This is a genomic window from Nocardia sp. NPDC051750 (assembly GCF_044453135.1).
Classification (GTDB): Bacteria; Actinomycetota; Actinomycetes; order Mycobacteriales; family Mycobacteriaceae; genus Nocardia.
On the sequence record NZ_JBITCK010000005.1, the window covers coordinates 23,079 to 79,880 of the forward strand.

Annotated in this window: 52 protein-coding genes and 1 pseudogene (1 of these 53 cut by a window edge); 30 read left to right on the forward strand and 23 right to left on the reverse strand. The window is 69.1% G+C overall.

The genetic code is table 11. The features are described 5' to 3' along the window. Nucleotides 1–248: 248 nt before the first annotated feature. Nucleotides 249–1,376: an NDMA-dependent alcohol dehydrogenase gene (locus ACIA75_RS21885; RefSeq protein ID WP_397106801.1), complete on the forward strand. Its 1,128-nt coding sequence runs from the start codon at nt 249–251 to the stop codon at nt 1,374–1,376. A gap of 17 nt (nt 1,377–1,393) precedes the next feature. Here ACIA75_RS21885 and ACIA75_RS21890 read toward each other — a convergent pair whose 3' ends face one another. Then, nucleotides 1,394–1,852 carry a MaoC family dehydratase gene (locus tag ACIA75_RS21890; protein WP_397106804.1) on the reverse strand — a complete coding sequence of 153 codons (459 nt, stop codon included), beginning with the start codon at nt 1,850–1,852 and terminating at the stop codon, nt 1,394–1,396. A gap of 457 nt (nt 1,853–2,309) precedes the next feature. Here ACIA75_RS21890 and ACIA75_RS21895 point away from each other — a divergent pair, with 457 nt between their 5' ends. Continuing rightward, nucleotides 2,310–3,047: a TSUP family transporter gene (locus ACIA75_RS21895; RefSeq protein WP_397107968.1), complete on the forward strand. Its 738-nt coding sequence runs from the start codon at nt 2,310–2,312 to the stop codon at nt 3,045–3,047. A 191-nt stretch (nt 3,048–3,238) separates the two neighbouring features. On the opposite strand, the gene ACIA75_RS21900 is transcribed toward ACIA75_RS21895, so the two are convergent. Continuing rightward, entirely contained in the window at nt 3,239–4,312 is a 1,074-nt protein-coding gene (locus ACIA75_RS21900; RefSeq protein ID WP_397106806.1) for a DNA glycosylase AlkZ-like family protein, read from the reverse strand. A 20-nt stretch (nt 4,313–4,332) separates the two neighbouring features. After that, entirely contained in the window at nt 4,333–5,814 is a 1,482-nt protein-coding gene (locus ACIA75_RS21905) for an SDR family oxidoreductase (protein ID WP_397106808.1), read from the reverse strand. A gap of 201 nt (nt 5,815–6,015) precedes the next feature. On the opposite strand from ACIA75_RS21905, the gene ACIA75_RS21910 reads away from it, so the two are divergent. Then, nucleotides 6,016–10,671 carry a cation-translocating P-type ATPase gene (locus ACIA75_RS21910; protein ID WP_397106810.1) on the forward strand — a complete coding sequence of 1,552 codons (4,656 nt, stop codon included), beginning with the start codon at nt 6,016–6,018 and terminating at the stop codon, nt 10,669–10,671. Between the two features lie 66 nt (nt 10,672–10,737). Here the strand turns inward: ACIA75_RS21910 and ACIA75_RS21915 are convergent, their stop codons facing one another. Then, the gene (locus tag ACIA75_RS21915; protein ID WP_397106813.1) at nt 10,738–11,358 is read right to left on the reverse strand and encodes a PRC-barrel domain-containing protein; all 621 of its coding nucleotides are present in this window, start codon (nt 11,356–11,358) and stop codon (nt 10,738–10,740) included. Nucleotides 11,359–11,876: 518 nt separating this feature from the next. Between ACIA75_RS21915 and ACIA75_RS21920 the strand changes: the two genes are divergently transcribed. Both ACIA75_RS21920 and ACIA75_RS21925 read left to right on the forward strand, forming a co-directional pair. Then, entirely contained in the window at nt 11,877–13,544 is a 1,668-nt protein-coding gene (locus ACIA75_RS21920; RefSeq protein WP_397106815.1) for an FAD-dependent oxidoreductase, read from the forward strand. A gap of 11 nt (nt 13,545–13,555) precedes the next feature. Continuing rightward, the gene (locus ACIA75_RS21925; RefSeq protein WP_397106817.1) at nt 13,556–15,013 is read left to right on the forward strand and encodes an ATP-binding protein; all 1,458 of its coding nucleotides are present in this window, start codon (nt 13,556–13,558) and stop codon (nt 15,011–15,013) included. Nucleotides 15,014–15,029: 16 nt separating this feature from the next. On the opposite strand, the gene ACIA75_RS21930 is transcribed toward ACIA75_RS21925, so the two are convergent. Beyond that, the gene (locus ACIA75_RS21930) at nt 15,030–16,175 is read right to left on the reverse strand and encodes an FAD-dependent oxidoreductase (protein ID WP_397106819.1); all 1,146 of its coding nucleotides are present in this window, start codon (nt 16,173–16,175) and stop codon (nt 15,030–15,032) included. A gap of 99 nt (nt 16,176–16,274) precedes the next feature. On the opposite strand from ACIA75_RS21930, the gene ACIA75_RS21935 reads away from it, so the two are divergent. Continuing rightward, nucleotides 16,275–16,877 (forward strand): TetR family transcriptional regulator, encoded by a 603-nt coding sequence (locus ACIA75_RS21935; protein ID WP_397106821.1) that lies wholly within the window; start codon nt 16,275–16,277, stop codon nt 16,875–16,877. Here the strand turns inward: ACIA75_RS21935 and ACIA75_RS21940 are convergent. Both ACIA75_RS21940 and ACIA75_RS21945 read right to left on the reverse strand, forming a co-directional pair. After that, nucleotides 16,834–18,003 carry an alpha/beta fold hydrolase gene (locus tag ACIA75_RS21940; RefSeq protein WP_397106823.1) on the reverse strand — a complete coding sequence of 390 codons (1,170 nt, stop codon included), beginning with the start codon at nt 18,001–18,003 and terminating at the stop codon, nt 16,834–16,836. The genes ACIA75_RS21935 and ACIA75_RS21940 overlap by 44 nt on opposite strands. Before the next feature lie 63 nt (nt 18,004–18,066). Beyond that, nucleotides 18,067–18,732: a TetR/AcrR family transcriptional regulator gene (locus tag ACIA75_RS21945; RefSeq protein ID WP_397106826.1), complete on the reverse strand. Its 666-nt coding sequence runs from the start codon at nt 18,730–18,732 to the stop codon at nt 18,067–18,069. 37 nt (nt 18,733–18,769) lie between these two features. Here ACIA75_RS21945 and ACIA75_RS21950 point away from each other — a divergent pair, with 37 nt between their 5' ends. From ACIA75_RS21950 to ACIA75_RS21960, 3 genes are all read left to right on the forward strand, one after another. Continuing rightward, nucleotides 18,770–20,260 carry a flavin-containing monooxygenase gene (locus ACIA75_RS21950; protein WP_397106828.1) on the forward strand — a complete coding sequence of 497 codons (1,491 nt, stop codon included), beginning with the start codon at nt 18,770–18,772 and terminating at the stop codon, nt 20,258–20,260. Nucleotides 20,261–20,713: 453 nt separating this feature from the next. Next, nucleotides 20,714–21,868: a lipase family protein gene (locus ACIA75_RS21955; RefSeq protein ID WP_397107970.1), complete on the forward strand. Its 1,155-nt coding sequence runs from the start codon at nt 20,714–20,716 to the stop codon at nt 21,866–21,868. Nucleotides 21,869–22,195: 327 nt separating this feature from the next. Beyond that, nucleotides 22,196–22,765 (forward strand): hypothetical protein, encoded by a 570-nt coding sequence (locus ACIA75_RS21960; RefSeq protein WP_397106830.1) that lies wholly within the window; start codon nt 22,196–22,198, stop codon nt 22,763–22,765. A 308-nt stretch (nt 22,766–23,073) separates the two neighbouring features. On the opposite strand, the gene ACIA75_RS21965 is transcribed toward ACIA75_RS21960, so the two are convergent. After that, on the reverse strand, nt 23,074–23,694 hold the full coding sequence (locus tag ACIA75_RS21965) for a TetR/AcrR family transcriptional regulator (RefSeq protein ID WP_397106832.1): 621 nt from the start codon (nt 23,692–23,694) through the stop codon (nt 23,074–23,076). Nucleotides 23,695–23,792: 98 nt separating this feature from the next. Between ACIA75_RS21965 and ACIA75_RS21970 the strand changes: the two genes are divergently transcribed. From ACIA75_RS21970 to fadD11, 7 genes are read left to right on the forward strand one after another with little or no spacing between them, the layout of a single operon-like run. Next, on the forward strand, nt 23,793–24,674 hold the full coding sequence (locus tag ACIA75_RS21970) for a metal-dependent hydrolase (RefSeq protein ID WP_397106834.1): 882 nt from the start codon (nt 23,793–23,795) through the stop codon (nt 24,672–24,674). After that, nucleotides 24,671–25,702: a PDR/VanB family oxidoreductase gene (locus tag ACIA75_RS21975; protein WP_397106836.1), complete on the forward strand. Its 1,032-nt coding sequence runs from the start codon at nt 24,671–24,673 to the stop codon at nt 25,700–25,702. Before ACIA75_RS21970 ends, ACIA75_RS21975 begins: the two co-directional genes overlap by 4 nt. After that, nucleotides 25,703–26,233, forward strand: coding sequence for an SRPBCC family protein (locus ACIA75_RS21980; RefSeq protein ID WP_397106838.1), 531 nt, complete (start codon nt 25,703–25,705; stop codon nt 26,231–26,233). Between the two features lie 46 nt (nt 26,234–26,279). Then, the gene (locus tag ACIA75_RS21985; RefSeq protein WP_397106840.1) at nt 26,280–27,734 is read left to right on the forward strand and encodes a flavin-containing monooxygenase; all 1,455 of its coding nucleotides are present in this window, start codon (nt 26,280–26,282) and stop codon (nt 27,732–27,734) included. Beyond that, nucleotides 27,731–28,606, forward strand: a complete 876-nt coding sequence (locus ACIA75_RS21990) for a short-chain dehydrogenase/reductase (RefSeq protein ID WP_397106842.1) — start codon at nt 27,731–27,733, stop codon at nt 28,604–28,606. Before ACIA75_RS21985 ends, ACIA75_RS21990 begins: the two co-directional genes overlap by 4 nt. Then, a complete protein-coding gene (locus ACIA75_RS21995; RefSeq protein WP_397106844.1) occupies nt 28,603–29,538 on the forward strand; it encodes an alpha/beta hydrolase in 936 nt (311 codons plus the stop codon). Before ACIA75_RS21990 ends, ACIA75_RS21995 begins: the two co-directional genes overlap by 4 nt. Nucleotides 29,539–29,578: 40 nt before the next feature. Further along, nucleotides 29,579–31,405: a fatty acid--CoA ligase FadD11 gene (fadD11, locus tag ACIA75_RS22000; RefSeq protein ID WP_397107972.1), complete on the forward strand. Its 1,827-nt coding sequence runs from the start codon at nt 29,579–29,581 to the stop codon at nt 31,403–31,405. Between the two features lie 15 nt (nt 31,406–31,420). Here the strand turns inward: fadD11 and ACIA75_RS22005 are convergent, their stop codons facing one another. From ACIA75_RS22005 to ACIA75_RS22020, 4 genes are all read right to left on the reverse strand, one after another. Continuing rightward, on the reverse strand, nt 31,421–32,638 hold the full coding sequence (locus ACIA75_RS22005) for an RNA polymerase sigma factor (protein WP_397106846.1): 1,218 nt from the start codon (nt 32,636–32,638) through the stop codon (nt 31,421–31,423). Beyond that, nucleotides 32,635–32,979 (reverse strand): YciI family protein, encoded by a 345-nt coding sequence (locus tag ACIA75_RS22010; protein ID WP_397106848.1) that lies wholly within the window; start codon nt 32,977–32,979, stop codon nt 32,635–32,637. The genes ACIA75_RS22005 and ACIA75_RS22010 overlap by 4 nt, the downstream gene beginning before the upstream one ends. Before the next feature lie 165 nt (nt 32,980–33,144). Next, nucleotides 33,145–33,813: a YdcF family protein gene (locus ACIA75_RS22015; protein ID WP_397106850.1), complete on the reverse strand. Its 669-nt coding sequence runs from the start codon at nt 33,811–33,813 to the stop codon at nt 33,145–33,147. A gap of 61 nt (nt 33,814–33,874) precedes the next feature. Then, nucleotides 33,875–35,017: an NAD(P)-binding domain-containing protein gene (locus tag ACIA75_RS22020; protein ID WP_397106852.1), complete on the reverse strand. Its 1,143-nt coding sequence runs from the start codon at nt 35,015–35,017 to the stop codon at nt 33,875–33,877. A gap of 600 nt (nt 35,018–35,617) precedes the next feature. Between ACIA75_RS22020 and ACIA75_RS22025 the strand changes: the two genes are divergently transcribed. The 4 genes and pseudogenes from ACIA75_RS22025 to ACIA75_RS22040 all read left to right on the forward strand — a co-directional run bounded on the left by ACIA75_RS22025 (nt 35,618) and on the right by ACIA75_RS22040 (nt 39,579). Then, the gene (locus tag ACIA75_RS22025; protein ID WP_397106854.1) at nt 35,618–36,109 is read left to right on the forward strand and encodes a MarR family winged helix-turn-helix transcriptional regulator; all 492 of its coding nucleotides are present in this window, start codon (nt 35,618–35,620) and stop codon (nt 36,107–36,109) included. 34 nt (nt 36,110–36,143) lie between these two features. Further along, a pseudogene (locus ACIA75_RS22030) lies at nt 36,144–37,638 on the forward strand (MDR family MFS transporter); the annotation flags it as partial. Nucleotides 37,639–37,922: 284 nt separating this feature from the next. Continuing rightward, nucleotides 37,923–38,693, forward strand: coding sequence for a collagen binding domain-containing protein (locus tag ACIA75_RS22035; protein ID WP_397107974.1), 771 nt, complete (start codon nt 37,923–37,925; stop codon nt 38,691–38,693). A gap of 64 nt (nt 38,694–38,757) precedes the next feature. Beyond that, on the forward strand, nt 38,758–39,579 hold the full coding sequence (locus tag ACIA75_RS22040; RefSeq protein ID WP_397106856.1) for a YceI family protein: 822 nt from the start codon (nt 38,758–38,760) through the stop codon (nt 39,577–39,579). A gap of 49 nt (nt 39,580–39,628) precedes the next feature. On the opposite strand, the gene ACIA75_RS22045 is transcribed toward ACIA75_RS22040, so the two are convergent. Beyond that, on the reverse strand, nt 39,629–40,207 hold the full coding sequence (locus ACIA75_RS22045) for a sugar O-acetyltransferase (protein WP_397106858.1): 579 nt from the start codon (nt 40,205–40,207) through the stop codon (nt 39,629–39,631). A gap of 240 nt (nt 40,208–40,447) precedes the next feature. Here ACIA75_RS22045 and ACIA75_RS22050 point away from each other — a divergent pair, with 240 nt between their 5' ends. Next, nucleotides 40,448–41,161: a dienelactone hydrolase family protein gene (locus tag ACIA75_RS22050; RefSeq protein WP_397107976.1), complete on the forward strand. Its 714-nt coding sequence runs from the start codon at nt 40,448–40,450 to the stop codon at nt 41,159–41,161. Nucleotides 41,162–41,454: 293 nt separating this feature from the next. Here ACIA75_RS22050 and ACIA75_RS22055 read toward each other — a convergent pair whose 3' ends face one another. Both ACIA75_RS22055 and ACIA75_RS22060 read right to left on the reverse strand, forming a co-directional pair. Then, complete coding sequence (locus tag ACIA75_RS22055; RefSeq protein WP_397106860.1) at nt 41,455–42,321, reverse strand: RNA polymerase sigma factor SigF; 867 nt, start codon at nt 42,319–42,321, stop codon at nt 41,455–41,457. A 198-nt stretch (nt 42,322–42,519) separates the two neighbouring features. Beyond that, nucleotides 42,520–43,176, reverse strand: coding sequence for a nitroreductase family protein (locus ACIA75_RS22060; RefSeq protein WP_397106862.1), 657 nt, complete (start codon nt 43,174–43,176; stop codon nt 42,520–42,522). Between ACIA75_RS22060 and ACIA75_RS22065 the strand changes: the two genes are divergently transcribed. Genes ACIA75_RS22065 through ACIA75_RS22075 form a run of 3 tightly spaced genes read left to right on the forward strand, consistent with a single transcriptional unit; the run spans nt 43,076 to nt 44,728 of the window. Then, nucleotides 43,076–44,011 (forward strand): SDR family oxidoreductase, encoded by a 936-nt coding sequence (locus ACIA75_RS22065; protein ID WP_397107978.1) that lies wholly within the window; start codon nt 43,076–43,078, stop codon nt 44,009–44,011. The genes ACIA75_RS22060 and ACIA75_RS22065 overlap by 101 nt on opposite strands. After that, on the forward strand, nt 43,893–44,231 hold the full coding sequence (locus tag ACIA75_RS22070; protein WP_397107980.1) for a histidine kinase: 339 nt from the start codon (nt 43,893–43,895) through the stop codon (nt 44,229–44,231). The genes ACIA75_RS22065 and ACIA75_RS22070 overlap by 119 nt, the downstream gene beginning before the upstream one ends. Continuing rightward, on the forward strand, nt 44,228–44,728 hold the full coding sequence (locus tag ACIA75_RS22075) for a response regulator transcription factor (RefSeq protein ID WP_397106864.1): 501 nt from the start codon (nt 44,228–44,230) through the stop codon (nt 44,726–44,728). Before ACIA75_RS22070 ends, ACIA75_RS22075 begins: the two co-directional genes overlap by 4 nt. Here the strand turns inward: ACIA75_RS22075 and ACIA75_RS22080 are convergent. Continuing rightward, nucleotides 44,703–45,917: a low temperature requirement protein A gene (locus ACIA75_RS22080; RefSeq protein ID WP_397106866.1), complete on the reverse strand. Its 1,215-nt coding sequence runs from the start codon at nt 45,915–45,917 to the stop codon at nt 44,703–44,705. The two genes, ACIA75_RS22075 and ACIA75_RS22080, sit on opposite strands and share 26 nt — an antisense overlap. Nucleotides 45,918–46,091: 174 nt before the next feature. Between ACIA75_RS22080 and ACIA75_RS22085 the strand changes: the two genes are divergently transcribed. The 4 genes from ACIA75_RS22085 (at nt 46,092) to ACIA75_RS22100 (ending at nt 48,568) form a co-directional block, all read left to right on the forward strand. After that, nucleotides 46,092–46,244 (forward strand): hypothetical protein, encoded by a 153-nt coding sequence (locus ACIA75_RS22085; protein ID WP_397106868.1) that lies wholly within the window; start codon nt 46,092–46,094, stop codon nt 46,242–46,244. Between the two features lie 384 nt (nt 46,245–46,628). Then, entirely contained in the window at nt 46,629–47,219 is a 591-nt protein-coding gene (locus tag ACIA75_RS22090; RefSeq protein ID WP_397106870.1) for a hypothetical protein, read from the forward strand. 270 nt (nt 47,220–47,489) lie between these two features. Next, on the forward strand, nt 47,490–47,651 hold the full coding sequence (locus ACIA75_RS22095; RefSeq protein ID WP_397106872.1) for a hypothetical protein: 162 nt from the start codon (nt 47,490–47,492) through the stop codon (nt 47,649–47,651). Further along, entirely contained in the window at nt 47,648–48,568 is a 921-nt protein-coding gene (locus ACIA75_RS22100) for a hypothetical protein (RefSeq protein WP_397106874.1), read from the forward strand. The genes ACIA75_RS22095 and ACIA75_RS22100 overlap by 4 nt, the downstream gene beginning before the upstream one ends. Before the next feature lie 113 nt (nt 48,569–48,681). Here the strand turns inward: ACIA75_RS22100 and ACIA75_RS22105 are convergent, their stop codons facing one another. From ACIA75_RS22105 to ACIA75_RS22130, 6 genes are all read right to left on the reverse strand, one after another. Beyond that, nucleotides 48,682–50,010, reverse strand: coding sequence for a hypothetical protein (locus ACIA75_RS22105; RefSeq protein ID WP_397106876.1), 1,329 nt, complete (start codon nt 50,008–50,010; stop codon nt 48,682–48,684). Further along, complete coding sequence (locus ACIA75_RS22110) at nt 50,007–50,396, reverse strand: hypothetical protein (protein ID WP_397106878.1); 390 nt, start codon at nt 50,394–50,396, stop codon at nt 50,007–50,009. The genes ACIA75_RS22105 and ACIA75_RS22110 overlap by 4 nt, the downstream gene beginning before the upstream one ends. Then, nucleotides 50,396–50,590, reverse strand: a complete 195-nt coding sequence (locus ACIA75_RS22115; protein WP_397106880.1) for a hypothetical protein — start codon at nt 50,588–50,590, stop codon at nt 50,396–50,398. The genes ACIA75_RS22110 and ACIA75_RS22115 overlap by 1 nt, the downstream gene beginning before the upstream one ends. Continuing rightward, the gene (locus ACIA75_RS22120; protein ID WP_397106882.1) at nt 50,587–52,425 is read right to left on the reverse strand and encodes a hypothetical protein; all 1,839 of its coding nucleotides are present in this window, start codon (nt 52,423–52,425) and stop codon (nt 50,587–50,589) included. The genes ACIA75_RS22115 and ACIA75_RS22120 overlap by 4 nt, the downstream gene beginning before the upstream one ends. Before the next feature lie 320 nt (nt 52,426–52,745). Beyond that, nucleotides 52,746–52,919, reverse strand: coding sequence for a CsbD family protein (locus ACIA75_RS22125; protein ID WP_397106884.1), 174 nt, complete (start codon nt 52,917–52,919; stop codon nt 52,746–52,748). Nucleotides 52,920–53,024: 105 nt separating this feature from the next. Beyond that, nucleotides 53,025–53,531: a flavin reductase family protein gene (locus ACIA75_RS22130; protein ID WP_397106886.1), complete on the reverse strand. Its 507-nt coding sequence runs from the start codon at nt 53,529–53,531 to the stop codon at nt 53,025–53,027. 323 nt (nt 53,532–53,854) lie between these two features. On the opposite strand from ACIA75_RS22130, the gene ACIA75_RS22135 reads away from it, so the two are divergent. Beyond that, nucleotides 53,855–54,373: a CinA family protein gene (locus ACIA75_RS22135; RefSeq protein WP_397106888.1), complete on the forward strand. Its 519-nt coding sequence runs from the start codon at nt 53,855–53,857 to the stop codon at nt 54,371–54,373. 17 nt (nt 54,374–54,390) lie between these two features. On the opposite strand, the gene ACIA75_RS22140 is transcribed toward ACIA75_RS22135, so the two are convergent. Beyond that, complete coding sequence (locus ACIA75_RS22140) at nt 54,391–56,139, reverse strand: penicillin-binding transpeptidase domain-containing protein (RefSeq protein ID WP_397106890.1); 1,749 nt, start codon at nt 56,137–56,139, stop codon at nt 54,391–54,393. A gap of 128 nt (nt 56,140–56,267) precedes the next feature. On the opposite strand from ACIA75_RS22140, the gene ACIA75_RS22145 reads away from it, so the two are divergent. Next, nucleotides 56,268–56,802, forward strand: partial view of a pyridoxal phosphate-dependent aminotransferase gene (locus tag ACIA75_RS22145; protein ID WP_397106892.1) — the beginning only. Its footprint extends 641 nt past the window's final position; 535 of the gene's 1,176 nt are visible here — the first part of the coding sequence; its start codon is at nt 56,268–56,270; the stop codon falls past the right edge of the window.

The window sequence follows — 56,802 nt, forward strand, 5'->3', positions numbered from 1 at the left end:
GGGGGGGGGGGGTCCCCGCGCCGGGTTGGGGCCCCCCGGGGTGGGCGGCGGGCGGGGGGGGGGCCGCCCCCCCGCCCCCCGGCCGGGCCCCCCCCCCCCCCGGGGGGGGGGGCGGCCCCCGCCGGGCGGGGCCGGATCCGGAAAACCGGAGGAAATTCGGTATAACACTTTCCGAGAACGGCATTATCAGGCAACCTGGGTACTGCCGTGAACCACGCGCGACACCGTCACGACAGTTAGGGAAGCCGATGAAGTCCAAGGGTGCATTGATCTGGGATTACGCGCAGCCGTGGTCGGTCGAGGAGATCGAGATCGGCGATCCCCAGCAGGGTGAGGTGAAGGTCCGCGTCGAAACGGCCGGACTGTGCCAGTTCGACCAGCGCCTCGCCAGCGGCGATGTCCCCACCGCGGAGTTCCCGATCCTCGGCGGGCACGAAGGCGCCGGTGTGATCATCGAGGTGGGCGCGGGCGTGGACCAGTTCGCGGTGGGCGACCACGTGGTCTTCTCCTTCATCCCGGCGTGCGGTATGTGCCAATCCTGCCTATCCGGGCACCACAACCTATGCGACCGCGGCCAGGACCTACTCACCCGCGGCGCGGTCTCCGACGGGACTTTCCGCATCCGCGCCCGCGGCCGCGATGTGCACCCCACCTCCCTGATCGGGGCGTTCGCCCCTTACGCGGTGGTGCACAAGAGTTCGGTGGTCAAGATCGACCCCAGCATCCCGTTCGATATCGCCTGCCTCGCCAGCTGCAGTGTCACGACGGGATACGGTGCCGTGGTCAACACGGCCACTGTCCGGCCGGGCGAGGATGTCGCGGTGATCGGTGCCGGCGCGGTCGGCACGGCCGCGGTCCAGGCGGCGGTGATCTCCGGCGCCCGGCGCATCTTCGCGGTGGACCCGGTCGAAACCAAATGCACCCAGGCCGCGAAATTCGGCGCCACCCACACCTATTCCGATATCGATACCGCGATCGGCGCCATCGAGGAGGTCACCGGCGGCCAGATGTGCCGGACGGTGATCGTTGCCGTCGGCCGGTGCGACGGCAACGACCTGGCCAAATGGATGCGTATCACCGCCAAGGCCGGCAGCTGCGTTCTCGCGGCGACCGGCGACGCCGCGGAGACGAATCCGCGGATGAACCTGTCCGCTCTGACGTTCCAGCAGAAGAGCCTGTGCGGCACGCTGTTCGGCGGCGGAAATCCGCAGTTGCTCATCCCGGAGGTCCTCGCCCTGTACAAACTGGGTGACCTCGGCCTCGGCGATATGATCACGCGCGAATACTCCCTCGACCAGATCAACGAGGGGGTCGCCGATATGCTCGAGGGCCGTAATATCCGCGGGATCATCCGCTTCACCGACGCCGACCGCTGAGCCGCGGCCGGGCCGGGTCAGAACACGACCCGGCTCACCGCCTCCGCGATCAGGGCCGGTTTGGCACCACCCTCGATCTCCACGGTGTGCTGCACCACCAGCTGCAGCGCACCGCCGGCCACCTCGCTCGCGTCGGCCAGCACCGCGGTCGAGCGGACCTTTGCGCCCACCGGCACCGGACTCGGGAATCGGACCTTGTTGGAGCCGTAGTTGATGCCCAGCTTCGCATTCTCGAAGCCGAAGATCTGCGAGCCGAGCAGCGGCAGCAGCGACAGGGTCAGATAGCCGTGCGCGATCGGGCCACCGAACGGACTCTCCCGTTTCGCCCGCTCCGGGTCGACGTGGATCCACTGATGGTCGCCCGTGGCCTCGGCGAACTGGTCGACCATCTGCTGGGTGACCTCGACCCAGTCGCTCGTGCCCAGGGTTTCCCCCACTGCGCCGAGGACCTGATCCTTGCCGGTGAATGTGCGCACAGTTGTCTCCTTCGATCCCGTGCCGCGTGCTGTCGCGACATCGCAACTCACCTATAGGTATTCCGCACTTCGCCGCCGAGATCAACCCCCAAATGAGACATTTTTTATTTTAGTCGCAAACTATCTCCCTGCCCCCTCCGGCGTCACCGACACCACCCTGCGCGATCGTCACCGCACTCGACCCGGGCGCTGCGCACCGCGCCGCCCCACCGCCCGCTCCGGCGGCTCGGGTCCGGCGCGGTCTGCGACGCGGGCCGCAGACCACGCCGCACAGGGATGAGCGTTTGCCCAAATCCTTAGCCGATCGAAAGAACAACCCGTACGACCGTTATGCTGCGCCTGGTCGCGGGCACACGAACGGGCCGATCTGCACGGAGCTGCCGCTCGAGCGACCCAGGCAACGATGCCGGACGCTCGCCGCGCCATACCCAACCTCGTACCCCAGGAGACCGCCACCTTGACCGTGCTCACCCTCGGACTCGTCACGGTCGCCGGTTTCTTCGCCGGGCTCGTCGGCTACGTCACCGGCATCGCCTCGTTGATCTCCTATCCGGCACTGCTGGCCGCCGGTTTGTCCCCGGTATCGGCCAATGTGACGAATACGGTCGCGATGGTCGCCGTCGGCGCGGGCTCCACCGCCAAGGCCGGCGCGGCCGTCGCCGATAATTCCCGGGCACTGATCCTGCATGCGGCCTGCGCGGCACTCGGCGGGTCGGCCGGCGCGGCCCTGCTGCTGACGACGCCCCCAGAAGTTTTCGATGCGATCGTCCCGTTCCTCATCGCCCTCGCGGCCGGGTGCCTGCTACTCCAGCCCACCCTCCGCACTCTCGCAGGCAGCCGGACATTTCCCCGGCTGTACCCCTTGGCCACCGCGATCGTGGCGCTCTACGGCGGATACTTCGGGGCGGGCGCCGGGGTGATGTTCCTGGCGTTGATCATGGTCTGCACCTCCGAGACGATCTGGCGGGCCAGCGTCCTGAAAAGCGTGCTGACCGGGATCGCCAACCTGGTCGCCGCGATCGGTTTCGCGCTCTTCGGTCCGGTCCACTGGGCCGCCGCGGCCGCTATGGGCGTCGGCGCTTTCGCCGGGGGCTGGATCGGGCCGTCGGTCGTCGCGCGGATACCGCCCGCGGTCATGCGAATCGGCGTCGCGCTCTGCGGCCTGGGGTTGTCAGGTTATCTGGCGATCACCTGACCGCAGCGCCCGCACCGCACTCCGGCACCACCGTGAGCGCCCCCCCCCCCCCGCGGCGCGGAACACCCGACCGGTGTTCTCGGATCACCGCACCTCGGCGGCTCATCGAATGCTGAACGCGTCGACGCCGACGCCGTGGCTGCAGTGCGCGACGGACCCGGTTCCTGCCCGGTCGGCCGGGCCGCCGGAGATCACGCCGGTCCGAGGAACAGTCGGAGGCGGCCGATTTCCGCGTCCAGGGCCGCGCCGAATGCCTTGCCCCGCGGGGCACCGTCCACGAATCCGACCTCGACGTCGTGGCCCGCGCCCGCGCAGGTAGCCCAGCCGATCATCCGGTCCCGCCACAGCATCGGCATCGCATAGTAGCCGCGCACCCGTTTCGCGACGGGAGTGTAGGCCTCGAACCGATAGTCCCAGCCCCAGATCCGGCCGAAACGCTTCCGGTCCCACACCAGTGGATCGAACGGCGCCAGGAAACGCACCCGGGCCGGTGGTTCCCGGTCGGCGGGGTCCAGGCCGGCCGGCCACAGGTACCGGACACCGTCGACGGTGCGGGTCTCGAGTTCACCGCCGGCGACGAGTTCCCGGACGGTCGCCGAGCCGGTAGCGCCGCCGATCGGGCGTACCACCCGGTTGATCGTCGCGGCGAGGGTCGATTCCGTCGCGGGCGCGAGCGTGCGCGCGATTCGCAGCGCGAGGGCGCGGGCGCGGACGGCGGGATCCAGGGGTGATTCCGCGGGAGCCGGCGCCGCCTCGTATCGCCGGATACCGGACACGCGGTCCGCGACCCGCAGCAGACCGTAGCGATGCATTTCCTCGAGCAGCACCGTCGTCGCGGACGAGGTACCACCCCAAGCGTTGACCACGCCGCGGTGACCGAAGTGGGACTGCAGCTCGCGCGGGTGCACTACCCCGCGTTCCCGGACGAACTCCAGTACTTCCGCCGAACGGGCGTCGTGCGGGTAGGTGCCGGCGGTGCCGCGTGGATGACGGCGCGGGTGCAGGAGAGAACGCAGCCGAGGAACGGTGTACCCGTAGGCGTACAGGATGTCCTCGTCGATCCCGAGTTCCCGGTAGCGACGGTCGAGATCCCCGGCCCGGTAACCGCGGACCCGCTGGCGCAGGATCAGATCCTGGGCGCGGGCCGGGGCGCGAATGGGGTCGGCCTGGACGAATTCCATCTCGGCCAGCGCCTCGGCGAGCGAACCCGGCCTGCGGGGTAGCGACCAGGACACCGCGTGCGAACGCAACCATGCCAGGGACATGCCGCGAGAGTAGTGGCGGCCTACGACATCCCGTTACCGGTGCCGTCTTTCACCGCTTCGGCCGCACCGGTGATGTTGCGCGTCATCCCGCCGAAGATCACCGCGTGAAACGGTGCGATCGACTTCCAGTACAGATGTCCCGCCAGCCCGCGGGGTTCGAAAACGGCGCGCTGCCGATAGACGGCACCGGTGTCCGCGGTCCGCACGGACAGTTCGAGCCAGGCGCGACCGGGCAGCCGCATCTCCGCGCGCAGCCTGAGCAGCGAGGGCCGTTCGATCCGTTCCACCCGCCACCAATCGAGCGCTTCCCCTTCGTGCAGCCGGTGCGGGTCCCGGCGGCCCCGGCGCAGGCCGGCTCCCCCGGCGAGCCGGTCCAGCCAGCCGCGCAGCGACCACGCCAGCGGGAACGAGTACCAGCCGTGTTCGCCGCCGATCGCCTCGATCACCGCCCACAGCGCGGCCGGATCGGCGGAAGTCCGGCGTTCACGCACATCCTGGTAGAGCGAGCCCCCCGACCAGTCCGGATCCGTGGGCAGCGGCTCCGAGGGCTCCGGGCCCCACGGGCCCGCGTCGGACCAGCGGGTCGGCACATCGCGGTCCCGGATCCTGGTCAGCGCCAGTTCGACCGCGCAATGGTAGTCCGTCGGGCCCGGATCGGGATCCGGGATATGGCGCGCGATGTCGTGCTCACCGCAGACGACGTCGTGCACCAGCGATTCCATCAGCGGGACCGCGATCGCTTTCGGTACCGGCGTCACCAAGTTCACCCACTGCGCCGACAACCACGGTGTCAGCACCGGCACCGGGACGATCAGCCGCCGCGGCAACCCGGCCACCTCGGCATACCCGCGCATCATCTGCTCGTAGGTGAGCACATCGGGCCCGCCGATGTCGAAGGCACCGTCCACGGTGGCGGGCAGGTCCGCGGCCCGGGTCAGGTAGTGCAGCACGTCACGGACGGCAATCGGCTGGATGCGGGAACGAACCCAGCGCGGGGTCACCATCACCGGCAGCCGCTCGGTGAGGTAGCGCAGCATTTCGAAACTGGCCGAACCGGAGCCGATCACGACGGCGGCGCGCAACACCAGGACGGGAACCGCGCTGTCGCGCAGGATACGGCCCACCTCGGCGCGCGAGGACAGATGCCGGGACAGCTGTTGTCCCGCCGGAGCGATGCCCCCCAGGTATACGATCCGGCGCACCCCCGCCGATTCCGCCGCGCGCGCCACGATGGTGGCGGCCCGCCGGTCGATCTCGTCGAAATCGGGACGTGTCAGGGAGTGCACCAGGTAGTACAGGACCTCTTGATCGGCCAGTGCCGCGCCGACGTCGCTCGCGACGGTCACGTCGCCCCGCACGACCTCCACACTGTCACGCCACGGTGTATCCGCCAGTTTGCCCGGCGACCTCGCGAATACCCGCACCGTATGACCCGCCCTCAGCAGTTCGGGCACCAGGCGCCCACCGAGGTAGCCCGTGGCCCCGAACACCACACAACGCATCGGATGGTCTCCTCGTCTCGGCACCGCGCTGCCCGTGCACCGGCCGTGCCGGCGTTCGCCCTCGCACAGGCAGGCTAACGCCGAATCGGCCCACCACTCGGCCGCACGCGCCGAAGCGAACCGTCCTCTCTCGGGGCTCGGAGCCGGCAGCGAACCGGGCCGGGGCGTTTGCACTCGCGAACGCCGGGTAGCGCCCCCTGTATGTCCCCCTCCGTGCTGTCGCCCCGCCTGATCACCGCACCTGTCTCCGCTGTCACGGGGGTGATGCGCGCCGGGGCGCACCGCGCGGTCGATACGGGGGTCCAGGTCGCCGGGAAACCGTTGCGGACCGCGGAGAAAGTGGCCGATACCGTGACCTCGGGAATCGCGCCGCTGCTCCCGGACCGGAACAGCAGCCTGCGCGACGATCTGGTGGCACTGCTCGATCCGCGGGACCGTCGCGCTCAGCGGCGGATCGCCGTCTCCGAGGATATGGCGACGATCGAGGTCCACGGTCTGGACGACGGCCACCGCCGGGCGGTGACGCAGGGCCTGGACCAGCGCTTGGAAAAGTTGCGCGAGGTGGAGTGGTGGCGGGTCAACGCGGTCACCGGGCGCATCGTCACCGCCCTGTCCACCGGGGCCGATCTGGACCGGCTGCTGGCGGTGATCGAGGAGGTCGAGCAGGAATCGGAGGTCGCGGACGAAGGCTGGAGCCGAGCCGCGGAGTTCCCCGCCGACCGGGAACCGGTGCTCGCGGCCGCCATCGAGGTGGCCGGCGATATCTGCGCCATCGCCATCTCCGCCGCCGGGACCGTGCCGCCGCTGCGCAGCCTGATGCACGGGGTGCGCGCCGTCGCGGCGTTCACCGACGCCCAGCCGCGCCTGCGCGGACATCTGGAAGACCGGCTCGGCAGCACGCGCACCGACCTGGTCCTGGCCGTCGCGAACGCCGCGGGCGCGGCCCTGGGTGAGGGCGCGGCCGGCGGGGTCACCAATCTGCTCGCCGATACCGTCCAGCGCGGGTTCGCCCTCACCGAAGCGGTCGCCCGGCACGCGCAATGGCGGGAGTGGCAGGCCGATATCGTCGACGCCGAACATTTCCGGGTCGACAAGCCGTTGCCGCGCCACACCCGGCCCACCGATCTGCCCCGCGGCCCGGTGGAACGGGTCGCGGACGAGACGGCGGCCGCTTCGCTGGCCGGAGCTGCCGCACTCGCCGGGGTGGGCCGGACCGGCGACGTGCCGGATGCGCTGTTGCTGGGCGCGCCCAAAGCGGCCCGGGCCGGGCGTGAGGTCTTCGCCGCCACCGTGGCCACCACATCGGCCGCCGCGGGGGTCCTGACCCTGCATCCGGCGGCGTGGCGGCGTTTCGACCGACTGACCGCCCTGGTCGTCGATGCGGAAGCGCTGGCCACCCGCCATAGGGTCGTCCTCGAAGCCGAAACCACCGACAAGAATTGGTCCGCCGCCCGGGTGTGGAGCACCGCACAGCGACTGCTCTGGGAAACGGACGACCACAGCAGCGGACCCGGCGGCGAACAACCGTCCCGCCTCGTGCACCCCCAATCCGGAACTCCCGACCGCGGCGACACCACGACCCGTCCGGTGCAGCGCGAACTGCGCGACGGTGACCGGACCGTCGGCCGTGTCCTGGTCGGCCGCGAACTCGACCCGCGGGCACACGGCGTGCTCGACACCGCCCGGCGCGCCGGCCTGCGGGTGGTGCTCGCCGGGCACCGTGACGCCGCCGAACTCCGCGGGCTCGCCGACGAGTTCGTCTCCGCTCGCGGTTCGCTCAGCGCGCACGTGGAGCGATTACAGCGCGACGGCCATGTGGTCGCGGTGCTCAGCATGCGCGCACACAAGGCACTCGATCACGCCGATGTGGCCCTCGGGATCGTCGGCTGCGAAGGTGACGGTATCCATGTGCCGTGGTCGGCGGATCTGCTGTGCCGGGATCTGGGGCAGGTGCAGCGCACGCTGGCCGCGGTCGGGCCCGCGCGGGAGGTCAGCGAACGCGGCCGCACCCTGGCGCTGTCGGCGTGCAGCCTCACCGGACTGCTCCTGGCCGCCGTACCGGCCGCCCGCTCCCGGACCGCGCCCATGATCGCCGCGAACTTCGCGGGCCTGCTCAACGGAGCGCTGACCGGTGTTCGTACCGGCCGGGGACTGTCCACCGCCGTGCCGGCGCCGCTGCTGCCGTGGCATGCCCTGGAACCGGACGAGGTGCTGTCCCGCCTGCCGGCACCGCCGGACCCGGATGACCGAAATATCGACGACTCCGCCGACCGCAGCCGGCTGGCGACCGCCACGGCACCCCTGCGCGGCTATCTCGGGCATATGCGCCGGGAGCTGGCCGATCCGCTGACCCCGGTCCTCGGGGTGGGCGCGGCGGCCACCGCAATCCTCGGTTCGCCGTCCGACGCCGTATTACTGTCCTCGGTCCTCACGGTCAACGCGATGATCTCCGCCCGCCAGCGGCAGGCCGCGGAGAACGAACTGCACGAACTCATCGAAGGCGAGCGGCTGACCGGGCAGGTGATCGACCGGGCGGATATCGGCGCCGACGAGCCGCCCGCCACGGCGCTGCCGGCCGACCGCCTGCAGGTCGGCGATGTGGTGATCGTCCGGGCCGGTGAGGTGGTTCCCGCCGACGCCCGATTGCTGCGCGCCGACGATCTGGAAATGGACGAGTCCGGGCTCACCGGCGAATCGGTGACGGTGCCCAAGAGTATCGAGGCCACTCCCGGCGTCTCCCTCGGCGACCGCGCCTGTCTCGTTTTCGAGGGCACCACCGTGGTCAGCGGATCGGCCGTGGCGGTGATCATCGCGGTCGGCGCGGATACGCAGGCAGGCCGGGCGACCGCGGGGGCCGTGCCACCCGACAAGGGCGGTGTGCAGGCACAGCTGCGCTCGCTCACCGATCGCGCGCTACCGGTGACACTGACCGGGGGCGGTATCGTCGCCGCCCTGGGCGGTCTCCGGGGCCGCACCCTGCGCGCCGCGATCGCCGACGGGGTAGGTGTGGCGGTGGCCGCGGTGCCGGAGGGGCTACCCCTGGTGGCCACGGTGGCGCAACTCGCGGCGGCGCGGCGGCTCTCCCGCTACGGTGTCCTCGTCCGGGCGAATCGTGCGGTGGAGGCGCTCGGCCGGGTGGACGAATTGTGTTTCGACAAAACCGGCACGCTCACGGAAGGCAAACTGCGGCTGACCGCGCTCGCGGATCTCGACGAGCAGTGGGAGCCCGGCACCGATTCCGCCGATGCCCGGCGATTGCTGCGCGCGGCCGCCCGCGCCTGCCCGGAACCCGACGAGGGCCCGGTGCTGCACGCCACGGACCGGGCCGTACTCGATGCCGCCGCGGACGCCCTGGGCTCCGATGCCCACCGCTGGGATCCCCTCGACGAGATTCCGTTCGAATCCAACCGCGGATACGCCGCGGCCTTCGGGCAGACCGAACACAAACTGCGGTTGCTCGTCAAAGGCGCACCCGAAGTCGTCCTGCCCCGCTGCACCAAGGTCCGCACGGGCACGAAACCCGATCCGGCGCTGTCGGACACACTGCGCGACCGCGCCGGCGAACGGGTCCACGATCTGGCGGAGCAGGGCCTGCGCGTGCTCGTGGTGGCCCGCCGCGACCTCCCGGAACACCCGGACGATATGGAAGACGCGGTCGAGGAGCTCACCCTGCTCGGATTCCTGGGAATCGCCGATACGCCACGACCGCAGACTCCCGACCTCGTCCGCGCACTGCAGGACAACGGGGTCGGCGTCCGGATGATCACGGGCGATCACCCGGTGACGGCGGCAGCGGTCGCCCGTCAGCTCGGCATCACCGTGGACACGGTCACCACCGGCGCCGATCTCGACGATCTGGACGACAGCGAGCAGACCGACCTGATCGAACGCAGTACCGTCTTCGCCCGGGTCGACCCCGAGCAAAAGGTACGGATCATCGCCGCCCTGCGCCGCCGCGGGCACGTGGTGGGAATGACCGGCGACGGCAGCAACGATGCCGCCGCGATCCGCACCGCCGATATCGGGATCGGTATCGCGGCGCACGGTTCGGCGGCCGCGCGCAACGCCGCCGACCTGGTGCTCACCGAACCGGATCCGCGGGCGCTGCTGCACGCGCTGGTCGAGGGCCGCAGTATGTGGCAGCGGGTCGCCGACGCGGTGGCGGTGCTGGTCGGCGGCAACGCGGGCGAAATTGCGTTCACACTGTTCGGGACTGCTGTCGGCGGCCGCGCTCCCCTCGGCACCCGCCAGTTCCTGCTGGTCAATCTGCTGACCGATATGTTCCCCGCGCTCGCACTGGCGCTGGCCGGTGATCAGGAACAACCGGAACCGCAGGACAGCGCGCAATGGATGGAGCAGCGGGCCCGGCAGCTCGCCACGATCCCACCGGCCGACCTCGGTACCGAACTCCTCCGCACCATCGCCGTCCGCGGTGTCGCCACGGCGACCGGCGCGGCGGCCGCCTGGGCCATCGGCCGGTATACGGGCACCCAGCGACGGGCCGACACCATCGGGCTGGTCGCGTTGATCGGCACCCAGCTCGGCCAGACCCTCGTCGCCGGCTACCGCAGCCCGCTCGTCTGGGTCACCACGGCCGCCAGTGGCGCCGTACTCGGGGTCGTCGTGATGACGCCCGGGCTGGGCGCATATTTCGGCTGCACGCCGCTGGGGCCGGTCGCCTGGACGATCGCGACGGCCGCCGCGGCGGGTGCCACGGCAGGCTCGACCCTGTTGCCCCGGCTCCTACCGGCCGTGGAACCGGCCGATTCGGATACGGCGACGCTCTCCGCGGATACGGCGCCCGCCCTGCCCGAATCCGCGAACGCCGGACCGGCGAATGACGCGGACTCTGCCTGACGCGGGTCGCCACCGTGCACAACTCGAGGGATCCGGGTGACCCACCCGGATCCCTCGGCCGCCCGCTCAGCGACGATCGTCGTCGCGGTCGATGCCTTCGGTTTCGATGCGTTCCTTGCGGCCCGCGCCGGAGACGGTCTCCTTGTGCACCGTGGTCCGTTCCTCGTGCAGCGTGACCTCTTGCGCCTCGTCCCCGAGATCCGCGTCCACCGCGGTGGGATCGGTGACGAGTTCGCGTTCGATATGCACTTCCTCATGACTGGTGGGCACGGCCATACCGCCGGCGACCGCACCACCCGCGGCCGCTGTCCCGGCGGTGGCCGTCGTACCGGGGTCGGTCTGCTCGGCATGCCGTCCATACGCCTCCGCGCCGGGTCCCGGGTCGAGCCCGTAGTGGACGAACAGTTCGTCCTCGGATTCCCGGCTGATAAGGCCGTCGTGTTCCAGATGCGGGGCAGCTTTCACCGCGTCCTTGTGGACGCGGACCTGCAGTTCGCCGGTATCTTGATACAGCTGAGCGCCCGCCAGGGGCACGAGCGAATCGTCACGGAAGAACCCGGTGCTCACCGATGCCCAGGTCGGTGCGCCGGAGGCATTGTCTACATAGACCCGCTTCACTTTGCCGATCTTGTCGCCGCCCACGTCGTAGACGGCATCTCCGATCAGATCTTCTACGTGCTGAGCCATGGCTCCTCCTCGTTTCGTCCGATACGTGGTCGGCGAGCCGAGTGGCGTTATCCGGACCGGCCGCCGGACCGGCCGGACATCCCGTGCGGATGCCGGTCGGCCACATCCGGCAACTACCCGGCACACCCAGGGGCAAACACCCGGGCTGCGGAATTCTCGACCGCCGCCAGCACGTTCCAGCAGGTACGCCCCCTCGGCGGGTCAGGCCTTTGTTCACCGATACCGGCCGAAGGGTTGGCGGAGCCCGCCACCGGCGCCGTCCCGCATTCCGCTCACACACCAGCAGAACCGGGCGCATCATTCGACAGCACGCAATCGATCGGCAATCGGTGCCGGCCGGCCATATCCGCGATATCTGCCTCGGTCCGAGGTGATGCGCGAGTCCGGCAGACAACGCTCGCGGACACCGGGCCCCGTTTCCGGCGCCGGGACGCCCGGGGATCACGGGACGGCCGGCGCCGGACGGTCAACGGACCGGCGACCTGCCACTATGTGGGGCCGGCGGGCATACTCGACGGGTGAGTTCCCCGACTGTCTCCAAGCCCGCCATCCTGAGCGTCGACGACGATCCCGGAGTGTCGCGGGCGGTCGTCCGCGACCTGCGCCGGCGCTACGGCGCCGACTATCGCATCCTGCGCGCCGAATCCGGTCCGCAGGCGCTGGAGGCGCTGCGGGAGTTGAAGCTGCGCGGACAGCCCGTCGCGGTGCTCATCGCGGATTTCCGGATGCCCGGTATGGACGGCATCGAATTCCTCGAGCAGGCCATGGATCTGCACCCCCATGCCCGACGGGTCCTGCTCACCGCCTACGCGGATACGAACGCCGCGATCGATGCGATCAATGTCGTGGACCTCGATCACTATCTGCTCAAACCCTGGGACCCGCCGGAGGAGAAGCTCTACCCCGTCCTGGATACCCTCCTCGACGCATGGCGCAGCAGCGATCATCGTCCCGTCCACGGAACGAAGGTGGTCGGCAGCCGATGGTCGCCCCGGTCCTCCCAGGTCAGGGAGTTCCTGGCACGGAACCAACTCCCCTACCGCTGGTTCCTCGCCGACGAACCCGAGGGTGCGCGACTACTGGAGGCGGCCGGAGCCGATCCGCGCCGGTGCCCGGTGGTGATCACCGAGAACGGCCGGGCGCTCGTGCAGCCCAGCGACGGTGAGCTCGCGGAGAGCGTCGGATTGAGCACCGAACCGTCCGGCGATTTCTACGACCTCATCGTCGTGGGCGGCGGGCCGGCCGGACTCGGCGCCGCCGTGTACGGCGCCTCCGAAGGGTTGCGGACGCTTTTGGTCGAGCGCACCGCCACCGGGGGCCAGGCGGGGCAGAGTTCACGGATCGAGAACTATCTCGGTTTCCCGGACGGCCTGTCCGGGGCCCAGCTGGCCGACCGGGCGCGCCGCCAGGCCGCCAAGTTCGGCGCCGAGGTGGTCACCACCCGGGAGGTGATCGGGCTGGAGGTGAACGGTTCCGCCCGCACCGTGCGCTTCGCCGACGGCGGCACCCTGTCGGGGCATACGGTCATCATCGCCACCGGTGTCGACTACCGCCGCCATACCGCGTCCGGCGTGGACGACTACACCGGCCGCGGCGTCTACTACGGCTCGGCGATGACGGAAGCCGCCGAATGCGCCGGTCATGACGTCTATATCGTCGGCGGGGCGAATTCGGCGGGTCAGGCGGCGATGTTCCTGTCCCGCAACGCGCGCACGGTCCATCTCGTAGTCCGTGCGGACTCGCTGGAGAAATCCATGTCCTATTACCTGATCCAGCAGATAGCCCAGGTTCCGAACATTCAGGTGCACACCGGCACCGAGGTCGTCGCGGTGGACGGCGACGACCATCTGCACACCGTCGTCCTGCGCGACAACAGCACCGGCACCGAGGAGAAGGTTCCCGCCGAGCGGCTCTTCCTCTTCATCGGGGCGGCCCCGCAGACCGAATGGCTCGACGGGGTGGTGCACCGCGATACCGCCGGTTACGTCCTGGCCGGCCCCGATCTGCTGGTGGACGGCGACCGGCCGCCGGGCTGGGAACTGTCCCGGCCGCCCCATCATCTGGAGACCAGCGTGCCGGGTGTCTTCGTCGCCGGCGATGTCCACGCCGAATCCGCCAAACGGGTCGCGTCGGCGGTCGGCGAGGGCGCCATGGCGGTCATGCTCGTACACCGGTACCTGGCATAGGAGGGCGAGAGATGAGTATCTGCGACCCGGCCGAACTGCGGACGCTGTTCCTGTTCGAGAAGCTCGACGACGAGCAGCTGGCGTGGCTGTGCGCCGACGGCCGCATCGAACATCTCGAACCCGGGCCCGTCTACCGCGAAGGCGATCCGGCGACGTGTTTCTACGTGCTGATGGACGGCGAAGTGCGCCTCACCAAACTCTCGGCGGGCCGGGAGATCGAAATGGTGCACACCGACCACCGCGGATCGTATGCCGGTGCCTGGTCGGCGTATCTCGGCGAGCGGGCCGAAACCCATTACGCCTCGTCGCTGTACGTCACCAGGCCGGCGCGGTTCTTCGTCCTCGACGCACAGATCTTCGCCCGGATGATGCACGAGTGGTTCCCGATGGCCGTGCATCTGCTGGAGGGTGCGTTCTTCGGTAATCGCAACACCAATGCCCGGATCGCCCAGCGGGAACGGCTGCTCGCACTCGGCTCGCTGTCGGCGGGGCTGACCCACGAACTCAACAATCCGGCGGCGGCCGCGGTCCGGGCGACCTCCGGTCTCCGCGACCGGGTAGCCGGGATGCGGCACAAGCTGGCGATGATGGCCCAGGGCAAATTCGATACCGCGGTCCTGGAGACGCTGGTGCGGTTACAGGAGGAGGCGGCGGCCCAGGTCGCCAAGGCACCGGAGCTGTCCCCGCTCGAGGCTGCGGACCGGGAGGATGTGCTCGGCGACTGGCTCGACGACCACGGCATCCGGGACGGCTGGGATATCGCGCCGAATTTCGTGCAGGCCGGGTTCGATACCGATTGGCTGGAGCGGGTGTCGGCCACCCTCGACGGCTGCCCGCCCCAGGTGCTCGAGGGCGCGTTCCGGTGGCTGAACTACACCATAGAAACCGAACTGCTGATGAACGAGATCGCGGATTCGACCACCCGGATCTCCACACTGGTGGACGCGGCCAAACAGTATTCGCAGATGGACCGGGCGCCGTTCCAGGTGGTGGATCTGCACGAATTGCTCGACAGCACACTGGTGATGCTCAGTCGCAAGATCGGCGATACCGTCGACGTGGTCAAGGATTACGACCGCACGCTGCCCGCGGTGCCCTGCTACGCCGCCGAACTCAACCAGGTGTGGACCAACCTGATCGACAACGCGGTGTACGCGATGGGCAGCCGGGGGACGCTGACGGTGCGCACCCGGCACGACAACGATTGCGCCGTGGTCGATATCGCCGATTCCGGTCCGGGTATCCCGGCGGACGTGCAGAATCGCATCTTCGAACCGTTCTTCACCACGAAACCGGTCGGCGAGGGCACGGGACTCGGTCTCGATATCTCGTTCCGGATCGTGGTGCACAAGCACGGTGGCGATATCCGGGTCGAATCGCGCCCGGGCGAAACATGTTTCACCGTATGGCTACCGCTCACCCGGCCCGATACCGAGGAGACCCTCGTCAGCGAAGACGCCGAGGGCTGACGGGGCCGCTCGCGCGTCAGCGGCGGTCGAGACCGGACAGGCGCAGGGCGACCCGGCGGCGTACGGCGGGTACCTTCCCCGCCAGGCCGAGGGCGGTGTTGCGGATCGGCCGCAGCGCGGCCGGGGCCGTCCCCAGATCGGTCAGCCGGCCGGCAGTGGCGACCACGGTCCGGGCGGTATTGCGCCGGGCCGCGGCATGCTCGTCCAGCAGGCTGTCCGGCTCCCCCGCCAGCACCCGCGCGAGAACCCGGCCGGTCGTCACCGCATCCTCGATACCCAGGTTCATGCCCTGGCCACCGGCGGGCGAATGCACGTGGGCGGCATCGCCGGCCAGCAGGATCCGGCCGTGCCGGAAGCTGTCGGCGATGCGGTGGTGCACCCGGAAGCGCGACCCCCACACCACATCGGAGACCACGGCGCGCTGCGCCCGCGGACCGCGTTCGTCGAGCAGCCGCTGCACGAAGGCGGTATCCGGTTCGTGCGGCGCCTCGTCGACGGTCGCGACGATCCGGTACCTGTCGTCGGGCAGCGGGGCGACGACCACCAGTCCGGCCGGCGAGAAGTAGAGGATGACCTCGCCGCGCGGTAGACCACCCGAGATGTGCACATCGGCGAGGCTGAAGGATTCGGCGTAGCTCCCGCCGGTGAACCCGATCCCGGACCGGTCGCGCACCCGACTGTGCATCCCGTCCGCGCCGATGAGGTACCGGGCCCGCAGCTCGGCGCCGTCGGACAGGGTCGCGGTGACCAGGTCCGCGTCCTGGGCGACGGCGGTGACCGTGGCCGGGCGCCGCACCGGAGTGCCGAGATCGGCCAGTCGTTCCAGCAGGAACCGCTCGGTATCGGCCTGCGAGATCATCAACGTGTAGGGGTAGGCGGTCGGCAGTTCGCCGAAGCCGACCTCCATCAGTACCGTGTCACGGTCGCGGACCGTGAAGGCCGGCGTGTGCACGCCGCGCGCCACCAGGGTGGAGGTCACGCCGTAGGGCTCGAGCAGTTCGAGGGTGTGCGAGTGCACCACCGCGGCGCGCGACGTATTGGCACCCGCGCTCTGATCGTCGACGATCACCACCTCGTGACCCAGTTGCCGTAGGACGACGGCGGCGGTCAGACCGACCGGGCCCGCCCCGACGACGAGGACGTCTGCGATTGCGTTCGACATTGCCCGTTACCTGCTCTCCCGCGAGGTCAACACTTGTTGGCATTGACGATAGCGCGCCCCCGGAGCGATGTCAACGCATGTTGGCCTACACTCGTTGATATGAGAAGGACCTCGACGGAAACGAAGGCCGCCATCCTCGCCGCGGCGCGCGAACGATTCGCCGCCGACGGCTACGACCGCGCCACCATCCGTTCCATCGCGGCCGACGCCGGTATCGACCCGGCCATGGTGATGCGGTACTACGGCAACAAGGAACGGCTGTTCGCGGCCGCGGCGGAATTCGACCTGGAACTTCCCGCGCTGCGGGAGCACCCCCGGGACGAGATCGGCGCCGCGCTGGTCACCCATTTCCTCGAACGCTGGGAGCGGGACGAAACCCTGCTCATCCTCCTGCGCGCCGGAGTCACCAACGATGCTGTCGCCGAACGGATGCGGGAGATCTTCGCCACCCAGCTGGCGCCGGTGGTCGCGGCCGCGGGCATAGACCCCCGGGACGGACCGACCCGGGCCGGCCTGGCCGCCTCCCAGATCCTGGGCATGGCGCTGTGCCGGTTCGTGCTGGCCTTTCCGCCGCTCGCGCAGATGACACGACAGGAGGTCGTCGACTGGCTCGGGCCGACGATTCAGCGATACCTCACCGGGACACCCGGCTCGGCGCTCACCGCGGCCGCGCCGGCGCCGCCGCACCGGCGGCAGCCGTGATCTGAGCCTGGTAGCGCTCGATGAAGGGCAGCACCTGCTGCGCGATCACCTTGTTGTACTCGGCGGGCCGCTGGCGCGGGTTGGCGTGACCGGTACCGCGCGGCTTGACCACCAGCAGATTCCCGTCGACGCCGCCGACCTGGTCGATCAGCACCTGATGGGTGTGCGCGACGTCCACCACGCGGTCCCGGGTGGCATCATGCGGCCGGATGAAGACGATGGCCGGCCGCGGTTTGCCGCGCGCCGAACGCGACAGCGCCCGCAGATCGTTGGTCGCGCCACCCGCGACGATCGCCAGGAACTGCGATTCGATCAACCCGTTGCTGGCGGCGTCGGCGTTGAAGATCTTGTCCCGCAACACCTCGTCGACCGCCCCGCGGAGTTCGGCGAAGCGGAGACCGGGCACCCCGCTGTAGTCGAGGAACGCCTTGCGGCGGGCATACGTCTCCACCGCGATCCGCAGTCCGCGGCTCTCCCGCGCACCCGGCAACCAGCCCATCCACCGGACCATATCCTGGCCGAGACCGCGACTCTCGGGCCGCACGGCGTCGAGGTCGAGCGGGGTGCAATCCAGGAGTACCCCGACCAGCCGCCGGTCGCTCCCGGTGTGGATGTGCCGGGCGACCTCCAGCGCAATCACACCGCCCATACTGTGCCCGGTCAGCACGATGTTCCGGACGCCCGACATGACCGCCGCGCGAATGACCAGATCGGCGATCACTTCGGTATCGATACCGCGGTTGTCGTACCGAATCGCCCACACCATGCCCATCTCGCGCAGTGCGGGCAGCGCGGCCGCTGTCGCGCTGGCGTTCAAACCGCCCAGGCCGACCAGGTCGACGACCGCGGTATCACGGCCGGCCGGGGCAGCCGGGGCGGCGACCGGTAACAGCGCAGGCTCGGTACGGGCCAGCCGCGCCCGCTCCGGCGTCACATCGTGCTCCCAGTACTGCGCGAACGCGACCATCGCGATCATCAGTAGTACGGCAACCCGCAACAACGCCAGCCTGGTGCGACGCAATACCTTCCACCGGTTGCCGATACGCGTCTCGCGCCACCGGGCTCTACGGCGTTCGTCGCTCCAGTCACCGACGGTGGACGGATGCCATTCGTCCATCGGCGACATGGACTCCACTGTATGCGTTCACCCGGCCCGCGCCCGGAGAGCGCGCCCCGGTTGCGCCGCCCGTCAGCCTTTCGCGACCCCGTCGACCAGCAATCGGCGGATCGCCTCGTTCAATGCTGTGATGGAGTTCTCGTCCGGGTCGCGCAGCCCGTGCACGACCCCGGCGAGCAACATTCCGGTGACCGCCCGCGCCGTATTGCGGGCGTCCAGATCCGCGCGCAGATAGCCGAGTTCCACCCCGTGCTCGAGGTAGCCCGCGGTCAGGGCGTCGGCGGTATCGAGCAGGCCGTAGAGGCGCCGGGTGAGTTCGTCGTCGATACCGGTCGCATGGAAGAGCAGCAACTGCGCCACCCGGCGGTCCTCGATGAGGATATGGGTGAGCGCGATACCGATCCGTTCGATCTGTTCGCGGTACTCGTCCAGGGTGCGCGCGGCATCGGGCGCGTTGTCGGTGCCCAGCGCGGCCACGATGCGGGCGGCCAGATCATCGATCACATGGTCGATGATGTCGCGCTTGTTGCTGAAGTACCGATAGAAGGTGCCGTGCCCGATTCCCAGGTGGGCGGCGATATCGGCGATACCGGTCGAGTGGTAGCCGCGCTCCGCGAAACAGACGAAGGCGGTATCGATGATCTCCTGCCGCAGTTCCGCCTTCCGGCGTTCGGCCCGCGTCGATGGCTTCGTCACGCTCACGATGATACGGTCATCAGCAACGGAATGATGTGTCATTCTGTGATGAGTGGTTCATATCGCTGGGAGGTTCGACGTGGCACCTCGATACGACGCCGTCGTGATCGGTGCGGGATTCGGCGGAATGGGAGCTGGTATCCAGCTCGACCGCCTGGGGCTCGGCAATTTCGTGATCCTCGAACGCGAGTCCGATCTGGGCGGCACCTGGTTCGTCAACCACTACCCGGGCCTTGCCGTCGATATCGCCTCGGTGACCTACTCCTACTCCTTCGAACCGAATCCGTTCTGGTCACGGTTGTTCGCCCCCGGCGCCGAACTCAAGAAATACGCCGACCATGTGGCGGACAAATACCGGCTGCGCGACCGTATGCGTTTCGATACGACGGTCGAGGGCGCCCACTGGGATGCCGAGCAGCAGCACTGGGTGGTCACGGTCGCGGGTGGTGAAACGCTCACCGCCCGCTATCTGCTGACCGCGACGGGTTTCCTGTCCCAGCCCTACACGCCGCCGTTCCCCGGAATCGACAGCTTCGCGGGCACGATCATCCACACCACCGCGTGGGACGATGCCCACGATCTCACCGGCCGCCGGGTCGCGATCATCGGCACCGGCGCCACCAGCGTGCAGCTGGTACCCGAAATAGCCTCCCGGGCGAGCGAACTCACTGTCTTCCAGCGCACTCCGATCTGGGTGGTTCCCAAGATCGATATGGCGATTCCGCCCGCCGTGCAGCAACTCTTCGCGCGCGTACCGCTCACCCAGAAGGCCGCCCGGATGGTCAACACGACCATGCTGGAGGCCCTCATGGTCGTCGGTGTCCTGCACTACAAGCAGGCCCGGCCCTTGAACAAGGCGGCGGCGCTGCTGGCCAAAGCTCATCTGCGCGCCCAGGTCCACGATGAGCACCTCCGCGACCAGTTGACGCCCCGATACGATTTCGGCTGCAAACGCCCTACCTTCTCCAACCACTACTTCGCGACGTTCAACAAACCGCACGTCCGGTTGGAGACGAACGCGATCGAGCGAGTGGAAGCCGACGGAATCGTCACCGCGGACGGTACGAAAACCTCCGTCGACACCCTCGTCCTGGCCACCGGATTCAACCTCTGGGACGTGAATTTCCCGGCCCTCGAGATCATCGGCCGCGACGGCGTGAACCTCGGGAAGTTCTGGCGCGAGAACCGGTTCCAGGCCTACGAGGGCATCACGGTGCCGAAGTTCCCCAATTTCCTGAGCCTCAACAGCCCGTATTCCTACAGCGGGCTGTCCTACTTCACCACCATCGAGGCGCAGATGAAACATATGGGGCGGCTCTTCGGCGAGTTGTTCCGCCGGAACGAGACGACCTTCGAGGTCACCGAACGCGCCAACACCGAGTTCCTGGAGCGGGTGACCGGCAAACTCGAATCCTCGGTGTTCTACGGCGGCGACTGCGCCACCGCCCGCAGCTACTACTTCAATCAGCACGGCGAGGCGGCGCTCCTGCGCCCCACCAGCACCGTCAACGCCCACCGCGAAGCCGTGCGGTTCCCGCTCGACGATTACGCCTACGGCTCGATCGGCTGAGCCGGCCCCGGCGATTCGCACACGGCACCCCGGGCGGGAACGCTGTGCCGTCGCGATGACCCGAGACCCGGCCGCGCACGGCCCCGGAGACGGCCTTGTGACCGGTGGATAAGGCCCCGATCGTTCCTTGTGACCTCACGCAGAATCATCCGTATACGCGGTTCGCGGGGACCGCTAGTATCGGTGCGCGTCGTAAAGTAAACCGCCACGCGCGGAACTGAGCCACGGCCACAAGCCAACGGAGACAGTTCGTCCGAGCGATCACCACGCTCACTGCCTCCGGGTCGCCCGGCCGGCCGTGCCGCGGTGGCCGCTGTCCACCGCGCGAGTTTCGCCTATCACCCTGGGCGACCGGGCACCCACGGCACCACGAGTGCCGCGTCCATAGCCGGGTCGCTTCCCGCTGTCCGAAAGAAGATTGTGTTCAGAGTTTCCACCCGAATCCTGATCTTGCTGTTGACTCTCGTATCGGTGGGGTTGTTCGGCGTCGAGGCGAAAGCCGAACCGCTGTATCCCCAGCCCGATCCGGATCCCTTCTACGCCGCGCCCGACAACCTGGGTGATCTGCAACCCGGTGACGTGGTGCGCACCCGAAAGATCGATACCGGCCTCTACCTGGGCACCGAAGGCTGGCAGGTCGCGTTCCGATCCACCAACTCCCAGGCCGAGCCGATCATGGGCGTGACGACCGTACTCATGCCGGTCGGTGTGGCGAACCCTCCCCTGGTCTCCTACCAGGCCTTGATCAATTCGCTCGGCACCCGATGCAACCCCTCGCGGTCCCTGTTCAACGGGGAACTCCAGGACGCGGTCGGGGCGATGCTGCCGATCGGTCGCGGCTGGGCCATCTCGGTGCCCGACTATCTGGGCCCCAATGTCGCCTACGCCGCGGGCCGGCTCAGCGGGATGGTGACCCTCGACAGCGTGCGCGCCGTCCAGCGGGTCGCCGAACTCGGCCTGGCGGACGCACCGGTCGCTGTCGCCGGATACTCGGGAGGCGGCCTGGCAACCGGATGGGCCGCGGCGCTGCAGCCGTCCTACGCCCCGGAACTGAAGATCGACGCCGTGGTCGCGGGCGGGATTCCGGCCGATCTGGAACAGATGGCGCTGGGGCTCGGTTTCGCCCCGCACCCGGGATTCGGCCTGGCCTTCGCCGCCGCCATGGGACTGGAACGCGAATACCCGCATCGGCTGCCGATCTCGGATCAGCTCAACGAGAACGGCCTCTGGTTCCGCGAGTTCACGCACGACGCGTGCCGCCGGTTCCTGCTGTTCCACGGCGCTTTCCGCAGCGCCGAGCAGATGGCGGCCTCGAAGAGCCTGATGGACAGTCCCGAGGCGCGCGACGTGCTGCACGAGAACAGCCTGCGGTACTTCGACGGTTTCCCGGCCATGCCGACCTATCTCTGGCACGGCCGATTCGACACGCTCACCCCGTACGACGGAATCGCCGAATACGCCGGCCGGGCCTGTGCGGCCGGGGCACCGGTAAAACTCACCACCTATGACATCGCCGAACATATGACGGCAGCGGTGGCGGGTTTCGCCGACGCGTGGAAGTTCGTCGAAGCCCGGTTCCGCGGTGAGCCGGTATCCGAGGGCTGCTGAGCGACACAGCCGAGAGAAACCGCGCGGTGCGGACCCCGCCCGCGCGGTTCTCGCCGCGTGACCGGAATCTCGGGCCGGTGTTCCCCACGCCGGTCGGCACCGCACATCGCGACCGGCCGTCTCCGCCGAGCAAAGAGCGACAGGGTTCCGGTGAACCCGCGGGCCGCGAAATAGACTTCGTAAATCATTGCCCGCAAAGGAAATCCATCAGCGATTCAGCACCGTCGCGTTCCGATTCTCGGTAAAGTCGTTGCCCCGCCGGAGCGAGAACAACTGCGCAGTGGTTCAATTCTCGCAGCAAGCGCTCGGAATTCAGGAGGTCAACGGATGGCAGTGCGTTACTCGAAACGGGATCAGACCAAACTCGTCAACCGGGTGAAAAAACTTATCACCCAGGGCAAATCGCTCAATGCGGCGTGCACTGCCGTCTCCGAACGCGAAGGGGGCCAGCCCGCGACGAACACACTCGCCAATTGGGTGAAAGCCGCGGGACTTCCCGCGATCGAGGCAACCCCGGAACCCGCTCCGGAACCCGCCCCGGAACCGCGCAAACGCCGGCGTCGCACCGCCCCTGCGGTCGCCTCCGATTCCACCCCGGCCGCCGTGATCCCCGCAGCGGAACCCGAGCAGCAATCGACGGCAGCGACGCAACCGGAAGCGACCTCCGAGAGCACCGAAGCCCTCGGTGCCGGTGAGATCTCCCAGCCGCTCCCCGATTCCGATACCGCGCCCGCAGCGGAACTGGTCCACGTCCGATCCACCGATACCACCGTGGATTCGACCGCCGACCTCGATGATCTCCTCGATGAGAACCTGCGCCTGCGCACGGCCCTGACCGAGGCGAATCGGGAGATCCGCGCCATGCGCGATCTGCTCGTCGTCTACGCCAGCCGATGAGCCGATGCCCGTCCGCGTCCTCCCCACGCGGACGGGCGAACACCCCGCCCGCCGAACCCGATTCATATGACCGGACCCGGCCGCCTATCTGCCAACAGCCGGATTCCCGGCGAGGCCGCGGGGCGCTGTCGTCCATTGTTTCGATGCCGGGCCCTCCCGGCGGGGACGCCGGATCCGGCAATGCCACACAGGTCTCCTACGTCCAATAACCGAGACTTGTCGCTCATCCGGTCGGCCTGTTCCCGAATCGACCGCACGCGGGCCGCCGGGCAACCGAACCGGAACCCGGATCGTTTCCGCGGCCGGATTCAGACCGCACTCCGGCCGGTGATGAGCGGCGCGATATGCCGGTGCGCGAATTCGGCCAGCCGGTCTCCGGATTCGAGGTCGACGACACCCGCCGGCTGCAGGATGAGCGAGTGGACGATCCGGGCGGCCAGCTCGACACGGGTGCCGAGGTCGGGAATATCCGGTAACCCCAATTCCCGGACGGACCGGGCCAGCAGCGCGGTGGTCACGGTGATCGCCATGGTGAAGTACGGACCCCCCTCCGTGGTGAGCTGCGGTAGCAGCCGGCCGGGTTCGACCGCGAGAATCCGGTTGACCAGCCGGTGCTCGCGCCATCGCGTGATCACGGTGACGAAGAGATCGGCGACCACGGCCTCGATCTGCTGGTGACGCGCGGGAATCGCATCCAGTTCACCGAGCAGCGTGCGCACCTCCCGGGTGGTGACCGCACGGACCAGATCATCGCGCGACCCGATGCGCCGGTAGATGGTGCCGCGATCGACCTCCGCCCGGCGGGCGATATCACCGATCGTCGTCTTCTTCACGCCCAGTTGTTCGAACTGTGTACGCGCCGCGTCGAGGATGCGCTCCTCGATCTCGTCGGGGAACGGGTCTTCCGAGGTAGCGGTGGGGGCGGACACGGTACCACGCTAGCAGCGCAGCCCCCATTTGCAACAAATTGGAAGATTTTGTTGCGACCACATTGCAAGGCAATCTGTTGCATTGTACGGTTCAGGGCATGGCTGACGACAGTGCACCGACGCGCCCCTACCGGGAAGAAGCGCACGCGATCCACGCGCGGGATGTCCACTTCGATTTCTCGACCGTCCCGATGCACTACATCCCGGGCGAGGTCCTGGCGACCCATGTCACCAATGTGATGCATCTGGTGCTCCCCGAAGGCGAACGTGCCATGGCCGCGTGCCTGGCCGAGGCGTTACCGTTCATCGCCGACGAACGGCTCCGCGAGGAGGTCACCGGCTTCATCGGCCAGGAGTCGATGCACGCCGGCAGCCACGAAGGCGCCCGCAACCATCTGCAGTCGATCGGGCTGGATGTCGAATCCTATGTCGCGAAAATCGGCTGGCTCGTCGACCGGCTCCTGGGCGATCACGGATTGGCCGGGCGCGCCGAAGAGGAGTGGCTCAAAGAACGGCTCGGCCTCTTCGCCGGGATGGAGCATTTCACCGCGGTGATCGGTGAGTGGCTGCTCGAATCGGAGGTCCTCGCGGAACTCGGCATGCATCCCACCATGCTGGATCTGGTGCGCTGGCACGGCGCCGAGGAGGTCGAGCACCGCAGCGTGGTGTTCGACGCCTATATGCATGTCGACGGTGGCTACGCACGCCGGTTCCGCACCGGCCTGCTCGCCAGTGGGATGCTGCTGCCACTCTTCGTCATCTCCACCGCCTACCTCTACCGCAAGGATCCGAGCCCGGCCAAGGGCCGCTTCTGGGGACAGCAGTTCCTCAGCGCGACCCTGCGCGGGGTCATCCCCAGTTTCACCACGTTCTTCACCGAGATGCCGCGCTATCTGCGGCCGGACTTCCATCCTTCGCAACTGGGGTCGATGGACAACGCCCTACGTTATCTGGCGCACTCCCCCGCGGCCCGCGGATGAACACCGCCGAAGCGGCTCCGTCGCCGAGTCTGCGCCTGCTCGCCGCCGCCGTGGACGTCTACAAGAAGGTGTTCACCAATCCGGCTCTCTCCTCGCCCAACCCGGTGCGGCGCAGTGGTTTCGACCTGGATGTCACGATCGAGTCGGTGCGTACCGAGGCGCAGGATGTGGTCTCGCTGACCCTGGTTCGCCCGGACGGGCAGCCACTGCCCGCCTGGCGGCCCGGTTCGCATGTGGACGTGTTCCTGCCCTCGGGTAAGCAACGCCAGTATTCGCTGTGCGGCGACCCGCAAGATCTGTCCCGCTACCGCATCGCCGCGCGCCGGCTTCCCGGCGGGGGCGGCGGATCGCTGGAGGTCCATGCGTTGCGGCCCGGTGCCGCACTGCGGATCCGGGGCCCCCGCAACGCTTTCACCTTCGTGGACTCCGCGCCCCGGTACCTGTTCGTAGCGGCGGGCATCGGCATCACGCCGATCCTGCCGATGACGCATGCGGCGGGCGCCCGGGGACGGCTGGTATATCTGGGCCGTTCCCGGGAGAGCATGCCGTTCCTCGGCGAACTGCCCGACGGCGCCGATATCCGGCCCGACGACGAGTACGGACCGCCCGATATTCCCGCGATACTCGCCGAGGCGCCGGCGGGGGCGGCGGTCTACGTCTGCGGGCCCCTGCCCGTGCTGGATGCCGCCCAGCGTTGCCTGTTCACGCTGAATCCGACCGGCTCGCTGCACACCGAGCGCTTCTCGGCCGCACCGGTTGCCGACGGCCGCGAATTCGATCTCACCCTGGCGGCCTCCGGCCTGCACCTGCGCGTGGACGCCGCCGAAACCACACTCGACGCCATCCGGCGGGTGCGGCCCGATACCGCCTTCTCGTGCCGCCAAGGATTCTGCGGGACCTGCAAGACCAAGGTCGTGGCCGGAACCGTCGACCACCGTGACCGTTCTCTCCCCGACACCGAACGCGCCGATCACATGCTCGTCTGTGTGTCCCGGTCCGCGGGCGGGCCGTTGGTTCTCGATCTCTGAATGCGAAAGGCCCCCTGCACCGTGCTCACCCGATTCCCGCTCGTCGGCGCCGACGACACCTTCCTCGACACTGCCGCCCGGCGGTACACCCATGTGGTCGACATCCGGGCCTCGGCCCGGCAGGTCTGGGACACCCTGACCGCCGACGACGCCCTGGTGTCCTGGTCACCGGTGATCACCGCCGCCCGCTGGACCACGCCGCGCCCGTTCGGCGCCGGCACCACTCGCGAGGTCACCCTCGGCGGCGTTCTGTGCCTCGACGAGCGCTTCTACCGCTGGGAGGAGAACTCGCGGATGACGTTCACCGTCGACACGGCATCGGTCCCCGGTCTGCGCCGCTTCGCCGAAGACCTCAGGCTGCTCCCCCTGGGCACCGGCACCCGGCTGGTCTGGACTTTCGCCCTGGAAGGGAATCCGCTGCTGCAGCCCTTACTGACCGCGGCGAGCCCGGTCAACCGCCTGGTCACCAAGTCCATTGCCGAGGGCATCACCCGGCGGGTCCGCGCGGAGTCGGTGGGAGCGCGGCGATGACGCGTTACGTCCGCCGGCCGCACGTATCCGCTTCGAAGGAGACTCGATGAGCGAGCACCACAGCATTGTCGTCATGGGGGCCGGGTTCGGCGGTATCGGGCTGGCGATCGCCCTGCGGCAGGCCGGTTTCGACGATATCGTCCTGCTCGAGCGGGCCGCCGACCTCGGCGGTACCTGGCAGGCCAATACCTACCCGGGCTGCGCCTGCGATGTTCCGTCGCAGCTGTACAGCTATTCCTTCGCGCCCAATCCGGACTGGTCGCGGATGTACGGGCGGCAACGGGAAATTCTCGAGTACCTCCGCCGCGTCGCCACCGACCACGATGTGGTGCGCCATATCCGGTTGAACACCGAACTGACCGGGGCGCGCTGGGACGAGAAGCAGGCGCAGTGGCATATCGAGACCTCCCGCGGCGCGCTCACCGCGGATTTCTTCGTCTCCGCCGCCGGTGTGTTCGCCGAGGCCAAGTACCCCGCCCTGCCCGGTATCGACACCTTCGAGGGCACCGCCTTCCACTCCTTGCACTGGGACCACGACCACGACCTGACCGGTGAGCGCGTCGCGGTGATCGGGACCGGGGCGTCCGCGGTCCAGTTCGTGCCCGAGATCCAGCCGAAGGTCGCCGCGCTGACGGTGTTCCAGCGCTCGGCGCCCTGGATCGTGCCGCGGATGGACCGGCCCACCCTCGGCCTCGAACGCCGGCTGCTGCGGCGTATCCCGCTGGCGCAGAAGGCGATCCGCGGCACCTGGTACACCCTCATCGAAGGATTCGGGCTCGTCGGCTTCGTCGACAATCGTTTCCGGCACCCGTACGAGATGCTCGGCCGGCTGCAACTGCTGCGCCAGGTCCGCGACCCGGAGCTGCGCAGGAAGGCCACCCCCGATTACGTCATCGGGTGTAAGCGCGCCATCTTCTCCGACGCGTACCTGCCCGCCCTGGACCAGAACAATGTCGACGTGGTCACCGCCGGAATCGCGGAGATCCGGCCGCGGTCCATCCTCACCCGGGACGGTGTGGAAATCCCGGTGGACACCATCATCTACGGCACCGGGTTCACCCCGATTCCCACCGCCTTCGAACGGATCATCGGGCGCGACGATCTCTCGATCGCCGACCTCTATCACCAGGAGCCGCAGGCCTATCTGGGCACCGCGATGGCCGGGTTCCCGAACTTCTTCTGCACCCTCGGCCCCTTCGGCGCGGCCGGTAACCAGTCCGCGATCTTCATGCTCGAATCGCAGATCGCTTACATCGTCGATGCCCTGACCACCCTGCGCGACCGCGGCGCCCGCCGGGTCGAGGTCCGCCGGGAAACCCAGGACGCCTTCCTCGCGGAGATGGCCCGGCGCAGCGCCGACACGGTCTGGCTGACCGGTGGCTGCCAGAGCTACTACACCACTCCGGACGGACACAACGCCGGGCTCTACCCGAGCTGGAGTTTCGAATACCGCCGCCGCACCAAGCAGTTCGACGCCGAATCCTACGAGGTGGCCCGATGAAACCACCACTGCCCGCGGCCCTGGACCGGCTCACCGGGCCGGCCTACGACGTGCGGGGCAAAGTCGTGCTGGTCACCGGCGCCGCCCAGGGTATCGGCCGCGAACTCGTCACGATCCTGCACCGGCGCGGCGCGGTGATCGTGGCGGTCGATATCGACGCGACCGCCGCCCGGCGCGCCGCGGACGAACTGGGCTCCCGGGCCCACGGGATCGGCGCCGACGTCACCGACCGGGAGCGGATGGAGCAGGTGATCGCCGAGGCCGCCGATCGCTTCGGCCGGCTGGATGTCATCGTGGCCAACGCCGGTGTGACCCCCGTGCCGGCGACGCTGCGCACCATGGAACCGGGTGATTTCGACCGGGTGCTGAATATCAACCTCACCGGTGTGTTCAATACCGTGCATCCGGCGCTCGACCATATCGTGCGTACCGGGGGTCATGTGGTCGTGGTGTCCTCCTGTGCCGCGTTCGCGCCGGGTATGGGCGGTTCGCCGTACATGATCAGCAAAGCCGCGGTCGAACAGCTCGGCCGGGCGCTGCGGGTGGAACTGGCTGCCTCCGGCGCCACCGCCGGGATCGCCTACTTCGGTCTCGTGGAGACCCCGATGACCCATGCCATGCTCGATGCCGACGATCTCGGCCGCCGGATCAACGATCTGCTGCCGTGGCCGCTGAGCGTGCGGATCACGGCGGAGCAGGCCGCACGCACCATCGCCGACGGGATCGCCCGGCGCGCACCGCGCACCATCGCACCCAGCGGATGGCAGCCCTACGCGCTGTTCCGGGGCGTGATCAACACTGTTCTCGACGGCCGTCTGGCCGCGGATGCGGCGGTGCACGATATCGTTCGCGCGATCGAGAAACGCCGATGACGCCCTCGGCGGCGCGGGGCTCGTGGCAGGCCCGCACCGTCCGGCAGGTATCCGCGCTCACCGCCCGGCGCCTGATCGCCGCCGCACCGGTGAACGCCCACACCCTGCCGCTCGCCCGCATCGTGCTGGACCGGGCGCTACGCGCCGCCGCACCCATCCTGCGCGGCACCACGGCCGTACCGGTTCGCGAGGGCCGGGTCCGCGGTGAATGGGTGCGCGGGCCGCGGGCCACCCGCGACGACGCCGTCGTCCTGTACGTACACGGCGGCGGGTTCGTCGCCGGATCCGCGGCGGGATATCGCGGTGTGGCGGCGCGCCTCTCCACCGCGACCCGGCTGCCGGTCTTCACCCTGGACTACCGCCTCGCGCCCGAACACCCCTACCCCACCGCCCCGCAGGACCTCGCCGCGGCGTTCCGGTGGCTCATGGCCCACGGGCACTCGCCCGGCCGGATCATCGTCGCGGGCGATTCCGCCGGCGGTTTCCTCGCCGCCGATTTCGTGATAACTGGCACCCGCACCGGTACCCCGGCACCGGGCGGCGTGGTGCTCTTCTCGCCGATGGCGGACCTGACCCTCGCGGTGGCAACAGGTTACGACGGCGGCCGCGCGGACGGCCTGCTGTCGGCCGGGCTGTCCCGCCGCGCGGTCACCCATTTCACCCCCGATCCGTTCGAACTCCTACCCGTCCGCGGAAAACCCCTGCCGCCGGCCCTGATCCATGCCAGCGATACGGAGTTCTTCGGTGGCGACGCTGTCACCCTCGCCGAACGGTGGGCCGCCACCGGCGGCGTCTGCGAGCTGCAGGTCTGGCGCGACCAGATGCACGCCTTCCAGCTCCTGCCCGCCCTGGTTCCCGAAACGCGGTTCGCCTACCGCTCCGCCGCCCGCTTCGTATCCGCTGTTCTCGATTCCGCCGCTGCCGCGGTCTGATGATCCTGCCGCGGCCGCGGTGTGACCCGGAAAGGCTCCTCTGTTGAGCACAGTTCGTTTCGACACCCTGCCCGCCGCATTCCAGCACACCGCCGCGGTGAAGCCGGCCGCGATCGCGCTCCGCACCCCCGGCGATACGCACACCCTGACCTGGGGCGAGTACGCGCGCCAGGTGCGCGGTTTCGCCGCCGGACTCGCCGCGCTCGGCGTCGCCCGGGGAGACACCGTCGCGCTGATGATGGGCAACCGCCTCGATTTCTACCCGCTAGAGGTGGCTGCCCAGCACCTCGGCGCGACCTCCTTCTCGGTCTACAACACCCTGCCCGCCGACCAGCTGGGTTACGTTCTCGGTAACGCCGGTGCCCGCGTGGTGATCTGCGAACCCCAGTATGTGCCGCGACTGCGGGACTGCGGGGTCGACATCCAACACATCGTCTGTCTCGACGACGCCCCACCGGGGACCCTGCCGGTCGCCGGCTTGATCACCATCGGCCGCGCGGATTTCGATTTCGACGCGACATGGCAGGCTGTCCGCGCCGGCGATGTGGCGACCCTGATCTACACCTCCGGTACCACCGGCGCCCCGAAAGGCGTGGAGACCACCCACGCCAACCTGCTGTTCCAGGTGTACGGCATCGCCGAGGTCCTCGGCATCGAATTCGGCGACACCATCACCTCGTTCATGCCGTCCGCCCATATCGCCGACCGGCTCACCGCCCTGTACACCCAGGAGGTGCTCGGCATCCAGGTGACCTGTGTGGCGGACCCGAAACAGATCGCCCCCGCCCTCGCCGATCTCCACCCCACCATCTGGGGCGCGGTGCCCCGGGTCTGGGAGAAGATCCGGGCCGCCATCGAATTCAAGGTCGCCGCCGAGCCCGACGACACCCGGCGGGCGGCCGGACAATGGGCGCTCTCGATGGCTGCCACCCGCGGTGAGTACGCGCTGTCGGGTCGTCCGCTGCCCGCCGACCTGGCCACCGAGTGGCAGCGCGCCGACGAACTCGTCCTGCGCGGGCTGCGGAAAGCTCTCGGCTTCGACCGGATGCGCTGGGCCCTTTCGGGCGCCGCCCCCATCCCACCCGCAACCCTGGCCTTCTTCGCCGGGCTCGGCGTACCGATCACCGAGATCTGGGGGATGTCGGAACTGTCCTGTATCTGCAGCGTCAGCCACCCCCGCGAGGTCCGGCTCGGCACGGTCGGGACACTGCTGCCGGGCATGGAATCCCGCACTGCTCCCGACGGCGAGCTCCAGGTCCGCGGCCCGCTGGTGATGCGCGGCTATCGTGGCCTCCCCGAGAAGACCGCCGAGGCGATCGATGCCGACGGCTGGCTGCACACCGGCGATATCGTGACCGTCGACGAGGACGGCTACCTCACCGTCGTCGACCGCAAGAAGGAAATCATCATCAACGCGTCCGGTAAGAACATGTCGCCGACGCATATCGAGAACACCGTCAAGGCGGCCACACCCCTCATCGGCGCCATGGCCGTGATCGGCGACGGGCGCCCGTACAACACCGCGCTGATCGTCCTGGACGCCGAAGCAGCCGGGCCCTACGCCGAACAGCACGGACTCCCCGACGCCGCACCCGCCGCCCTCGCCACCGAACCCTCGGTGCTGGCGGCCATCGAAGCAGGCATCGCTGCCGGGAATGCGCACCTGTCCCGCGTCGAACAGATCAAACGCTTCACCGTCCTGCCGGTCTTCTGGGAAGCCGGCGGCGACGAGGTCACACTCACCATGAAGCTCAAACGCAAAGCCGTGGCGGAAAAATACGCGTCCCGGATCGAGGACCTCTACCGCGCCGACCCACCCGCCGAGGTCCGCGAGCCCCGCCGCGAGGGTGCGGCGGTGAATCGATGACGTTCACAGTATTTCTCACCGATAGTGTGACGCCGGCGCCGGATCGCGGTGCAGGCGTTGTTCCAGCAGGGCTTGTTCGGCCGGATTACGGGTCAGCGCCAGCGCGCGCCGATCGGCGTCGGCCGCTTCGCCGGCCCGGCCGAGCTGCCGGAGCAGTTCGGCGCGGGTGGCGTGCAGGAGGTGATAGCCGGCGAGCCGTCCGCTGAGCTCGTCGACAGTGGCCAGCGCCGTTTCCGGCCCCTCCAGCTGCGCCCGGGCGATGGCCTGGTGCAGCCGGATCACCGGCGACGGGGTCATCGCCGACAGCAGCTCGTAGAGGACGACGATCTGCGGCCAGTCGGTAGCGGCCCACTCCGGCGCCTCGACATGGCAGGCGACGATCGCCGCCTGCACCTGGTACGGGCCCGGGCGCCGCATCCGGCCGGCCGAGACCAGCAGCTCGGTCGCCCGATCGATCAGGGCGTGATCCCAGCGCGAACGATCCTGGTCCCGGAGCAGCACGATACGACCCGCACCGTCGAACCGGGCCGGCGCCCGCGCACGATGCAACCGGATCAGCGCCAGCAGGCCCATCACCTCCGGCTCACCGGGCAGCAGCCGATCGAGCAGCGCCGTCAGCCATTCGGCATCGGCGGCCAGATCGAGATCGCCGGCCACCCCGGTTGCCAGATATCCCTCGTTGAACAACAGATAGATGACCGCGAGAACCTCGTCGAGACGTTCGGCGAGCTCATCGTCCGACGGTGTCCGGAACGGGATACCGGCCTGCGATATCTTCCGCTTGGCCCGGGTGATCCGCTGTGCCACAGCGCTTTCCGATACCAGGAAGGCCTTGGCCAGCTGCGCGGTGTCCAGTCCGCACACCATGCGCAGGGTCAACGCCACCTGGGCTTCGCGGGAGAGCGCCGGATGGCAGCAGAGGAACATCAGCCGCAGCCGGTCGTCGGTTTCCGCCCGGACCGGCCACCGCAACTGCCGGAGCTTGTCGCGATAGTTGGCTTCCCGGCGCAGCAGGTCCAGGCCGCGGCGCCGGGCGACGGTGAACAGCCACGCCTGCGGATTGTCCGGGACTCCGTCCCGGGGCCAGGTACGCAATGCCTTCTCCACCGCATCGGACACCAAGTCCTCCGCGGCGGCGAAGTCGCCGAGCAACACCACCAGCGACGACGCCAGCCGGCTGCCGTGCTCGCGGAGCACCTCGGCGAGTACCCGGCCGGGGTCGGTGCCGGTCACATCAGGACCGGGCGGATCTCCACCAGCGGACAGCCCGGCCAGGTCCGGGCCATGGCAATCGCCTCGTCCAGGTCGGCGACCTCCGCCTCGACATAGCCGCTGACGATCTCCTTCCCCTCGACGAACGGCCCGTCGGTGATGATGGGCCCGCGGTCGCCGTCGAGCCGGACCGTGGTGGCGGTCTCGCCGCCGGTGAGTTTGCGATTGTGCAGGATCTTGTCACTGTGCTCGGCCAGCCAGGCCCGGACCCGGCCGACTCCCGCTTCACGCGCGGACTCGTCCATGGCGTCCCACGCCTTCTCCCACTCCTCGGTTTCACAGAACATCAGCACGTATTTCATGCTCGAACACCTCCTCACCCAGTAGACGATCGGCGGGCCCGCATATCCGACATCACGACCGACAGGATCCCGGATCGCGCTCCGGTCTTCCCGGATGTATATCCCCGGTCGACCAGTGGCCGCCGACTTCTGCTTCACCTCGGTGTACTCCGTCCACGAGTCCGGTCAGGTGGAGCTCGGGAAGACCGAGGCGCGGCGGCCTACGTCACCGACGCGGACCCCGCGGGCCGGTCCGCCGGGTTGCGCGAACGGCCCTTTCCTCCGGTGCCGGCCGGTAGCCCGGCGCCGGCGGCCGAAGACGGCGAATACCGGTTTCGCGATCATCCATTCGCCGAATCGGTAGTCGGCCCCGCGCGCCAGGCGGACGGCGAGATCCGGCCGCATCCGGACCAGATAGCTACGTGCCTGCTCCGCGTGCATCGGGTTGGACACGATCTTTATCGGATCCGCATCCTCGATCAACGGGATAACGGCCTCGATGTTCTCCCACGTTGTGCGCGAACCGGTTTCGAGAACGACCGGTCCGCGGTAGCCGCAGGTGTGCGCATACTCCGCCATGAGCTCGGCCTCGCTGATCGGACCGCCGACCGCGCCGCCGCAGAACACGATCCGGCTACCGGCCATGTTCCGGCCCCGGGAGCGCAACCCGGCACGCACCCGCCAGCGGTTGAGTATGTTCGCCTTCGACCCCGAATTACGGCAGCCGAGCACGACGATCACTTCCTCCGTTCCCGCCGGCGAACCGACCAGGGTGTGCGACGAACGCCAGTTCTCGTATTCGCCCCACAGCAGCGCCACCACTCCGGACAGCAGCAGGATCCGCGATACGTTCACAGCGGTCGAAAATAGCAGGACGGAGCCGATCGGCCGAGGAGGCGACCACTGTCCGCGCAGCCTAGTTTCGGCGGGTTCCCCGCTCCGCTCCCAGATGGGAGGTGAGTTCGGCCGCCGCGATCCGGCCCGCCCGGTTCGCGCCGATGGTGCTGGCCGACGGGCCGTAACCGATCAGATGGATCCGCGGATCGCCCGCGACCTGTGTCGCCGATCGGCCGGTCATGGTGATACCGCCGCCGGGTCCGCGTAACCGCAACGGCGCCAGGTGGTCCAGGGCACTGCGGAAACCGGTGGCCCACAGAATCACCTGGGCGGGCTGGAAACGTCCGTCGGCCCAGCGCACGCCGTCGGTCTCGATATGGTCGAACATCGGCAGCCGGTGCAGGACGCCGCGCTCACGGGCCGCACGCAGCCGGTCGGTCAACGGCAGGCCGGTCACCGAGACCACCGAGCCCGGCGGCAGCCCGTGACGCACCCGGTCTTCCACGACCGCCACCGCGCGACGGCCCGCATCCGGGTCGAACGGGGTCTCCCGGAACGCCGGTTCGGATCGGGTCACCCAGGTGGTGGTCGTCACCCGGGAGATCTCGTCGAGCAACTGCACCGCGGAGATCCCGCCCCCGACCACCACGACGTGCTGTCCGGCGAACTCCTCGGCATTCCCGTAGTCGCGGGTGTGCAACTGCCGACCGGCGAAGACTTCGGCGCCACGGTAGTGCGGTACGAAGGGATGTTCCCAGGTCCCGGTGCCGTTGATCAGCCCCCTGACCCGGAGCGTCCCGGCGTTGTCGGTTTCGGCGTGCAGCAGACCGTCGCGCTCGTGACGATCGCAGACCACCCGCACGGTCACGGGTCTGCGCACGCGCAACTCGAAATGCTCCTCGTAGCGCCCGTAGTAAAACGGCACCGCCGTCGCGGCCGGAATCTCGGCACCGTCGCTACCGGCGACCGCAGGCGGCAGGTTCTCGGTGAACGACATACCCGGCAGATCGTGGACCCGGTTGACGGTGCTCAAGGTCAGCGACGGCCACCGGAACTGCCATGCGCCGCCGGGCCCGGGAGCATGATCGACGACGAGGAAATCGCGACCGGGCACCAGCCCGCGGCGGCGCAGGTGATACGCGGCCGACAACCCGGACTGCCCGGCGCCGATCACCAGGATCTGGAAGTCCGGCCGTACCGGATCCGCCGCCTCGGGCATCATGATCGCCGATGTTAGTCCGGGCCGGTGGGACCGCACCCGGCCCGGTTCCCCAGTGCGCCGATCCGATCAGCCGCTGCGCTCGACGACTCCCGAGCACGGCTCGCGGATTCGTGGCTCAGCGCGTAGATCCGGATACGAGCGCGCAGCGACTCGGCCGCTGCCCGCCGCGCACTGGCCGAGGCCCGGCAGGCCGGGATCGGCTGCCGGTGCCCGGCCACCGGCGCGCTGTTCGGTCCGCGGGCCGACGCGATCCGGCGCCGGGATCACCGTCCGCACCGGACCGAATAGTCCCGAATGTCCAGAATTGCGGGGACACAAGGGGATTCGCGTCCACGCGAGAATTGCGCGACCGGATCGGCCGGTTGACCGGGCGCCCTCCCCCGCGGCACCCCCGGCGATCGGCCGGCCCGGGCGCCGTACTACTCTTCTCTCTTCGAAGCCCGCATTTCTTCGCGGGGGTTGCCGGCGGTCCTTCCCGCCACCCACTGTGCACAACACCACACCACATCCTGCTCGTTCCGGCGCGTCATTAGTTGATTAGCGAAAGCAACTGCTTTAAAGTTGATTAGCGAAAGAAACTATTCACCTCTTGGAGTCACAGTGCCCATCTCATCCGACACCGCGAGAAACCTCCTCGGTGAGATGTTCCATATCGGCCGAGCCCTCCGCAGCGCCCTGTTCTTCACCGACGCAGGTCAGCTACCCCCCGGCGGGCTCGGCGTCCTCACCACACTCGATGCCGCCGGCCCCTGCCGGCAGGTCGACCTCGCCGCCGATATGCGCATCACCCAGTCGGCGCTGAGCCGGCATATCACCGAGCTGGTCAGCGGTGGCTATATCAGCCGCCGCGCCGACCCCAGCGACGGTCGCGCCGCGCTGGTACAGCTCACCAGCGACGGCCGGGATCTCCTGAACCGGGCGCGGGAAATCCACACCCGGCACTTGCAGGAAACCCTGGACGACTGGTCCGAGGAAGACGCCGAACAGGCATTCCTGGCCGTGCAGCGACTCCGTAATTCCCTCAACGCTCGCTCTCGCTGCGCCGCGACGAGCGAGGATGCGCAGATTTCGAAAGAGAGAAACGATGTCTGACACCGAGGCGAAAGCCTCCCGCGATCCGCTCGCCATGAGCCATCGCCAGATCCTCGAAGCGATGACCGGACTGCTGGCCGCGTTGTTCACCGCGCTGCTCAGCACCACCATCGTCGCCAACGCCCTGCCCACCATCATCGCCGATCTCGAGGCGTCGCAGACGGCGTACGCCTGGGTCATCACCACGGCCCTGCTCACCAACGCCGCCTCCACCCCTATCTGGGGCAAACTCGCCGACCTGTTCAACAAGAAGACGCTGGTCCAGACGGCCATCGTCATCTTCGTCGTCGGATCGGTGATCGCCGGCCTCGCCCACAACGTCGGCCTGCTGCTTGCCGCGCGCGCCCTCCAGGGTGTCGGTATGGGCGGGCTCACCGCACTCGTGGTCGCCATCATCGGCAGTATCGTTCCGCCGCGCGAACGGGGCCGCTACTCCGGTTACATGGGCGCGGTCATGGCGGTGTCCATGACCGGCGGGCCGATCCTCGGCGGCGTGATCGTCGACAGCGCGCTGGGCTGGCGCTGGTGCTTCTACATCTGCATCCCGCTCGCCGTGATCGCCCTGTTCCTGCTGCAGCGCACGCTCAAACTGCCCACCGTTCGCAAGGACGACGTCTCCATCGACTGGCTGGGGGCCACCCTGCTCACCGCGGGCGTCTCGGTGCTGCTGATCTGGGTCTCGTTCGCGGGTAAGGCCGGCTACTACGAGTGGTTCTCCACCGAATCCGCGCTCTACGTCGGCGGCGGCGTGCTGCTGCTGCTCGCTACGGTGCTGGTCGAGGCCAAGGTGAAGAATCCCGTCATCCCGCTGAAGATCGTCACCGAACGCACGACCGCCCTGGCCATCATCGCCTCGATCGCCGTCGGTGTGGGTATGTTCGGCGCCACCACCTTCCTCGGCCAGTACTTCCAGACCGCCCGCGGCTACTCCCCCACCGCCGCCGGCCTGCTGTCCGCCCCGATGGTCGGCGGAATGCTGGTCGCCTCGGTGACCTCCGGCGCACTGATCACCCGGTTCGGCAAATGGAAGCCGTTCGTCGTCTCCGGCGCGGCCCTGCTGGTCATCGGCTTCTCACTGCTCTCCACCGTCGACCATGCCACCAATATGTGGCTCATCGGCACCTTCATCACCATCACCGGCGCGGGTGTCGGCATGATGATGCAGAACCTGGTGCTGGCCGTGCAGAACACCGTCAGCGTGCACAATATCGGCGCCGCCTCCAGCAGCGTCGCGTTCTTCCGCACCTTCGGCGGCGCCATCGGGGTCTCGGTCCTGGGCTCGGTCCTGGCCACCCGGGTCAGCGATCTGTCCACGACCCGCTTCGCCGAACTCGGTATCAACACCACCTCGTCCGGTAGCGGCAACCTGGATATCGGCGCCCTGCCTGCCCCCATCGCCGAAATCGTGCGATTTGCCTACGGTGACGCCACCGGCCGGATCTTCCTGATCGCGGCAGCCGCCACCGTGGTGGCATTCCTCGCCGCGGTCCTGCTCCCGAACCGTCCGCTGCGGCGCACGATCGATATCGAACCGCCGGCCGATCCTGCCGCCGCCACCGATATGGACCCGAAGACCGAGATCCCCGACGATCTCGCCGAACTCGACAACACCGCGGCCTACGCCGTGGCCGAGCCGGGCGCCCGCACCACCGCGGACGTGGCGGATCAGGATGCGGCACCGCAGCCGGAACGGACGCCGGTGGCCGTCGGCGCGGCAGCCGGACCTGTCCCGGTCGCACAGAACGGGCACGGCACGTATGCGGCCGCCACGGCCAAGACCCTGCCGGTCGCCGGATTCGCCGCGGGCGAACCCATGCGGGCGGCGGTCGACGGCCGCATCACGCGGGAAGACGGCCGGCCGGTGCCCGGCGCCGCGCTCACCCTGATCGACCAGCGCGGACAGCAGGTCGCCCGGGCGATCGGGTCCGGCGACGGCGGCTATTCGATCACCGCACCCGGGTCCGGGAACTATGTGCTCATCGCATCCGCGGCCGGGCACGGACCCACCGCGGTCAACGTGACCGTCACCGACCATCCCGTCCGCGCCGACCTCACTCTCAACGGTCTCGGCGAACTATCGGGCACCGTCCGCCGCGCCCCCACCGGGGAACCGCTGGCCGGTGCCACCGTGACGGTGACCGATCAGCGCGGCGAGGTCGTGGCAACCGCCGCATCCGACGGCAACGGCGCCTATGTGTGTCACGGCGTGGCCCCGGGCAGCTACACGCTGGTCGCCGTCGCCGACCATATGCGACCCAGCGCCACCGCCCTGACCGTTCCGGACAGCGGCCTGCTGCGCCACGATATCGACCTGGCGCCGATGGCCGTACTCACCGGATCGGCCCGGACCGAGAGCGGACGCCTGCTGGAAGATGTGCAGATCACCGTGCTCGACGCCGCGGGCGAGGTGAACGCCACGGTACGAACCGACGAAAACGGCCGCTACGTCGTGACCGATCTGCCCGAAGGGCAGTACACGGTTGTCGCCCGCGGCTACCCGCCGATCACCGGGCAGGTCTCGGTGACCGGTGCGGAAGCAGGCTTCGACGTACGGCTCGGCTATGGAACCGAGGAAATCTCATGATGCGGTCACTACGCCTGCGCCCCGGGCTCCGCCGACCGGATGCAACGCTTGGGAAGGAGCGCTCATGACCGGGCTGACCGCTCGTATTCGCAACGCCGACAACTGGCCGGTACCGGAGGCGGTACTGACCGTGACCGACAGCACCGGACGCCAGATCGGGCGCGCGGTCGCCGACGGAACCGGGACCGCGGCCACCGGGGCCCTGCCGCCGGGCCTGCACACCGCGGTGCTCACCGCGCCGGGGTACCAGCCGCTGGCCCGGACCGCCCAGGTCTCGGCCACGGGAACCGGTTCGCTCGGCGATATCACGCTCGTCGCCGTGCCGGAATCGGTCGCGCTGCCGCTGTCGGGACCGTGGACGATCGACCCGGTGCATTCGACGGTGATCGCCACCGCCCGCCACCTCGGCATCTCGAGTATCAAGGCCCGGTTCGCCGAGATCGGCGGCCGGATCGATATCGCCGAACCGTTCGAACGCTCACGCGGGTACGCCGAGATCAAAGCGTCCTCCATCGATACCGGTATCGGGATGCGCGACGACCACCTGCGCTCGGCCGATTTCCTCGACTCCGAGCGCTACCCGCTGATCTCGTACACGGGCAACGGATTACGCCGCACCGGTAGTGATACCTGGGTGATGTCGGGCGAGCTGAACCTGCACGGACAGCGCCGGCCCGTCGACCTCGACGTCACCTACGGCGGCTTCGGACCGGACCCGTGGGGCGGTGTGCGAGCCGCCTTCCATGCCGAAACTGTGCTGCGCCGCGACGATTTCGCGATCGACTACAACGCGATGGTGCGCGCGGGCGTGGCCGCCGTCGGCACCACGGTGAAGCTCGACCTGGATATCCAGGTGGTCCAGGGCGAGCAGCTGCCCCAGATGTAGCTCGCAGTGGTGGATCGGGCCGGCCTGCGCATCGCGCGGGCCGGCCCGATCAGTCCCGGGCGGGTTCGAGCGCGCGGATCACCCGGGCGGGATTACCCACCGCGACAACGTTCGCGGGCAGGTCGCGAGTGACCACGGCACCGGCGCCCACCACCGTATTGTCCCCGATCGAGACTCCGCCGAGGACGATGACGCCGCCGCCGAGCCACACATTGTCGCCGATCGTGATCGGCTCGGCGGCCTCCCATTTCGCGCGGCGCAGCTCCGGGTCCAGCGGATGGGTGGGCGTCAGCAGCTGCACGGCGGGCCCGATCTGGACATCCGCACCGATCGAGATCGCCGCGACGTCGAGAGCGACGAGCCCGAAATTGGCGAAACTGCCCGCCCCGATCGTGATCCCGCCGCCGTAGTCCACCCGCAGCGGCGGGCGTATATCGACGTCCTCCCCCACCGAACCGAGCAACTCGACCAAGAGTTCACGCCGGCGCACCGACTCCCGGGCGGGGGTCGCGTTGTACTCATCCGTCAGCTCCATCGCCCGCAGGCTCAGTGCGCGGAGCTCCGGATCGTCGGCCAGGTACAGGTCCCCGGCGAGCATCCGTTCCCGCATCGACCTCTCGTCCGCCATCCGTCGAGGATAATCGCCGTGCGCGCCGGCACCGGGGTCTGCCCACGTCGCCCGGAACGGGAAGGCCGCCACCATCGGGTCGAAGACGACGTCTGGAATATCGCCGCCCTCGTCCTCGGCCTCGTCGGAGGCAATGCCCGCCGCGCCACCTCGGCGGGCCGACCACCGCGCACCTCGGCACGGTCTGTGCGACCATCGGATATCGTCGGCGAACCGTCATCGAGGAGCGCGCCCGTGCCCATGATCGAATTCCCCGCGCCGCGCGGTCCGCTGCCCGGCTACCTCGCGGTGCCCGGATCCGGCGGGCCCTGGCCGGCCGTGGTGGTCGTCCACGATGCGTTCGGGTTGTCGAGCGATATCCGCCGCATCTCGGACCGTTTCGCATCGCACGGCTATCTGACTCTCGCCCCGGCTCTGTACCGGCGGGGAAGCCGGGTCGGCTGTGTGGTGCGGACGTTGCGGTCCCTCGCCGAGGCGCGCGGTGATGCCGTCGACGATCTCGTGGCCGCCCGCGATCATCTGGCCGCCGACGAGCGGTGCACCGGCCGGGTAGCTTCGGCCGGTTTCTGTATGGGTGGGGGCTTCTGCCTGTTGCTGGCGCCGCGCGGGGTCTTCGACGCGACCGCTCCGAATTACGGGGTCGCGCCGCGAGGTCTGGACGAGTTGCGGAACGCGTGCCCGACGGTGGCCAGTTACGGGGCACGCGACCGGATGCTCCCCGGCGCCGCCGCGCAGCTCGAACAGATCCTGACCGACGGTGGCGTCCCCCATGATGTGCGCGAGTATCCGGGGGTGGCGCATTCGTTCATGAACAAATGGCCCACGCCCGGGCCGCTGCGGGTGGTGGAGCGCACCGCGGGACTCGCCTACTCCGAACCGGAGGCCGAGGACGCCTGGCGGCGGATCACGGCCTTCTTCGACGAACATCTGAAAGAGTCCGAAACCGGTTCGTGAACGGGCACTACATCATCATCATCGCCCCGAACATCAACATCATGAAACCCATGAGTGTGTAGAACATTTCGACCGCCTCCAGTGTCCGGGTTGCGCCCGAGCTCCGACCCGGACGCGCAACAATACCGCTATCCAACGGTACGCCGAACAGCGATAAATAAGCGGCGAGCCGGTATTCCCGGCGACGAGAAACAGGGAAGGCTCCGCGCGCGGGCCGCTCAGGTACCAGGCGTCCGCCTCGACGTTCCGGCCGCGACCCGGATCCACCTCCGGCAGACGGTGCGCGGCCGATGTCAGGCGGCGGCGAGCAGATCCACGGAATCGGCGAGGGCCTGCTCGCGCAATGAATTCAGCGTCCGGGCCAGGATGCGGGAGACCTGCATCTGGGAGACGCCGAGCCGGGTAGCGATCTGGTTCTGGGTCAGGCCGCCGAAAAACCGCCAGACGAGTATCTGCCGCTCGCGGCGCGGCAACTGTTCGATCAGCGGCCGGACCGTGATGGCATCCTCGAGCAGCTCATAGCAGGGCTCGTCGCGGCCCAGCCGGGTGAGTACGGCGGGGGGCGACGTCTCGTCGTCGTGGTCGCGCACCGCGGCATCGAGGGAATTGCTGGTATGCGCATTACCGGCGATCAGCGCCTGCGTGACGTCGGTCAGGCCGACCCCGAGCTCAGCGGCGATCTCCCGCGCCGTCGGGACCCGGCCGAGACGCTGGTACAACGCTTCGGAGGCAGGCCCCACCCGCAGATGCAGTTCCTTGGTGCCGCGCGGTACCCGCACGGCCCAGGTGTGGTCGCGGAAGTGGCGGCGCACTTCACCCATGATCGTGGGCACGGCGAACGAGAGGAACGAACTGCCGCGCGTCACATCGAAGCGATCCACGGCCTGCACCAAGCCCACGCGGGCGATCTGGAGCAGATCGTCGAACACCTCCCCGCGACCGTTGAACCTGCGCGCGATATGTTCGGCCAGCGGCAGGCCGAGGTGCACGATCTCCGCGCGCAGCTCCTCCCGTCGCGGGTCGTCGGGTGCCAGTGCGGCGAGTTTGTCGAACCAGGGTTCGAGATTGTCGTAGCTGTCGCCACCCTCACCGCGCCCGGGACGGGCACGGCCGCCGCGGGCAGTGGGCTCGTCGATGACGGCTGCGGTCGTTTCGTTCATCGTGGGCTCCTCGGGTGTTCCCAATCGGCTCGCTGATCGGCTCGACTACGGGAGGAATACCCGATTCGGCGTGACCGAAACGTTACCTACCCCCGGGGGCACCCACCGACTCCGGCCGGACACCCGGAAAAGCACTGTTACTCAGGGCAATTCATCGACGAGAAAATCTGTCCCCCGCCCGCCGATCGCCCCGAGGGGCTACCATCCGCCGATATGCACGATCCGGTCGAGGTCCGCGCGGGCGCCGGGTTTGAAATCCGTGCCCTTCGTGTACGCGACCGGTAGCAACGCACCCTGGGACACCTTGTCGTAGGGGATGCCCAGGATGTCGGCGGCTTCCCGCTCGTACTTCAAATGCAATGTGGTCCACGATGTTCCGAGGCCCCGGGAGCGCGCTGCCAGGCAGAAGCTCCAGGCCGCGGGGAACAGCGACCCCCAGTAGGACGCGGTCTGCGCACTGGGCGCATCGTCGACCCGCCCCGCCAGGCACGGCAGGACCAGCACCGGTACCTCCCCCATCTTGTCGGCCAGGTACTGCGCCGAGCCCGCGATCCGCCGGCGGGTCGCATCCTGTTCGGTATCCCCGCTGACCTGGTTACCCGGGAAATATTCGGACGCCGCGTACTGCTCGAACGCCTTCCGGTAGAGCTCGCCCAGCGCCCGGCGCTGTCCCGGGTCGGTGACCACGACCCAGTGCCAGCCCTGCCGGTTCGACCCGCTCGGCGCCTGGACCGCCAACTCGATACATTCACGGATGATCTCGATCGGCACGTCGCGCTCCAGATCGAGCCGTTTACGTACCGCCCGCGTAGTGGACAGCAACTCGTCTACGGACAGGTCCAATTCCCTCGGCACAGCAGACTCCTTCACCAATTCACGGCACAGGCACCCGCGACCGGATATCGCGTGGTACCGGCGGTCCCTGGGAAAGATACTCCGGGCCGCGCCGTCCGCACAGCTACCGGCCCCAGGCGCAGGTCCGGCCGAAGGTAGGTACCGCGGTCATCACCACACACCGAGGATCGGTGGTTATGGACGACGAGAAGAAACTCCACACCGCGGACAGCACGCCCGCGCGGCCGAGCCGTTCCCGCCGGGCGTTCGTGGGGCTGGCCGCCGCGGCGACCGGCGCTGCCGCGGTGACGGCGGGCACGACCGTCCCGGCCTACCTGCGGACCCCGCCGACGGCGCCGCTGCCGGCGGCCGCCCCGGGCGGCCGCTACACCGGGAAAGTCGTCGTGGTCACCGGCGGGACTCCGGTATCGGCGAGGCGACGGTGCGGGCCTTCGCCGCAGAAGGAGCGTCGGTGGTGTTCTGTGGACGGCGCGAGGACTTGGGGCGTGGTATCGAGCGATCGCTCGGCAGGGCAGTCCGGTACGTCCGGGCCGATGTCCGTGTCCCGGACGAGGTGGCCGGCCTGTTCGGTACCGCTGTTCTACCGCCTGCTCTTGCTGGTCGTACTCCCTGCGCTGCTGGGCGGTTATCTCGCGACCCTGCGGCACCGCGCCGAGGTGGCCGAACGCAACGCGGCGCTCTCAGCGCAGGCGGCCCGACGGGCCGAAAAGGCGCAGATCGCCCGCGAGCTGCACGATATCGTCGCCCACCAGGTATCGGCGATCCTGGTGCGCGTCGGCATGGCACGCCACCTGCCCGAACTGGGCCCGGACCGGACAGCACAGTTGCTCGGTGACATTCACGGCACCGCGGACGCCGCCCTGCGTGATCTACACGACCTCATGCGGGTGCGCATCGACAGCGACATCACCGCCACCGGCATGAAGAGTGCCGGTGGTTTCGGGCTCGCGGGTATGCGCGAACGGCTCGCGACGGTCGGCGGTGACCTGCACTACGGGCCGGTCGGCACCGGCTGGCAACTGTCCGCGTCGATCGACCGGCGGGCGGCTTCGTGATCTCCGTGCTGATCGTCGACGACCAGGCCCTCGTCCGAACCGGTCTGCAGATGCTGTGCGACAGCGCCGCCGATATCGAGGTGGCGGCAGAAGCGGACTCGGGAGAACCGGCCGTCCGGCTCGCCCGCGACCTGTCTCCCGACGTGGTGCTGATGGACCTGCACATGCCCGGTATGGACGGAATCGAAGCGACCGCGGGGATCACCGCATCGGCGCCCGCGGCGCGGATCGTGGTGCTCACCACCTTCGACGACGACGATCATCTGTACCCCGCACTGCAGGCGGGTGCGTGCGGATTCCTGGCCAAGCACGCCGCACCGGACCGGATCCTCGCCGCGATCCGGGCGGCCGCGAACAACGAACGTCCCTTCAGCCCCGAGGTACTCGCCCGTCTCGTCGGGCGGGCCGTCGCGCACAGTACCGCCCCGGAACGGACTCCACTCACACCCCGGGAGCGGGCCTACAGTATTCCTACGGGTGGCCCTCCGCGTGCCTGATCTGTTCGCGGGGACGGGCGAAACGGATGGTCTCCCAGGCGATCAGCAGCACCAGAACCGCGCACAGGACGGCCAGGGACGCGAGCGCGGGCAACGCCGCGGCCAGCGGGATCAACGCCGCCAGCAGCGCGATCGCGACCACCCGCGATACGGTGACCTCGCCCGTCGCGTACGCCTTGAAACCGACCAGGCCGATCAGGTAGAGGACGACACCGCCGTACAGCGCGAACAGCGGGATGCCGTACAAAGCATCGGTGAGGGTGTGGTGGGAACTGTCCCCGACGTAGTACAGCACCTTCTTCAGGCCCAGCGACAGTGCGATCACACCGGCGATCATCGGGAAATGCCAGTAGGTGTAACAGTTCCGCGCGATCTTGATCTGCCGGTCACCGGATGCCGCGGCCAGGGCGTGTTCCACCGACAGCGCGGCGACATCGAAATACGCCCACCACAGCAGCCCGGAGATCGCCAGACCCAGCAGGGATCCGACCGCGATCGGCCAGGAGATGGGCAGGGCCGCCACTCCGATCCCGATGGAGACGATGGATTCGCCGAGCGCGACGATGACGATCAGCCCGTAGCGTTCGGAGAAATGCTTGGCCGAGTTCACCCGCCAGCCCTCACCCGACAGCAGGGTCCACACCATATCGCCCGCTATCGCGGCGATCCACAGCCAGATCTGCGCCGCGCCCGAGGTCGTGGCCGCGACGACGAGCAGCGCGGTGCCGATGGTGATCGACCCCGCTCCCCAGCGGATCACCTGCGTGCGCAACTGCCGGTCCTGGGCACTGGCCAGCCAGAACATCGCCAGGTGCACGAGGCGGGCCACCAGATAGGCGACGGCGAACACCAGCGGCCCGGACCAGCCGCCCGGCAGATCCTGGAATGCCTCCGGGATGGTCAGTGCGGCGATGAACGCGGCACCCATCGCCGCGAACATCGCCACCCGGGCCAGGCCCTCATCGGCGCGCACCACATTGCCGAGCCAGCTGTACGCGATCCAGACCCACCACATCACCGCCAGCACCAGCAGCGCGCGCAGCATGTTCACCGCACTGGTGTCGTCGGCGGCCAGGTCCGTGACCTTGGTGAGCGCGAAAACCAGCACGAGATCGAAGAACAGTTCGAGCTGGGTGACCGCGGCGCCCTGAGCGACCGGCCGCAATCGCATCCGCTTGGTTCCAGTCATACGGCAGATCCTCGCATCCGGCGGCGTCCGGCGCAGCACTGCCCGGCCTCCTGGGCAGGGAGTACGCGGCCGGCGCCGGACAGCATGTTTCATCCGCCGGAAATCGGTCACGCGGTCGGTGGAAGCTACCGGACGGATCGTGCGGCCCGGCCGCACGCCGAGAACGGAGGACGGATGTCTACCAGCGATACGATCGCCCAGCTGCACCAGGACATCACGACGGCCGAAGACGCGGGTGACGAAGCAGCGGCCGCCCGGCTCCGGCAGGAATTGGAAAAAGCCCTGCGCGAGGCCAAGGATCCCAGCAAGACGGCCGACACCGAATGAGCAACGGGACCGCTCGGTGACCGACCGGGTGGCCCGCCGGACACGACCGGCGGACCGCTCGGTGAGTCCCCCGATCCGGAACCGAGACACGGCGGCGCGCGGGTCGCGCCCGTCCTCGCGACGGCCCTGCGGCAGGGCGCCCACCGACCGCTTATGATCTTGGTCGGGTATTGGCAATGAGGAGTGGGTACCGACGTGGGATCCGCGGCCCCAGGTCGCGGATACGGCGGTAGCCCCGCCGATTCCGCGCCCGGACGTCCGTCCGGCAGCGCTGAGCACCGGAGACGACTGTCCCCCGGCTCAGGTGCCGGCACGGCACCGAACTATTCGCGAATCATCGCCGCCCATCACTTGCACGATCACGTTTCCGATGGAGGAATTGTCATGTCCAGACGTGTGCCCGGGTTCCGTTTCCGTGGCCTGATGACCGGCGTCGTCGTGGCGGGCTGCGCCGCACTCATGCTGTCGGGCTGCTCCGGCAGCGACTCGTCGAGTGCCGCGGACCCGGCCTCCCCGACGTCCACGGTTGCGGGACAGGCCGGAACCGACGACGGCGGCGACGTCTCGTTCGATGCCGAAATCGGTGACTGCGTCACACTGTCGGGAACGATGATGGATGCCGAGATCGACCACGCGACCTGCGGCTCCCCGGAGTCGAACTACAAGGTGGTCGCCAAGACCCCGACCCAGGACGGGTGCGCGTCCGACGTCGACCAGACCTACTACGTGACGCTCGGCGGCGAAGAGCAGGGCGCACTGTGCCTCGATATCGACTGGGTCGAGGGCCAGTGCATCACGATTCCGTCCGGCATGGACAGCCCCACGCACAGCCCGTGCACGCCGGGCACGCCCGACACCGTCCGGGTTGTCAAGATCCTCACCGGCACCACCGATGAAGCCGGCTGTCCCGCCGAATCGACCAGCTACTACACCTACGACGAACGCCTGCTCGTCACCTGTGTCGCCGAGGTCTAGCGATACCCGGTAACCGAACAGCGTGGGTGGCCCCCCCGGACTGTCCGCGGGGCCACCCACGTTTCGTGCGGACAACCGTTCAGCCGGAGCCGATGGTGACTCGTATTCCGGACGTGTTTCCGGAATACGGTGGCCTCTCCGCGGTGGTTCGTCACCGGCACGGAGTGCCGGCACATGGGCCCGTAAAACGCGCATCCGGGCCCGGATCATCCGAGTAGCCTCGCAGATGAGCAGGAGATCAGCCTCGACGGCAGACCCGGTGGTATCGAGATGCGCGACGAAATGAACGATGAGGCCGCGAGCGCGGGCGGGTCCGCGGTAACCGATATCCCGGTTGCGGCGATGCTCAGCGTAGTGCCGCAGTGGTGCACCGCACCGACCGGCGTCCTGATGCCCGATCCGAGCCCGCACAATCTCCTGGAGTCCGAATGAGTTCACCCGCCCCAGCCGTCGCGGTGCTGGGCGCCGGTCTCCTCGGTGACCGGATCGCCGAGCGGATCCAGGCCCGCCCCGACCTCGAGATGGCGGCGCGGAGTGCCGATTCGACGGAACCGCCCGCGGGCACCGGGTGCGTCGTCTATGTCCCGTCGTTCGCCGAGATCGCCTCGAAGACACCGGAAACCGTGCTCCCCCGGCTGCTGCGCGACGGCTACAACGTGATCTCGACGGCGCCGTTCGACAGCGATATCCGGGCCGGTGAGCTCCGCGACGCCTGCCGCGCCGGGGATTCCACTTTCCACGCGACCGGCGCCTTCCAGACCACCATCCCGGCCCGTCTCATCCGGTCCCTGGCCGAGGTCACCCGGGATATCCGCCGCGTGGAAATCGTCGAGGAACTGGACCTCCCCGGCACGGGTGTCTACCCGTGGGGCGCGGTGACGGAGACCGGTATCGGCACACCCGATACCGCGGCGGCGGCCTGCGCCGCGGTGGTGGACGGTTACTACACGGCCGGGCTCCGCGTGGTCGACGAGGTCGTATTCGGCGGCGCGGCCGGTGCTGTTGCGATACCGAGCCATTCGGTCGACGTGGTCACCGGCAGGGACGGCCTGGTGGAGAAGGTCATCGTCGCCCGCGACCTCGGACCGTCACTGAGCTATCGCTCCGTCTGGTCGGCGGCCACCACGGACCGGGCGCCCCTGCGCTACCGGCTCACCACGACCACGGATTCCGCGAAGGGCACGGCGAACGTCCGGTTCCGCTGCACCGAGGGGCTCCATCCGGCCGATCACCTGACCTGCGGCAATGTCGTCGAAGCGATCCGCCCGGTGCACGCGCAGGCCGCCGGCATCGCCCCTCGCGACCTCGCGATCACCCACCTCGTCCCCGACGATCGGCTCACCGGCTGAACCGATCGCGACGCCCGGAACACCGTGCGTCCGGGACGATCCGGTGAGGTCCCGGCATGATCCGGCCGCCTCGGGCTCACGTCCGCAGCCGCTCGGTTGCGGGGCTGCGTCCCTCACGCGTCGAAGAGCAGATACAGCCCGGTGAACGTATAGCCGACCATGAGCAGCATGAGGGCGAGCTGACCGGTGAGCCGATGGGCGCGCGGGAGCAGGCGCAGGCATCGGTCGTGGGCCGCGGCGACACCCAGGACATGACCGGTGACGACCGCGAGGACCTTGATGGTCCCGAGCAGTGCCGGATGCGCGGACAGCAGGTACGCGACCTCACGGTCGGCCAGGCCGCACACATTCCATCCGGCGCCGAACGGGTCGGCGAACAGGATCACGGTGGCCTGGCCCTTCTCGACCAGGAAGGTCAGGTAGTGCGCGATCACGTACCCGGCGATGATCGGCGTCAGCGTATACGACAGCCGGGTCGGCAAGCGGAGGCGTTCGGCCCGCGGCAGTCCGCCCGTCGCCGCGGCGGCGAACCGGAAGCTCACGCCCACGATCGCGATGAACGCGAGCAGGCCGGTGGTACTCACCGCCGTTCGCGCGAGGGAACCGCCCGCATCCGCCAGCAGTCCGCGCCACCAGGGGAACAGCGAGAAACTGTCGAACGCGGTGGAACCCAGCAGGGTGGCGGCCACCGCCACCGATCCCGGGCCCACCGGTGTCCCGGCGAGATTCGCCAGCGGCGCACGCAGCACGAACGCGCCGTCCGCACCGCGCCCGAGCGGGCTCAACCGGCCCAGCAGGCTGCTGAAGACCTCGAGCGGATCGGCCTGCTCGGCCCACTCCGTACCGAATGCACACAGACCGGCGACGGTGACGATCAGATATCCGCCCAGCCAGACGGTCACCGCGGTCACCGAACCGGGTTCCGGGGAGGCGAGCTCCAGCCAGACGAAGGTGACCAGCCCCGCCACCGCGGGCCAACGTCCCCACGACCCCGGATACCGCAACGGCCCCGCGTCCGGTGCACGCCCGAGAACGCGGCATCCGGCGCGGTGTATCGCCCGCGCCGGGGACAACATCTTCCACACCGGCCCGGCGAGAAGGGAGGCGGCCATCACCCCGACCCAGAGGAAAACGTAGACGACGCCGGGGACCGGGTTGGCGGCCGGATCGGACGGGCCGAACACCCCGATCGCCAGCACGACGGCCACGGCCGCCACCGACCCGGCCCCGATTGCGGCCCGCACGATCGCGGAATCCGCGACCGCCCGCACCGCCGCCGGCACCGGCACACCGGGCGACCGTGGGTCCAAGCGCGGTTCCCGCCAGGCGAACGCGAGCACCGCAAAGGAGAAAGTGAGCGCCCAGGCCGCACCGATCAGCGCGTATGTCAAGGGAATCGGCAGGTCGGCCGCCCCGCCGAGCCCGTGGGCCAGCGGTGTCACTCGCGGACGAGAATTGTCGCCACCGTGATTCCCGCGTGGTGCAGTTCGATATCCACGCGTCCCGGTATATCGACGGTGAACCGGAAGCGCTGGCCGGCGCCCGCAACCACCGGGAAGGTGTGATCGGGGTGCGAATGCACATGCAGTTCGTCCGCGGTATCGCTGTCGACGGTCAGCTCGATCGGCTGACCCACCCGTGCCTCGCGCCGGGCGTCCACGGGGGTGACGGACCCGTCGGCGATTTGTACGGCGAGAGTGACACGCTGCGCCGAATCGGCCACGCTCGCCGGAGCTCCCGGGCCCGTATCCTCCTGGTCGGCGGCCGCGCAGCCGGCCGTGAACAGGCCGGCGACGAGCACCGCGGCGCAGAGACGCGCTGGGGGCATCAACACTCCTCATCCATTTCGGCGCCGGAATTCCGCTCCTCGAGGGGCGGATCCGGATCGTCACCGCGACGGCGGTCACGGACGGCGATGACGATCACGACGGCGGCGATCACGAAAGCCGGCAGGAAGGCGGGGATCGCCAGCAGGATCGAATGATCGGCCAGCACCACCACGCCGTCGTACCGATCGCTCACGGGACCGTCGCCGGAACCCGCTCATCCGCACGATCGGCGTGCGGATAACGGTCGTTGATCCGGGCCGCACCCCAGGACAGCGCGGCGATCAGGATCAGGCTGCACACCAGGACGACCAGGGACGCCGCACCGAACAGCCAGGCCGGATGATCGAAGGACCGCTCCCGCTGCAGCACCGAGATCTCGGGGACGAACGGGCGGGTGAACGAATCGAGCGCCGGGACCTCCTCGGCGCCGATTCCCGGATCGGCGGCCATGAAGATCGGCAATGCGGTGTGGGTGCGCCCGTCTTCGATCCGCAGGACCGTTTTCCATGTCCCGTGCACCGGAACAGGTTTCGTCGACTCGTAATGTCCCGGGCCGATCCGCCGCAGCTGGTCGACCACCAGTCCCCGCCCTGGACTGTCACTACCGACACCACCCTGCCAGGACAGGATCTGGACCCATTCCGGGTCGGTACCGACCAGATCGGCGGGCCTGATCCGGATATCCGCATGCACCATCCGGCCCCTGGCGGGGTCCGCGTCGCGCAGCTGCACCTCGGCCCGCGCGTTCTCGGGCACCTCGATCATCAGACCGCTCGTGGTGGCGGCGGCGACCACGAGCACCGCGAGCACCATCAGCGTCCGGCGCACCGCGGGCCGCGGGAGGGGTTCGCCGCGCAGCACGGTCGCGAACATGGCGCCGACCACGCCGCCCGCGATACCGGTCGGCACCGCCGTTGCCAGTAGTTCGGGCCACATCGACGCCGGCCACGGATCGACGTACATCGCCGCCACCCAGAGCGATTCGAGCCAGAGGCCGATCGTCGCGGCCGCCAGACCGGCCACAGCACCCCACAGGATCCGGCGCCGGGTGAACGGGAGCAGGGCGAGGAGTTCCACGACCACCGCGATACCGAGGTAGAGCGGGAAGACATTGCGCGGCGCATCGATGATCGGGCCCCCGACCAGTACGGCGACCACCGCGCGGACGACGGCGGCGAAGGCGACCACCACCAGCGTGCTGCCCGCCCCCAGCGTCAGGCGCGCGGCCACCAGCGAGATCGTTGCCGCGGCGACCATCAGCATGGGCTGCAGAACCAGCCGGAACTGCTCCACGCCGAAGTCGTATTCCACCTGAAAGACGGATAGCCCGATGAGCAGGCCGCCGAACGCGAAGGTCCGCATCCACCAGATCCGCCGGGGGCGCGCCCGCTCCGGTTCGGGCCGGTTGCGCCGCCCCTCGAATTCGAGCAGCAGCACACCCACCAGCGACAATCCGGCTCCGCCGATCAGCATGAGATGCGTCGGCCCCCACAGCGTGACGTCCTGGCCGAATATCCGGTGCCACACATCGTCGAGCGGGAATCCGATCAGGGCGTACAGTCCGCATCCGGCCAGCAGTATTCCGCCGACGGGCGCGTACCAGGTGCGGGTGATCCGCACCGCGGCCACGCCGGGTTTCTCGTCGAGCGGCAGCACGATCGCCGCCATCCCGGCGGTGAACAGGAAGAACAGGCCCGCGAGGATGAAGTAGTGGGCCGGGTTGGCCAGCGGCCCTTCGTCACGGCCGTTGCCGATGTGCAGGCTCACATCCCAGATGAAACCCAACAGCGCGGTGAGGATGGTGGCCAGGAACAGGGCCAGCGGCAGCGCCACCCAGCCGGGCTGGTCGAACGCGCGGCCCAGGCGATCGGCCACCCGCTGCAACCAGGTGATGCGGCGGGTCCGATGCAGGTACCCCACCCACATGAGCCCGAGGGCGATCACCCCGGCGGACCCGGTCATCAGCGCGACCTGATCCAAGGCGGCGCCACCACCTTCGCCACCCTGAGCGACCGCTGAACCGATCATTTCGTACGCACCGTACGGCACTGGACCTCCACGCCCGCGGGGATATATGTAACGAAAAGTAGCATGAATCCGGTCCGGATACCCGCCTTCCGGTACACGTCGCAAATGCCGCCTGCCGCAAGCGCATTCGGCCGGTGCGCGCCCGCGAACGCGAGCTCGGCCCTACCGTGGACCACACTCACGACCCGCTCGCTCCCGCACCGGCAGCGAGCGGGATATCCGGACCCGATCCGTTCTCCGGTGCGGCAGGCCCGGGCCGGCGCCGCGAAGCGCACGCGCTCCGCGGTCCGGCAGATCCGGGGTGGAGGAGGGAACGCTGATCAGTCCCGGAAGGCGTCCTTCACCTTCTCGCCGGCATCCTTCAGGTTCGACTTGACCTGATCGGCCTTGCCTTCGTTCTTCTTGTCCTCGTCGCCGGTGGCCTCGCCGAGTTTCTCCTTGGCCTGACCTGCGATATCCTCCGCCTTATTGCTGATCTTGTCGGTTCCACTCACGATCGAACTCCTCTCGTCGGGGAACCGGCCTATCCTGTCCGGCCGGCCTGTCGCGCGGGTAACCACCAGCCGATGACATAAACAGGGATCGGTCGCCCGGGCCGGTCAGGCCGGGTGACCGGGCTTCAGGTCGGCGACCTGCCGATAGCGCAGCACGCCGGGATCGGATCGCACGATCTCGCCCTCCCCGGGGGCCAGAACCAGGCCGGTGTGATCGCCGAAATCGTGGCGGGCGAGGACGCGGCCGCAGAACCAGGCCGCCGCATCGTCGAGAATCGGCACACCGTGCGGACCCGTCCGCCAGGAGCACCGCGCGAATTTATCGGTTTCGTCCCCGGTCTCCCCGCCGAACAGCGCGGCAAGCGACGCCTCGGCGGTGCCGAGGAGGTGTACCGCGACGACATCGGTCCGCTGCGCGACACGGTAGGTGTGATTGGCCTTGGACAGGCAGACCAGGAACCGAGCGGGTTCGATCGCGACCTGGGACGCGAAACCGACCAGACAACCGGCGCGCTCCGCGCCCGACGCGAGGGTCACCACGTACACCGGCGCGTCGGCGGCGGCCACCAGGGCATCGAAGGCACCGTGACGGTACCCGGAGTTCTCCGGCATGTGCCGTGTATAGCAGTCCACCGCCGGTCGGCGGGTCCTGACGCGCATGACCGCGCCCGGCGAGGCTCCATGAGCCCGGGCTGCCGAAGTTCCGGGCCCGGCTGCGCGCAGGTCCGGACTCGAGGCCCCGGACAGCGTCGGTGGACTGCGACCAGTGTGTGCGGCGCCCCGCTCCGTGTTTCGGGTGCGCGACGCGACCGGGCGGACCGCGGGCTTGGTTACGATGGCGTCCATGCTCTCCGACCGAATTCCCGCAGTTCCGGCGAGATCGTATGCCGGTTCCGGCCACGCAACGCCGATCTCGCCCAGGCGCGGGTCCGCCGATGCCGGCCGGGTCTGAATCCTCGGGGGTGCTCGTGCCGGCCGTCCTGGGACGGGCCCACGAACACGCCGAAGAGCTGGCCGAACTGGCCGGTCGCACCGGTCTCCGGGTGGCGGTCGCGGAATCGCTGACCGCCGGGCAGATCGCGGCCGCCCTCGGCGCCGCGAGCAATGCGGGCGAGTGGTTCCGCGGCGCGATCGTGGCCTACAGCAGGGAAGTGAAGCACCATGTGCTCGGCGTTCCCGAGGGACCGGTGGTCTGCGCGGAAGCGGCTGTCGCGATGGCCGAGGGGGTATGCACACTGTTCGAGGCGACGCTGGCTCTCGGGGTGACCGGTGCGGGCGGCCCGGATCCGCAGGACGGACATGAGCCGGGTTCGGTGTGGTTCGCGGTCTCCGTCGACGGTGCGGTGCACACCCGGCATCGCGTATTCGCGGGTGAACCCGCCGAAATACTGGACCAGGTGGTCGGATACGGGATGGAACTGTTGCTCGGCGCGGCACGCGAACGCACACACTGATCCCGCGCCGGCCGTCGTCACGAACCCCGCAGCATCCGCCCGGCCGCCTCGACCGCGGGGCCCGAACTCCCCGCGTCGGCGACGAAGACCGCGAACGCGAGATCGTCGCGGATACCCACGAACCAGCCGTGGGCATGCGTGTTGTCGCCGTACTCCGCGGTGCCGGTTTTCCCGAGGAGGCCGGGGATATCGGCCAGCTGGGTGGCGGTACCCGCGGTCACGGTCTCCCGCATCATGGTTTTCAGCTGGTCGGTCACGGTGGCGGGCAGGGGTTGCGGGCTGCGATCGGCCTTTCCTGGCGAGCCGGTCACCAGGACCGGCACCGGTGTCGTACCGTGCGCGATCGAGGCGGTAACCAGGGCCATCCCGAACGGTGAGGCCGTCACCTCCCCCTGCCCGATACTGGTCTCCACCCGCTGTGCCGGGCTCTGCGCCACCGGCACGCTGCCCGTGACGGTCGTCAGGCCGGGCGTCACATAGTCGACGCCGAGGCCGAGACGTTCGGCCGTGCCGGACAATGCGCCCGGTGGCAGGTCGACGGCGAGCCCGGCCATGGTCGTATTGCAGGATCGGGCGAAGGCCGTGTGCAGCGGCACCTGCCCCAGATCGAAATTGTCGTCGTTGGGGATCCGCCGGCCCTGGATATCGGCCACGCCGGGGCACGGCAGCACGGTATCGGGGGTGGCCGTACCGGCGTCGAGAACCGCGGCCGTCGTCACCGTTTTGAACGTGGAACCGGGCGGGTACAGGCCGGTGAGCGCGATCGGGCCTTCGGCGTCGGCGGCGGCGTTCTGCCCGGCGGCCACGATGTCACCGGTGGACGGCCGGATCGCGACGATCGCCGCGGGCTGCCCGATCGGGTCGAGGGCGGTCTCGGCCGCGCGCTGCAGCCCGGGGTCGACGGTGGTCCGGATATCGCCGGTCTGCCCGGGTTCCGCACCGGCGATCCGCGTTGCGCCTTCGGGTGTCCGGACCTGTACCGCCCAGCCCGCGGCCGCGTCGGCCTGCTCCTGCCAGAGTCCGGCAAGTCCGGACATGGTCTGCGCGGAGAGTTCCCGATCGGTGGTCAGGAGTCGCTTCTGCGGAGCCAAGGTGACACCCGGCGTGGCGGTCAGGGTGTCGCGGATCGGCGCGATATCGGATTCCCGCAGGCTGATGGCCGTCACCGGCGCGCCGCGGGCGGCCGCCAGGTCGGCGTCCAGCGAGGCCGTGGTGATCCCGGGGGCCAGCGGCGCGAGCAGGCCCGCCACGGCGGCGGTGTCGGCGCCGGGGGCGAGCTGGACCAGGGTCACCACCTGCTCGGACATCAGTTCCCCGCCCGTGGCGTCGAGAACACGCGCGGGCTCCGGATAGACCGGCGTGTAGGACAGTTCGCCCCGGTCGAGACCCGGCGCAATCGTTGCCGGGTTCCAGTGGATACGCCAGCCCGCATCGCTTTCCGCCGCGGTGCCGGTGGTCGTGTACTTCCACTCTTTCCGGCCCTGGTCGCCCAGCTTCCAGGTCGCCTCGAGGGTGAAGGTGTCGTCCTCGACGCCGGTGACAGCGAATGTCGCATCCTTGCCCAGACCGTCGTACAGCGCGGCGAGGGTCTCCCCCGCACGGGCCGGATCGTCGGTGAGCGCCGCCGCCGCGGCCGTATCGTCGCTGTTCAGCGCGTCGGTGAAACGGCCCGCCACGGTGTCGGGTTCGTCCGGCCCGGTGGAACAACCGGCCAGGGCCAGACCGAGGATCGTCAACAGAACGAGGACTTTCCGATCGATACGCATCACGTCCGACTGTATCGACCGGAACCGGAAGACGTGTCATCCCGCGCGCCGCAAACACCGCCGGGCCGGATATCCGGCTGTGGCGAGCACCGGCCGGCAGCGAATCCCCGGCGTCTACCCTCGTCCTCATGCCTGCCCAGCCTCCCACCGTCACCCGGTTGCGGCCGTTCGCCGCCACGATCTTCGCCGAAATGACCGAACTCGCGGTCCGGCACGAGGCGATCAACCTCGGGCAGGGTTTCCCGGACAGCGACGGTCCCGCGGCCATGCTCGAGGTGGCCCGCCGCGCCATCGCCGACGGCGGCAACCAGTATCCGCCCGGTCGCGGGATGCCGGTGCTACGGGACGCGATCGCCGCGGACCGCGCCCGCCGCTACGGCACACCGTACGACCCCGCGACCGAGGTACTGGTCACCGTCGGCGCCACCGAGGCGGTCAGTGCCGCGGTAATCGGCCTGGTCGAACCGGATGCCGAGGTCGTGCTGATCGAGCCCTTCTACGATTCCTATCCGGCGGCCGTGGCACTGGCCGGCGCGCGTCGGCGCACCGCCCGGCTCACCATCCAGGGCGACCGTTTCGTCCTCGACCACGACAGCCTGCGGGCCGCGATCACCCCCGCCACCCGGATGCTGATCCTGAATTCACCGCACAACCCCACCGGTG

What these genes read in the sequence shown, in the direction of transcription:
- ACIA75_RS22020 (WP_397106852.1), bottom strand. Translation starts at nt 35,017, where the DNA reads ATGATGCCCGAGGCGGCGGATCCGGTACGGCCGGACTTCCAGATCCTG.
- ACIA75_RS21995 (WP_397106844.1), top strand. Translation starts at nt 28,603, where the DNA reads ATGACGCCCTCGGCGGCGCGGGGCTCGTGGCAGGCCCGCACCGTCCGG.
- ACIA75_RS21935 (WP_397106821.1), top strand. Translation starts at nt 16,275, where the DNA reads ATGAGAAGGACCTCGACGGAAACGAAGGCCGCCATCCTCGCCGCGGCG.
- ACIA75_RS21990 (WP_397106842.1), top strand. Translation starts at nt 27,731, where the DNA reads ATGAAACCACCACTGCCCGCGGCCCTGGACCGGCTCACCGGGCCGGCC.
- ACIA75_RS22040 (WP_397106856.1), top strand. Translation starts at nt 38,758, where the DNA reads ATGACCGGGCTGACCGCTCGTATTCGCAACGCCGACAACTGGCCGGTA.
- ACIA75_RS21980 (WP_397106838.1), top strand. Translation starts at nt 25,703, where the DNA reads ATGCGAAAGGCCCCCTGCACCGTGCTCACCCGATTCCCGCTCGTCGGC.
- ACIA75_RS21975 (WP_397106836.1), top strand. Translation starts at nt 24,671, where the DNA reads ATGAACACCGCCGAAGCGGCTCCGTCGCCGAGTCTGCGCCTGCTCGCC.
- ACIA75_RS21905 (WP_397106808.1), bottom strand. Translation starts at nt 5,814, where the DNA reads ATGCGTTGTGTGGTGTTCGGGGCCACGGGCTACCTCGGTGGGCGCCTG.
- ACIA75_RS21960 (WP_397106830.1), top strand. Translation starts at nt 22,196, where the DNA reads ATGGCAGTGCGTTACTCGAAACGGGATCAGACCAAACTCGTCAACCGG.
- ACIA75_RS22110 (WP_397106878.1), bottom strand. Translation starts at nt 50,396, where the DNA reads ATGCCCCCAGCGCGTCTCTGCGCCGCGGTGCTCGTCGCCGGCCTGTTC.
- ACIA75_RS22130 (WP_397106886.1), bottom strand. Translation starts at nt 53,531, where the DNA reads ATGCCGGAGAACTCCGGGTACCGTCACGGTGCCTTCGATGCCCTGGTG.
- ACIA75_RS22065 (WP_397107978.1), top strand. Translation starts at nt 43,076, where the DNA reads ATGATCTCGATCGGCACGTCGCGCTCCAGATCGAGCCGTTTACGTACC.
- ACIA75_RS21945 (WP_397106826.1), bottom strand. Translation starts at nt 18,732, where the DNA reads ATGACACATCATTCCGTTGCTGATGACCGTATCATCGTGAGCGTGACG.
- ACIA75_RS21930 (WP_397106819.1), bottom strand. Translation starts at nt 16,175, where the DNA reads ATGTCGAACGCAATCGCAGACGTCCTCGTCGTCGGGGCGGGCCCGGTC.
- ACIA75_RS21970 (WP_397106834.1), top strand. Translation starts at nt 23,793, where the DNA reads ATGGCTGACGACAGTGCACCGACGCGCCCCTACCGGGAAGAAGCGCAC.
- ACIA75_RS22010 (WP_397106848.1), bottom strand. Translation starts at nt 32,979, where the DNA reads ATGAAATACGTGCTGATGTTCTGTGAAACCGAGGAGTGGGAGAAGGCG.
- ACIA75_RS22080 (WP_397106866.1), bottom strand. Translation starts at nt 45,917, where the DNA reads ATGACTGGAACCAAGCGGATGCGATTGCGGCCGGTCGCTCAGGGCGCC.
- ACIA75_RS22120 (WP_397106882.1), bottom strand. Translation starts at nt 52,425, where the DNA reads ATGATCGGTTCAGCGGTCGCTCAGGGTGGCGAAGGTGGTGGCGCCGCC.
- ACIA75_RS22135 (WP_397106888.1), top strand. Translation starts at nt 53,855, where the DNA reads ATGCCGGCCGGGTCTGAATCCTCGGGGGTGCTCGTGCCGGCCGTCCTG.
- ACIA75_RS22035 (WP_397107974.1), top strand. Translation starts at nt 37,923, where the DNA reads ATGCGGGCGGCGGTCGACGGCCGCATCACGCGGGAAGACGGCCGGCCG.
- ACIA75_RS22095 (WP_397106872.1), top strand. Translation starts at nt 47,490, where the DNA reads ATGCGCGACGAAATGAACGATGAGGCCGCGAGCGCGGGCGGGTCCGCG.
- ACIA75_RS21885 (WP_397106801.1), top strand. Translation starts at nt 249, where the DNA reads ATGAAGTCCAAGGGTGCATTGATCTGGGATTACGCGCAGCCGTGGTCG.
- ACIA75_RS22140 (WP_397106890.1), bottom strand. Translation starts at nt 56,139, where the DNA reads ATGCGTATCGATCGGAAAGTCCTCGTTCTGTTGACGATCCTCGGTCTG.
- ACIA75_RS22055 (WP_397106860.1), bottom strand. Translation starts at nt 42,321, where the DNA reads ATGAACGAAACGACCGCAGCCGTCATCGACGAGCCCACTGCCCGCGGC.
- ACIA75_RS22045 (WP_397106858.1), bottom strand. Translation starts at nt 40,207, where the DNA reads ATGGCGGACGAGAGGTCGATGCGGGAACGGATGCTCGCCGGGGACCTG.
- ACIA75_RS22100 (WP_397106874.1), top strand. Translation starts at nt 47,648, where the DNA reads ATGAGTTCACCCGCCCCAGCCGTCGCGGTGCTGGGCGCCGGTCTCCTC.
- ACIA75_RS21940 (WP_397106823.1), bottom strand. Translation starts at nt 18,003, where the DNA reads ATGTCGCCGATGGACGAATGGCATCCGTCCACCGTCGGTGACTGGAGC.
- ACIA75_RS21915 (WP_397106813.1), bottom strand. Translation starts at nt 11,358, where the DNA reads ATGGCTCAGCACGTAGAAGATCTGATCGGAGATGCCGTCTACGACGTG.
- ACIA75_RS22090 (WP_397106870.1), top strand. Translation starts at nt 46,629, where the DNA reads ATGTCCAGACGTGTGCCCGGGTTCCGTTTCCGTGGCCTGATGACCGGC.
- ACIA75_RS21900 (WP_397106806.1), bottom strand. Translation starts at nt 4,312, where the DNA reads ATGTCCCTGGCATGGTTGCGTTCGCACGCGGTGTCCTGGTCGCTACCC.
- ACIA75_RS22050 (WP_397107976.1), top strand. Translation starts at nt 40,448, where the DNA reads ATGATCGAATTCCCCGCGCCGCGCGGTCCGCTGCCCGGCTACCTCGCG.
- ACIA75_RS22085 (WP_397106868.1), top strand. Translation starts at nt 46,092, where the DNA reads ATGTCTACCAGCGATACGATCGCCCAGCTGCACCAGGACATCACGACG.
- ACIA75_RS21925 (WP_397106817.1), top strand. Translation starts at nt 13,556, where the DNA reads ATGAGTATCTGCGACCCGGCCGAACTGCGGACGCTGTTCCTGTTCGAG.
- ACIA75_RS21985 (WP_397106840.1), top strand. Translation starts at nt 26,280, where the DNA reads ATGAGCGAGCACCACAGCATTGTCGTCATGGGGGCCGGGTTCGGCGGT.
- ACIA75_RS21910 (WP_397106810.1), top strand. Translation starts at nt 6,016, where the DNA reads ATGTCCCCCTCCGTGCTGTCGCCCCGCCTGATCACCGCACCTGTCTCC.